Here is a 56,691-nt window from a genome sequence, read left to right on the forward strand (position 1 = left end):
TTTTTCATTTAACTATTGACATTTATTAGCTGGACTTCCATCGGTTCTCCTTTTTCAAAACAGTACCCTATCTGCTTGACACTTAGGTACTATTTACTTTCTGACTCCCGAAAAACTTTGCTTTTTCTCTATTTTTCTGCCACTTTTCTGCTATCGAAAAAGGTGCTCTGACAGCAGGAGTATTTTTCGATACTGTTTTTCACATTTTTTGAAGCCATTTTGGAAAGTTTTCTGTATCCATAATATAAACCTCTGTTGCATCCTGTTCTGCCATTCTGGTAATGTGGTAGGTATCCACATGCAGACCGCTATCTGATGCCAGAAAGAAATTTGATATCACATCCAGTACGTGTTTTTCTTCAAAATTATCGTGATCCCGAATGCGTCCCAGCGGTAAATCCCGGTTATACAGATGTACAAAGCAAACAGTACATTTCTCATATTCCGGTATCCTTTTCTGTTCCTGATTTTGACAGATACACCACTGTTTAAATGCGATATATAAAGGTTTGTACAGATAATCGGTATAGTGTTCTTTCCGGTGCGGAATCAGAACCGGCATAATGATTTTTAAAATTTCATCGGAATAATCCATTTCAATCCCATGTACAGCCACAAGTTCTGACTGATACTGTTCATATTTCACCTGATCCAGCACGACTTCTAAGGATAAACGCCTCAATTTTTCTGTTAAACGCTCCCCCTTTTTCGACGATTCCAGTATCATATCTGTAAAATTTTCATAACCACTTTCCGTTTTACATCTGGAATATGCGATCAGAATATTTCTGGCTTCTGCCATAAGCTCTCCCACCTCTGAGGTCATTTTCTGTGCTTCATCTAACTGTTTTTTCACCTTTTGAAATATGTCCTGATTACTGGCTTTCTTTTTGATAATATTCGACTTCACCATCCCCCTTTACCGTGCAATATCCAATCACATCCGGAATCCGAATCTTCGGGATACTTTCCGGTTCTTCCACTACCACAACATGCCCGCATCCGTCTATTTTTTTCCGTACAAACAATTGATTTGTCAGTTCAATATCCTCCGGTGCAATATAGAGGATGTCATATATTTCTCCGTCTCCTACAAAAATAATCCGTATCGGATATTCCTCCTTAGATGCGAGAAAATGCTGCTCAATCTTCTTTTGATTCATCAGGTCAATCAGTACCCACAGGCAGGTACTTATCCCACGTTCCCATGCTGTATGTGCAGATTCATTAGCAGCCACCTGTTTTGTTTCGTTATTCACATATATCATGCGGTCTTTTTCCAGTACCTTTAAAGCCCGCCCAACAAATCTTTCCCGTCCGTCTTTTTCAAAGTAAGCATACAACTGACTCTTATCCAGCACGTTATATTTTTGAACCAATTCTTTTAATTCCCGTTCCACGTCTCTCTGCTTATTCTGATTTTCCATAATGCCTGTATCCTTTCCAAATAATCATAGTTACTTAATGACATATAAAAAGCGCATTGTATGACAAGTTATTACCTGTTTTCTTTCGCAGATAATCTTGTGACGCATACAACAACGCTTTTAATACGCATTATTACAAATCTGTTCCGCTATGTAGTCTGTTTTCCGTATGCCTGTTGTCCATACTTCTGCAGACGCTCCTTTAATTCCTGCAAGTCCTTTCTGTCCGTTGTGATCAAGTCTTTTTCTAACTGACTTGCCTTAAAATCTACGATTAGATTATTGCTGTTCGTAGAAATCAAACCTGTTCCCCTTTCAAATCTTGTAATGGACATTGCTTCTGCTTCAGATAAATCAAGTTCCTCCCGTATATTCTCTGCTTCGCTGGTCTCCATGTTGAGAATGATTTTGGTCTTTGAGTTATTTAAGATTCCCCTTCCAAGTTTGCCACCTTTTAATGCAAAGAAATCCACGAGATCCTGTGTTGCACAGATTGCAGAGCCGCCATAAGCACGAATTACTTTGAAAATCTCCAGCAGGTATTCTCCTGCCAATTCATTTGACACCAGGAGTTTCCAAGCCTCATCTACAAAAATTGCCTTTTCCACAGTTCTGTCCTCTTTTGCCTTCGCCCAAACAAAATCCAAAGCAACAAACATTCCAAGCAGCAGATCGCCGGAAAGCTCTGAAATATCCAGAACTACATATTTATTTGATAAATCCACATTTGTTTTCTGGTTAAATGTTGAAGCAGAACCATGTACCAATCGGTTTAAAATATTAGCCATTCTCCGGCACTCCCTCTTTCTGAGCAGAACCTCATACAGATCACCCAAAATCGGCATATCTTTGTATTGCCCCGGCTTGTCTGGATTTTCCAAACTTTGATTATCGTGCGTAATCCCTTTTTCCGCATAGGTAATTACCAATGCCTCATCTAAAAGCTGCTTTTCTTCGTGACTCAAATCCGGAATCAGTAAGCTGAAGAAAATATGCAGACTTTGTATTTTCATTGCCAGTTCTGAGCGTTCTACTGTGTAACCATCTAATATTTCACTGGCACTTGTATCCGTGGGACGAATTTCCATTACATTGATACAATTTGGTGAAGCTGGAGAGATCTGTATAAAAGCCCCTCCAATATTATTACAGGCTCTCGCAAACTCATGCCCTTTATCCGGTGCAATAATAAATACCTGTACATTCTTTCTTCTTAAACGCAGTGCCATTAACTGCATGGTAAAAGTCTTACCGGCGCCGGATGTCCCCAAAATGGCAATGTTAGCATTCTTATATATTTTCGTATTGAAAATATCTACGATTACTAGTGAATTGTTTGCTTTGTTGACACCCATCATAATTCCGTCTTTGTCCGACATTTCATAGGAAGTAAATGGATAGCAGCTCGCCACTCCGGAAGTCAGTACATTCCGCTTTGAACGTTCATACAGTTTCTTATCCAGACACAATAAAGGCAGCGAAGACAAAAACGCATTTTCTTCACGAAACATACAGCTTATCACTCCGATATCCTGAGAGTTCAATAGCTTTGTCATTTCTCTTACACGCCACTCGACTTCTTTTGCGCTGTATCCTGTAATAGTGATCAGAGTGCTCATATAATAAAAATCCTCACTCCCGCTTAACCCACGTTTCAGATAATATCCTGCATGGATAGACTCACTCAGATCATCAAAATCCGTATTGGTGTCATAGGTATCTTTAATTTTGGAACGATTTAGACGGATTCTTCTGCCGATACGTTCCATGGATTTACTTTTATCCTGTCGGAAAAAGAAAACATCTACATCAATTCCTTCACCTGCATTGATCAATAGTGACAGCCATCCCGCTGGTACTCTTGTCCTGTATTTATGGGAAGGTATCAGAAGATAACTGTAATACATACCGTCAATGACAAGATGACTCCTGTGCCGCATATCCATTGTTTCAGGTGCAATCAGTTCAGTAACCGGAATGTGGCTGATACTCTCCCTACCATTCTCTCTCTGGTAATACCTTGCTACTTTTTTTGTCCGTTCCTCCAAAGTTTCATACACACTCGTCTTTCGATTTAAAATTTGATACAGGACATCCACCAGAAAACGGGTGTCATTTTCATATTCCAGTACAACATTCCCACATTGAGAAAGATACTTTTTTGCAGTCTGTACTACTGACCTCATGTAAAGCAGTACCTCCCTCTCTTTTGGATTTTTGTTATTGTTATAGGACTGATATTCAAACACCATAAAAAAACGTCTGGTAATTGCCTCTTTTCTTCCCAAACGCTCAATGAGTTTCGCATAATCCTCCTGAAGCAGCTTTACCCTGTAATCCGGTTCCCGTTCTGCCTCTTCTTTGATTTTTTCTATATACTCCGAAATATCCGCTTTCTTGGATACCACTTTAAACTGTATTTTAACAGGTGCTATTTTTAAGTAGGACATAAAAGACATAATGATATTGCGTTGTTCAGATGATGAGCGCAACAGGAAGTTGATTGGCAATATTTCTATCAGTTTCACATAGCGGTGATCCGTTGTATAGATAACCCCGTTTTTTATCTGACGTATCGGAAGATATGAGGATACCCATGTTACCGGAAGTAAGTCCAAATCCGGTTCTCGCTCTTTTTTCTCCTTTCTCCGATCATCTCTTAAATTACTGATATTTTCTTTATGAACTTCTGGCTTGTCCAGCTCTTTTTTCAGCTTCTTTTCTTCTTTCATCTGAACTTTTCGCATCCGTTCCTCTTCCCGGAAACGTGCCCGCTCTAACTTCTGCTGCTTTTTACGTTCTTTTTTCTCTTCTTTAAGATTCCGTTTTTCCGTCTGTTTTGCTTCTTTTAGCTGACGTTTTAATTCTTTTACCTCGTTTCCTATGACGCTCGCCTCCTTTTCCACTCTGGCTCCGGTATTGCTGTTTTCTTAATCTGCGATTCCTTTTTAAACGATATTTACCGTCTGGAACTGTAAGTATTCTCCGTCCCCACAGGTATTTCAGAAACTGAAATAAAAAAGAAGTCAGGCTTTCCCCCTGTACCCCTAACACCGCAAATATAACAACTGGTATCATTACAATTATCCCGGCATAGATTTTTCCTTTCACGCTGAGGTTTGTTGCCATAAGCAACTGAAATAAAAGAAGAGCCAGAACCCCTGCTTCAAATGCATTTCTTAATCTGACTCTTCCTGAAAAAATAGTACCTTCTTGTGCAAAATTAGGCGGAATTGTATATACGTCTACCTTTTCTCTCTGTACGATTTTGACCACCTCCTGTTAGTCATATTGATTTCTTTTCTTGCGGAACAAAAGTCCAATGCCGAGAACCGCTGCTAACAGAATACAGCCGCACAAAACATACTTTTCTCTTGTGCTGCCTTCCTCCAAAAGAATCTCAATCTTATTCTCCCTATCCGCTGCATTTCTTATCCCAGCCTTTTCAACCATTTTTGTTTCCCTTTTTTCTGCTTCTGCCACCGTTCCTGTCTTTTCTTTTGTGACGTTGATTTTCAAGAGAAGTAATTGATTCTGTTCCATTTCCAATACATCCTTTGCATATTCCGTTTTATAGATATACTGTTCATCTACTGCCTCGACCGCTTTTACTTTATAAACTCCGTTATTTACCGCAACATTTTGTTCATACAGATTATCCGGCGACAATTCATATTGCCTGCTCTCTCCGTTTTCTTTCTGTATCGTAATGTAGACAGTTCCCGTAAATTTAGGAAAATACTCCGTCCGTAAAGCAAGTGTGGCTGTTGCTTGTTCCGTATCCGTAAAATTTTCTGCATACGTTTCCCGTTCTTTCCATTGATCTGTTTTCGCTCTTACATTGCCCATGTCGTCAAATAATACATACTTCCCTTCTACGTTTACGGTATCATATGCCCATGATCCAACAATTTGTTCTCCTTGTTCATCAAAGCCCCTACCTTCTTCCCACCGAATAATCTCTGGTAATTCCTGCTGCTCATTCCCTTTTGCAAATATCTCTGCACGAAACATACAAACTAACAAACTGCATGTGGCAATCAAACAACACATTTTCCTTTTTGAATACATCTGCCACTCCTCCTACTAATCTTTTCCAATAATCCAAAATGCCCCGGCACTTAAATCACGACCGTATGATTTTATCGTATCAACGCTGTATGCCTTTGTACTTCTCTCCCTGCTCGCACAATCTGCAATGGTAATATACCCGTCTCTTGTAACGCCTGTAAGTACGATAAAATGTCCGCTGCCACTTCCCGTTATGGTGTATGCTTCACAGATTTCCACAACCATTTTCCCTTCTTTTAAGGATTGCACAACATAATCCATACGATCTTTTCCTACACGTTCACAAGTCAATCCCCAGTTACTTGCAGCATTTCCGATAAAAGAATGTGCCGTACCTGCTCCCGGTACATACTCTCCGTTATTCATGGAGAATGCACAGGTTGTCTGTGGATTTACAATCTTTCCGGTAAGCGTAGATATGACGATGGACATTGAAGTTGGTCCGCATCCAGCTGCCCCTATGGTGCTTGTGCCATACGGCATACTCCCCCAAGGTTCTTCCGTCTGATTAAAATAGACTACTTTTTTGACTCCTTTTCCAACCGTATCGTAGGTGAAAATATCGCCTGATGCGTCAATATTGCTGACGTAGGTATCCTCCCCGCCGCCAGTTACAAAATCTTTCCATGAAAAGAGGGAAAAGAAAGCATCTTTCAAGGCAGCCACTCCTTCATCCATCACTTTCAATACCTTTAAGACCAATTCAAAAGTACTCTGGCTTGTAACGTATTTATATTCATATCCGCTTCCGGATACGGGTTGTGAACTAAGAAGAAGTGCAAGGGTATATTCGACTGTTTGCTTCATCACAGGAACAGTTTCCTTTACCACGTTTTCCCCATCTGCCTTCAGCTTTTCATAGGTGGTTTGATCAATCTCCTGCTTCCCTGATTCTAAAATCTGATAATATACGGACTCCATAATCTCACGTTCTTTTTCATCTGTGACAGACCATGAAAAAAAGCTGTCAACATGTTCTGTGACAGCAGTTTTTAACTGTTGATATGGTTCACTCAAATCTTCATCCGTCTCTGTTCCCTCGTTGTTTCCATTCTTTCGTTCCTCAATTGTCAGATATCCCAAAACCTTTTTCACATAATTTTGAGTCTCTTTATACGGCGGAATTTGATATCCATATTTTATAACTGCCCCCGGACCTGCGTTATAAGCAGCAATCGCAAGTTCTAAACCATTGGAATAGCCTTTGAACTGTTCCAAATTTCCAGCAATATATTTTGCACCGCCCATAATATTTTGACGGGCATCATAAGGATCTACCCCTAGAGAAGCGGCAGTTCCCGGCATAAGCTGCATCACTCCGATTGCTCCTGCACTGGAAACGGCACTCTGATTAAAATTTGACTCCGTTTTTCCCATTGCTTTTAATAAAGCCACCGGAACACCATAGGACTGTGCAGCCTCTTGGAAGTAAGCATCATATGGACTTGACAGATTTGTTGTCATATCTCCCCACTCACTGGAATATCCTAAAAACTCATTTCTCGTGTTGGAATCCCAGATATCCAGTAAAAATATAGAAAGATAATAGCTTGCATTTCTCTTAAACTTTGTTTCATATTCATCTATCACAGACAATTCGTAATCATTATAATTTTCCTGCTTATCTGCAGCAATCTCTTCCAACCTTACATCTCTATTCTGCTCAATGATTGCCATAATCTCATGCTCATACTCTTCCTTGTCCAAAATCTGCTCTACCCGGACTTTCAGATTGGCAAGTTCTTCCGACTGGGCTTCATTTGCAAAGGCATCTGCATCAGCGAATCCAAGATAAGTCAAAATAATACCAATGAGATTTGCAATAATAAACATCCATAAGAAGATTGCCATCAAAATACCACCGACTACCTTCCAAAATGTTTTACTCGTTACAATCACGCCTACAACTGTCCCCAGCGGTCCTGCAAGGGCGGTTCCTGTTGTTGCACCAGCTGCTGCTGCGCCTCCCTGTGCCGAAGCAGTTGCGGCGTAAGCTGCCTGTGATGTATGAGCCGCCTTTTGTGCCGCACCTGCTCCCTGTCTGGCCTGATTTACTGTTTTCTGAATTTGCCCCGCTGTTTGTGCTGCCTGACTTACAGTACCAGCTGCACCATCTAAAGGAGAGGCATTTGATTTGTCATCTCTCATACATTCACCCCTTCCTTATGTCAGAAAATCATCTTCATTCCGTCTGTGATTTTTCTGGTTTCGCTGATTAAGTTCTTCCCTTGATTTTGGAACTTCCCAGCTTTTCCTTGTTTCAGCACCGTTTCTCCTGTCCTGGCTTCTAACCTCTTCCGTATTTAAACCATTTAAACTATGGTCTGTATCCATGGTGGAAGAAGTATTTTGATGTATCGGTACATCAAAATCGTGATATCCTTCTGACTGATAGCCTCTGTTCTCTCTATCCAAGCCATCATTTGTATGCAGAGATCTACCCTCTGCTGTATAGTCTTGTCCACCTGCATCAAAAGAATCGGACAGCATTACACCGCCATCTCCGCCTATTTCGCTGATAATTCCACCAGACTGTCCGGATACCTGTTTACCAGATAATTGATTTCCTCCAGAAAGCGGCGATTCTCCACCGGATGTATCCATTCCACTTCCAATTCCGATATCTTCGCCACCAGTACTACCAATTGCATTTCCGTCTAATTCCATTTCAGGCTCTATGGAATCTCCCGTTTCTGCTTCATCTTCCTCTACCGGATAATCTCCGAAATCACTCACCATACTTCCCTCTCCTGTGAGCACAGTATCCATATCTGTACTATCTGCACTTTCCACAAGACCATCTGTACCTTCCACGAGACCATCTGCAGAATTCTCTGACAACTCACCGGAATCAAAGTCTGTGCCATCGGAGAAACCATTCATATCTGTCATTCCCTCTTCATCAGCAAACGTATCTTCAGGCATCATACCCATTTCTTGCAATACACCGCCCTGTTCCTTATCCATAGAATCAAAGTCGTTTCCATCTGCTTCCATATCTACTGCTTCATCAACTGTTGCACTATCAAAATCATTTTCGCCCTCCATGTGCATCGCATCACCGTCGTTTCCAAATCCCATTGGAATCGGACCTGGTGCAGCATCCGTCATTCCGGCTCCATCTGTAGATACCTGGCTATTTCCTGCATGATCACTTGCTCCTGCTGAGTCACCGACGCCCCTTCCGACATGTGACAGCACTCTTCCGGCTGCCATCATCAGACCAAGCGCCCCGATTCCAGTTGTTGGTCGTCCTAAATTAACGCCCAGTGAGGATAAATATGAGTCTAATTTAAACGTGACTTTACAAAAGCCTACCAGACATAACGTTGCGACAAAGAATTTGGTAAATCCGTAACTGCTTGCATTAAGATTCCCATACCCTGATAAAAACATTTTCAAACACCATGAATTCAGAATAATTAACACAATCTGCCCGCCAAACATCTTCGCCCATGATGCCAAAATGTTATTTGTTGCTTTTGAACCGCCCGTACCAAATGCTAAAGGTGCAGTATAGGAAAATACACCAAGCAATACATATCTCTCTGCAATTACAAAGAGCATTTTAAAATAATTCCATGCAACTACAAACTGCATGATTAACATAAGCACCGCTATGTTTAAACTGTCAATTCCCAGTCCGCCAGTCAGTCCTTCCAATGCTGATACATATTCGGAAAAACTGCTTACCTCAATATCTGTTCCTGCAATCCATTGATACGGCGTACCTGCCACCGTCAGAATATAGTCCACCAATGGCTTTGCCGCCACAATAAAAAAAAGACTGATTCCAGTCCGGCATACCAATTCTATTGGATCTTCACTAGCAACTCCTGCTTTTCCAAACATACTTTTAAATAACTGCCAGACACAAATCAAAAGAAGCAGGGCTATTCCCATCGGCAACATCACATTCGTATACAGGTCTCCTACCACAGAAAATAATTCCTCAAATAAACTAAGGTCACAGGACAGTAGCTCTGTAAACATATCCGTCACAAGCGTCATCATGTCGATTACAAACTGTGACAGCATTTCTCTGATTCCCTCGACCAATAATTCTAATAACCAACCCATATATGTCTCTTACCCTTTCAGGCAACCTCCTTTCTGCCGGGAGAGCGCCGGCTTTGTCTGTTTACATTAACCGCCGAACATACTCTTTGGAATGATACTCTCGAAATATGTTACAATCGCTCCCATTGTCATGAGTGCTGCCCAGCAAATGATGATTCTCTTTAACCAGGATCTTGATTCATCTACTGTCCGACCTGATTTAGAAAAGTTCATTAAGAATAAGCATACTGCCGCACACACAACCGCTGCTACTGTTGCTATACCCGCTACATCTTTGTAAACTGTCTGCATCGCATTTTTTGCTGTATCAAAAATACCGGCGGCAAAAACAGGTGATGCCGAAACCGCAATCAGTGCAACAGCTAAAAAAGCAATAAATGCAAAACGAGGAACCAGTTGCATGTACTGATTCCCCGTTTTTAGACTATCCATATTCTGTTTTTTGATATTTTCTGCCAATAACTTCCCTCCCTTCTGTATGAAAATCAACTTACTTTTTGCATAAAAAAAGACAGCCCTTTTGTGACTGTCTGTTTGCTGTAATGTTTTGCGGCTCTCCATGCAAGTTCCGTTCATGCACAAAACTTTACTTTATCATTGTATATTTGTGGAAGTCATCTGTCAATATCAATAGGTTCGCAATATAGTCGCATAATCATAGCAATTTTATCTCTTATAGAATAAAGTCACCATTTGTAGTAAATTTCATCCTAAGAAAAGTATTTTGACTCTTATTGTATTTTACCAAGTTACTTTAACAGCTTTACAGTACTAATAGATACCGTTATAATTATATAAGATATTAGAATTAACTGAAGAGGTGATATCATGACATACAAAAAGAATAATAACCAAAAATATAATAAATTTTCGTCAAATTCAAACAAATCTTTTCAACAATTCATCTCTCAACCAATTGGCTTTGAAAATAGTAATGTGTTGGAACCTGTAATGAATACCGATGGATTATTTAAACTAGCTAATTTTGTGGAATCTAACAAAACAGAAGTGGGGTTTCCCGAAGTGACCGTAATTCCAGATTTATTGCGGAGTGTCGGAAAGTTTGTAAATGAAAGGAAACGCATGAAATATGCTCATCAAGAATTTGAAAAAAAGCTAAAGTTTATATCAGACGGTGTAGATAAGCAATATCATGTGGCTATGAGTCGTATTGAAAGCGATACAGAAATAAAACTCGCACAAATCAAAGGTAATCTTCAACAAAGTATTATGAACATCAATCGTTATTATGACACAGAAATTCAAAGAATTGCTTCTGCTTACAAATTGAAAATAAAAGAAATGGATCTGTACTATAAAAACTTAGAAGCACAAAGGAAAGAACAGAACAAACGATTTGATAAAATGATGAAATTAGCTATGATAGACAGAAAAAAGGCTTCAAAAGCAATTTCCGAAGCCGAACAAGTATGTCAATTTTACCAAACCAAAATGTATGCTGGAACAATTAGTAAAAAGGAGATGAAATTCTATATGGATTTACTCAGATTAAGAATAAATGGTGTAACTACCATCGTAAATATTATTCCTATGTTAGCATCAAAAATACACTAAAGAGGGTTATTATGAATACATTAAAAAATACGCTATTTGACAATATTGGAATGGTTATTGTGGCAGTAATTATCATTTTCTTAATTATAATTCTTTTTAGCTCTAACAAAAAGAAAAAACATTCCATTCCGAAAAATCATAGGAATAATACTAGCTATACGATTCAAGATTGTAAAAGTACTGATGATTTACAATTTAAAATTGACACTTATCAAAAAAAATTAGAAATTGAATTAGAAAAAAACAAAGAATTAATTCAAAATGCCAAACGCAAAGGATATATAAAAGCTAGTACAGCATGGACAGAACGATTTCAAGAACTTACCAATGTGTCTTATACCTTAAACAAAAACTTAGAATACGAAAATCAAAGGCGTCTTGCGAACGATAAATTTCACAGATATACTAGTTTACATTTTCGTTCTTTTATTATGAGTAATATCGCATATTCCGACTATATTGATTCCAAAAAAGTTAGAGATGAAATAAGTAACTTATTGGTTGCAATAGGTAAAGGGGAAGTTCGTGTTTCTCCTCACGACAAAAAAGAATTATACAACATTAAAGACGTGTGTGTAAAAACAACTAAATGTTTATATGAACGCATGGTTTCAATCCAAACAAAAACTGGTATTCTTAGGGACAAGATTCGTGATGAGTGTGGAAAACGCGGCATAGAATGGTATAAGAAAAATATCAACAACAAAAATAAATAGGTCTAGACAGTTCTTAGCTAGTCTCCGAAAAGCACCTAAGACTACCGGGAGAGGGGGAAAATCCTTCGCCCCTTTCCCTTTCCTTCTATGCTGCTATCGGCATTGCATTATCCTCTACCATCCCAAAATCAATACAGTAACGAATACGGTCTGTTTCAAATTTAATGTATGCATCCGTTACCTCAATCACACGCCTTACCCTTGCGGTTTCTTTCCATGTTCCATTACTGAAATATCTTACAGTCATTCCTCTGATTATCGGCAATACAACTTTGCCATAAATCTGTACAAATTTTTTAGGTTTCATTCGTTTTCCTCCTTTCCCGTTCTTCTTTTTTCCCGCTATCCTCCTTTCTGATACTTTCTCCTTTCAGACACAAAAAAGGCACTGATTATCCTAAAACAATCAATGCCTTTCTTCCGAATTTACACGCAGTAAACTGCCTAAATTTTAGTTCCAACTTATGCTGAAACAAAAACTCTTCTTTCAGAAATCATTTTCTGAAAAACACTTGTATCAAGCTTATCATACAACAATATATAGTTTGTGTCAATATCAAAACACAACATATAGTATTTTTATTTCCTATTCTTCCGGTTTTGATTGAGGATATGGGAATTTTAAAATACACATCAACATGGTATAGACAAATTCTTGATATAGATCTTCATCAAATTTTCCATTCACAACCGACTTACTAATCAATAATGGACGGTACATTTCTATTATATCCATCATCGCTCTTTTATCATATGCTTTCGCATACTTCAACATTTCTTTAAACTCCATGACGTTTACCTCCCATTAATTTCCGTAGCTTTTTGATAGCATTATAGTATGTATTTTCAGCTTTTTTCTCTGGAAATCCAAGAATCCAATCAATTTCTCGAAATGTTTTTTCGTAAAATATACGGAGCAAAATTACTTTTTTCTGTTCTTCAGATAACGTAATTAATGCTTGTAAAAGCTGATAATCTTCTATCTGCTCTAAAAGCAGCCTGCTCTCTACTATCTCACTAAATACTTTCCCTGACAGTTTTTCTATTTTTCCAAATAGTTCTTCTGTATCCTGCTTCAGAACACTCAGGTACTCTTCATAATTTACTTCAAGACTTTCAATCCTGTATTTTTTCCTCAGGTATTGTCCTCTCCTGTTTAAAATTGACTGTTTCACATACGCACTAAACTGCATTTTTAATTCATCATTATATTTATCCATCTCTGCCTCCTGAAAGTTTTTACTCATTTCGCTGAACCTTTCAGGCGGTGACCTTGCCCAGTATTTTTTCTGCATCCGCATATATTCATGCAGAAAAATACATTTTTCGACAAAAAAATAGACTGTCAGGATCATGTCCCAACAGTCTGTTATTTCGCTTATATTACCTTGATTGCAGTATTTCTTTTTTATAACTCTACCGTTTATCTCTAGAAATATCTGCCAAAATATTTGTTATACTTCTATATGAGATTATACCTTTCTTTTGTATCTTTCAATATTAAAATGGTTATTTAGTATAATCTTAACACCAATCTCTTATGTCAATTCTTACTTTTTACTAGCATTTTCTTAATTCACAGTTAATATATTCTCCTGAGAGTCCTTTTTCTCCAAAAATTCCTGTATATCCCCATCGAAAGAAGTAAATGTGTCTACTGCCACTTCCTCAATTTTCTCAAAGTCACAATCAATCATTTCTGAAGTTCTTTCTTCCTCTTCAACACATCTCTGTTCAATCATCTCCATTAATGCTTCTTCTGATACAGCCTGCATATACTGATTTCCGCATTTTGGACAGATACGTGCTTTCTTCAGTATTTGTGCCTTGCACTTTGGACAAGTCTTATATTTTCGACGTTCCATATCCTCTCTTGCCACAAACAAAATAATTCCTATGACACCGAGAAAGACAATCATACTTCCTGCTACCCTATTCATAAGCTGTACACCTACCCCCATGAGCTGCACTGCACACAATCCATATATTTTGTTCATTTTCATGATTCTTCTGCCTCCTCTAAAATAATTTTTTTATAACGATCCCCTGGACAGCACTTCTACCTATACATCCCCAAATACGTGAGTCCAAAGAATCCATCATATTATCCCCGATTAGAAAATACTGATTTGCAGTTACTATAAATTCCATACTCGTCCGTTTCATATCAACGGATTCCGCAGCTTTTTTCCCATTCACGTATACACCACTTTCATCTATACTGACTACATCACCTTCTATAGCCAGTATTCTTTTTACTACCATGAGGTCAAGTTCTTCTATGTATGCGATAATAATATCATCTTTTTTGGGTACTCCCCATTTCTTTAATAAGAGTACATCTCCATTCTGAAAAGTCGGTTCCATTGACTTCCCGTTTACATACGCTACTTCAAAAAAACATTGAAACAAAAGCATGATCAATACCGCAATGATGATTGCCAGCGTCATTCTGCCTGCATTTCTTTTTGTTCTCGTATACCTCTCTCCTTTCCTACTCCATATCCTCAAACATTGCATAATTCTGACGCATCAAATCAGCTTCCTCCCGATCCAGCACACTATCCTTTACATCTTCTACCTGAATCAGTCTGTCCGCCTTATTCTGTTCTCCTATTTTATGAATCGCTGACTCTGTTTCTGATAACTGTTTCCTTTCCGGCTGTTCTACGACCGGTATCCTTCCATCTTGCAGCTCCCAATAGGCAAGTACCGCCTTTACAATGTATCTTGCCTTTTTTCTGCCGCATTGGTTCAAATAGGCACTTACCCGTCTATGATTTTCATCATCTTCATCAAATCTCAAATTAAAACGGTGTTCATCCTGTTTTGCCATAAGGATACCCCCTTTTACTGCATTTCTTTATCAAACAGATATTTTTTTCGGTACCCATGTACATTGACTTTTGAATCATTTACCACGTAATATTCTCCGTCATATCGTTTCCACACGGTTTCAATTATCTTTGATAAAAGAATTGAACCTCCACCTACAAAAATCGTCATTGCCGAACGCAAATCTATTCCGCACTCCCGAAACATTCCCAGTATTTCTTCCACATGTTCGGTAACGATTTCTACTACCCGTTTTCGAATCGCCTCGCCGTACATACAGCTTTCTTCTTTCAGAACAGAATCAATATCATTTTCTTTTAAGTCCAAGTCAAACTTTTCACGAATCCCTTTATTTACCCTCTGATACATGGAGATAACGCCTTTTCCTGTTGAATCTGTGTAATTCCACAAAATCATACCCTTCTCCAATAACATGTAATCTAAGGTATATCCGCCAATATCAATCATCAATACTTTTGGATATGTAGACAGTTTCAGTTCTTTCGCCAGATACAGATATGCAGCGTATGTCTGCATATGAACATATACATTAGAGAAAGTCAATCGGTATGACCTTCCCATATATGCACAATGAACCAACCGCCCCTCTCGATAAAAGTAGTCTCTGAACTTTTTGTACTGACTCCGATAATATAGCGGCGGAAGTCCTACTACCAGGTCCATACTAATCAGTTCCCCCGGAATAAATAGTCTGGACTGTCTCAGCTTTTCCAATTCTTTTGCAATTGCAAACAGTGTCAGTAGGTAATAACGGTCATCCAGCGTCTTATCCGGCAAATACACATTTCTTTCATGGCTTAACCGATAATATTTATCTTGAAACATTAACGCCTCTTCATTTTCCCCCGGCATGCTCTCCAATGCCGTAATCCCAGAATGAAACTCAAAATTTTCTGTTTTAATTGCTTTATTTCCTGTGTCAATCGGTATCATTAACATATTTTGTCTCTCCTTTCCGGTACAAATCTTTCAAAAATTATTGTGTAATTTATGCGCATTGATTACTTGTACCTAATATAAATTTTTCGCACTTTTCATGTCAACAGAATATCTATTCCACTTCAAAATTATTTTTGAAGTACTCAATAATCTGTCTGCTCTCGTCTTCATATCCCCACAAAATACTGCTGACAGCTTGAAAAGCCTGCTCTCGCCATCGGAAATACGTTGCCCGGTGTATTCGTGTGATTTTTGGAAAATGCGGCTCTAACAGGTCTAATATCTCATCTATGTTCTCTGCTTTTCGTGCTGACATATAACTGTAATATAAAACCCAGTAATAACGTTCTCCTTGCGGATGAAAATTTCTCATCAACTCTACCGCTTCATCTATCAGTTTCAGAAACTTATTAGATCGGTTGATTACTTCTATCCTCTGCTTCATATCATCTAAATCCTGATTGATATCCATACCAGCCTGATAGATACTATCCAAAAATTCATCAAGATCCGTTCCATACTCTTCCCGTATCCGGTGCTTTACTTGATTGACTTTAATCTGCATTCTCCAGTTTACGGCTCGATATATTTTAAATAGCCGGATTACATCATGGTAAACGTTATTTTCCTCCCCAGTAAAATCCCTATTTATTACTCCTGTTTTTCCCATATATCTGCCCCCAATTTCTTTGCAGTATCTTTACTTGTTTTCTGTTCTTCTCTTTCCTCATAATCTGCCAGTTTTCTATCACTTCTTTTTCCTACCACAAGGCAGCAATACAATAAAAAAAATAAAATGCCACCTATAACGCTTAACAACAACATATAATTCCTCCAAACTGTTTTCCATTCTCCTGTGTACATCCGTCTGAACGCTTCAGTGACTACTGTATTTAATTGTCAATGTACCAAACTTCAATAAATAAAAAGGCGGTACATGTGATGTTTCTGTAAATAAATATAAATTTAAGTGTAAAAAACCATAAAAAAAGAATTTCAATTATCAACTGATAATCAAAATCCTTTAACTTATCTTATAATACATAAATATTATTCTATTCTTTTTTCCCCATTTTCCAATATCGGTGCATAAAAGGCTGTCACTTTCAAGCCTTCCTCCTGATAATCAATTTGCACATAATAATCTCGAATCATATATGCTGTATATTGTCCCTGTAGGGAATACAGTTCCATGGTTTTAAAATCTATAAGAAATAAATCTCTTACCTTAGGGCTTTTGTCTTCCGGCACATACGTTTCTGTTACCCTTTCCAGCTTCTCCAGACAAGCTTGGCAGAATAATTTTCTCGCTACCTTTCCATCTAAAATACTATCTTCTCCATAGTTCACTTTTACATTAGAAATCCCACGATTACTCATAGGGCTGCTGTAAAAGAAATTGCCACCCTCTCCCGTTCCTGTAATTGTATTTACAGAACCGCTGGAATTAATCAGTTGTCCTGCATCATCCCTGTTCCGTGTACGGAGATTTTCCACATGCCAATGGTTAACACTGACAATTCCCAATTCATCAGAATTCCGATACATTCCCATAAGGCTGCGCTTATTATTTCCGCACAGATAACAGTCCACCGAATCTTTTACTTTTGAATGAGCAAATTCGATTTTTTTATATTCATAAGAAACCTCTTTCTGATTTTTTCTCTCTTCAATAAGATTATCTTTCTGACTGAAAAATTGAACCCCGTTCCACAAAAGAGATGCAAAAGATAAGAGCACCATTCCCCAAATTAGCTTTACATGTACCACATAATACCGTTTCATTTTCCTCTACCCTCCTAACACTCTCTATTTATGATTCTATCAGTCATTATTTATGTTTTATCATAAAACAAATTCAAAAAGAGGGTATGAAACGATGTGGAATCCAACCGCCAACTTGCAGTGCTACTCCAGAAAATTTCATTGATGGCGAAATAATCCATGCACAGTTATTCCTTCTACATACGTTTTATAAAAGGATCTCCAACAAGAGATTATTTTTCAATCTTTAACCAATGCCATGAATATCCTGCTCTCAATATTCTTGCCCTCTCACATGGCTCGTTTTTCCTACTTTTTCAAAGGTTTTTCTATTTCATTTGTAAAATATAAATTTTTAAAATTTTTTTTACCACATTCTTCATTTTGCAACCTATTCATTGCAATTATATCCTCTTTCTCCCATAGAATCAAGATAGCAATGCAACGTATTCATTGCAAATTTTTCTGTAATATGTATATAAGTAAGGGAGAAAATAAAATGGATCAAAAATTAAAACAGGACATATCAATCGGCACTAGAATCCGGGAACTTCGGATAGAACGCCATATGACTCAAGAACAGGTAGCAACAAAACTACAACTTCTGAATTTAGATATCACTCGCAGCGTATATTCACAAATAGAGAACGGTACATATAATATTCGAATTTCTATCTTAGCAGGCTTGGCACAAATCTTTCAAGTGGACTACAATTGCTTTTTTCGTGATGTTCACCTCTCCATTTCTTAGGTTTTTTAGAATTGAAAATATCTATTGCATTACTAATAGTGTAAATTACAAAAAAAGTACTGGACATCTCCAAGCCCAGTACTCTTTTGCATCATGCTCTTAATTCTCTTCTTTCTCTTCTTTCAACATTGCTATAACTTCTTCCAAACTCTTACCTGAGTTCTGAACTAATCTATAAAGTTCATCCTTTTGCTGTTCTTCAATCTTTATTTTCAAATCTTTTCTCTTCAGACGTAAATTTTTTAATGAACTCTCTGTAGCCTCAATCTCCTTGTCAACCAAAGCTAACTGTTCTTCCAAAGTAATTTTTTCCATTTTCTTTCTTCCTCTTGGCATAATTATATCCTCCTATATGATTATATTTTTTATTCTATCACTTTTCTTCTAATAATACCACAACTTCTTCATTACACTCTTTATCCCTCTAGCCCTTACTAGATTCATATAATTATGCTTCCTTAAAAACACTTTACAGCCTAAGTCGTTTTCGCCTCCCTTTTAATAATTTCAGAAAAATAAATTCTTTGCATTTCTAATGAACCATATTCCTCCCAATCAAAGTACTCTGCATCTTGATCTGTCAACCTCTCTCCGCTTGCAACAATCTTCAATCTGCGTATTATTTCTTTGACGGAAGGAAATAATACCTTGCTGTCATTTGTGTAAAACAAATACATATATCCTCTTGATGTAGTAAGATTTTGCGTACTGCCAATGATAATGACTTTAAATTCTGCATCATTTACTACGGAAATCTCTGCTGTTTTTAACTTTTGATTCCAGATAATATCTAAACATTTAAATACTGGCTCTCTTTTTAAACTGCTATATCCATTCTTTATCTTTACTGCAAGCTCTCTATACCCCATACTATTCTCCTTAAAAAGGCATTGACTATTCCATAAAATAATCAATGCCTTTCTGATCTTTACCTATTGTCCCTTTCTTTACCTATGCAATCATATCCAAAAATTCTACTTCTGAAAGAATTTTTATTCCCAATGACTGTGCCTTTGCTAGTTTACTTCCAGCCTTTTCACCGCAAATTAGATAATCTGTATTCTTACTGACTGAACTCCCCGGTTTTCCACCAAGTTCCCATATCTTTGTATTGATTCCATCACGAGTAAAGGTCATAAGTTTACCTGTAACAACAATCGTACAGCCTTGAAACGGATTATCAACCGTTACTAACTTGTTTTCTTCTGTTTCACTCTCCATAGGTCTAAAGCTCATTTCCATTTGCAAATCCCTCCACAAGCTCAAATTCTCTTCATTTGCAAACCACGTATGAATATTTCGGTTTAAAACATCTCCGAAATCTTCTATCTTTGAAAAATCAAAGTTTCCTGTAGCCGCTTTCTCAAAGCTGTCCAAATTTCCTTCAAAAATTTCACACAACACCCTGCTCTTTGTCGTACCTACCATTGGAATGTCCATTGCAGTCAAATAATGGATAAAATCTGTGTTTCTGCTCTCATTGATTGCTGTCCAAAGCCTCTCATAAGACTTTTCCCCATATCCATCCAAAGCAACAATTTCTTTTCGATACCTGTCTAAATGGTAAATGTCCTGGAATGAAGTAAGCCATCCACATTCCAAAAAACGCCGCAAATTTGATTCGGAAATCCCAGATATATCCATTGCCTTTTTCGCTACAAAGTGAACATACTTCTTTAATATCTGGCTATCGCATTCCGGATTGTCACAGTATATAGTCTCCAAAGTATTTCCTTTATTCGTTTTCCCTTTCCGTATTCTTGTATTACGGCCACAACAAGGGCATTGAAGCGGATAAGTGTCATAATAAAAACCCCTATCAAGGTTATCCTCTATATGTGGAATAATCATATTCCGCTTTGAAACCAGAATACGGCATCCAGGAACCAATTCCAAATTCTTAATGAAAGACAAGTTATGGAGTGATGCTCTTGAAACATCCGCACCGTCAATCTCTACAGAATCAAATACAGCAACCGGTGCTAAATCACCAGATCGTGAAGGTGTCCATTCTATTTCTTGTAGTGTTGTTTCATAAGTTTCATCCTCAAACTTGTAGGCAAGTCCATCCTTATAATGGTGTCCAGTTTTACCACATTTAAAAGAATAGCTAAGATTGTCATAAATAAGAACCAAACCATCTATGGGAATTCCCTTTTCACTTGCAACAGTTTTCAACTTCTCAATCTGCTCTTTAAGTTCTTTCTCACTGTGTTTTCCTGCTTCCATATATACATAAGGACAAGTATCAAATCCCAAGACTCCAAGTTGCATTAGCTTAAACTCCCTACTATCAACACCAGTTCCTTCATCCATCCCCTCTAACACATTAAAGGGAATAAAATGAACATGTCGTCCTTTACACACTTCTGGATTCAGATTACGGACAGAACCGGAAGCCAAATTGCGGGCATTTTTATAAGGTTCTCCATTTCCATCTCGGATTGTATCTTTTAACTGGCGAAAATCGTCCTTATAGATAAATGCCTCGCCAGTCGTAACAAGCCTTTCCCTATAACTGATAGAAAGCGGAACATTTTCAAATGCAGGGATATTGTGGGTAATATCCTCTCCAACATTTCCATCACCACGAGTAGATGCCTGTACCAGCCTACCCTCTTCATAGACAAGCTTAACAGTCAGTCCATCCAGTTTCAACATCAGTAAGGTATCCTGATTTTCCATAAAATCAGCCAACTCCCTAATCTGTTTTGTTTTTTCAAGCGAAAGCAACGCTCTTGTATGCCTTACTTTCGCTAATTCACTGACTGGATAATAACCGACACTCTGCGTTGGCGAATTAGAGAAGATAATTCCTGATTTTTTCTCCAGTTCTTCCAAACGGTCAAATAGACGGTCATATTCCTTATCAGTCATCTTTGGGGAATCCTTATTATAATATGCATCCCGCTGTTCATTCAATGTCTGAACTAATGTTTTAATTTCCTGCAACATGTTACCCACAGCTCCTTTCTACTACTTTGATTGTTTAAGCGAAACTATGTCCTACTTTCTGACACAACTTTTGTTAAAACAAAAAAAGACACTGATTATTCCATAAAAATAATCAATGCCTTTCTGTACTCAAAACACGATAGCAGACTTCATCTGCAAAAATCATGGTTCTAATCACTCTGCTTAGAACAAAAGTTTTATAATTCCTTCTGTATCTCGGAATTACAAATGTGTGTCATACTTATTTTATATGTAGAACCTATAACTGTCAATAGAATACTTTGATCATTAAATTTGCCCAATACTATCAAAATATTTTCTAACTATACTCATGTTTTAATCTTTTATATTCGCTTTTCGCACGTAAATAACTATAATAATTCCAAATATTTGCTGTAATTGGTATATCTTTCAAATATACAAATTTACTCATTATATGTATCTTATGAACAACACACCAACGATAAATATCTCTCATATATAATTTCTCACCTGCTTCTATCCGATTGCTTAAATACCAAAATTTAGAAATATCTTCATCTCTTTTAAATATGATGTAAAACTTTACATTATAATACTCCACAACTGCATACTGCATACACATCTCTCCTCTTCCTGTGTTTCCTGTATCAAATAATATCTTTTTTCACGCACAATCAACATTATACACATATATATCCACTAGTACATTTTTTGGCCAAAATATGCCCGATTCCACTTTTTTGATACAAGTCCTTTAATTCGCTGTCCAGTTCACTTTTGTCACCCAGAAGAATTGCACTCATACTGTTTCCGTAATAGTCTCCCAGATGTTCTGTCAGCTTTTTCTTCCATTCCGCCCTTAATACTGCCAGCTTTTCTCTCAGTAAAAAAATATGCTGATTTTGTACTTCCACGGTGTCTGCCCATACAAATGCATGGATTCCCTGTTTCTGGTAATAAAACTTCTGATTAAAATTCCCGGGATTTCTGGCGGCCTCAAAAGCTTCTGCCTGACCCGTTACTTTGATTTTGTTTCCGATTGAAATATGATTTGTTGTTTCGATATAAACAAGAATTTTAGATTCCTGAAAGATTCGTTTTTTCATAAGGACACGATTGTCCTTTAGATATAATATTGTATAATCCGGCTTTTCCTCTCTCCGGCAGACGGTGCCCGTAAGGACAACCCCGCTTTTGTATTCCAAATTTTTTTCAAAAGCGGCGGGCTTCTGATCTGGTGCATGAAAAAGCCCGCCGGTGATAACTGCCTGAATACAAAGAAAGAGGACAGCCGCAGCGCAAAGCGGCCGTTTTATCATTCTTCCTCCGTTTTCTCCACCCACTCCATATCCCGCTGGAGCGGTTGGGTTAAATCTACGGTATCCATGTAGGATACATTTTTCTCTCCATTAATCGTTATCTGTACTTTACTTGCCGTTGTCCCCTCCACAATGGAATTGACAATCGAATAAATGGTAAGTTCCGGTTTTACGTCTACACCGCCTGTCAGGAATTCATCGTCGAAATTCACATAACAGATCCCATCCTTAATTGTCACTCCTAACACACTCACATTTGGATTCAATGTAGGCTTTCCAGTGTTTTTCTTAGGCCCCTTCATCAACTTCTCAACGATCAGCTTTTCTTTGGACATATTACTGCTGTATCTTACATCCAGCTCCTGTTCGACCAGCCTGTCCCCTGCCTCGTTTGCAAAATACAAAGTCAGTGTCCCTGTCTGGTAAGAGCTCAGGGAAGAATCCGTATTCTGGACAAAATCATCTTCATTTAAGAAACCGGCAAGTGTCCCATCCCCGTTATGCAGGTCTTCTCCGTCAATTGTAAACCAAAGGGCACTGATCCCGTCTATCCTCACGATCGACTGCACAATCGCCGCACGCACCAGTTTTTCCTCCAGCGGCGGCATTTCCAGATATTTCCCGTTAAAGTCCAGATACAGGACCTGACCCTCCAGTTCGCTTTCCTGTACCTTGACATCTTTCGGGATGGGGGTTGTAATTTCTATATCTTCTGTCGGCTTCTTCAATTCCTTCAGCATGGCCCGTGCCGCCTTAAGCGGATCTTTCTCCGTATTCTCATAGGCTGCCTTGACAAGCCCTGTCCTGTCTGAATTGAGACAGTAAATGTACGGATCACCGGCTTTCACTTCTGTTTTTTTTGAACATGCAGATATGAACATACTAAGAAACAATATACAGATCACCATATAGGCGCCGCTTTTTCTTTTTCCCATCTTTCGCGCCCTCCTTAAGCTACATAGGTCAGAGGTATCCGTACAGTAAATGTCGTCCCCTCCCCCTCATTGCTGTAGATTTTGACAGAACCCCTGTGTATGATAACCGCGTTTCTTGCAATGGCCAGTCCCAGGCCAGTCCCGCCCATTTCCCTTGAATGAGACTTGTCCACCCGGTAAAAACGTTCGAAAATATGAACCTGGTCCTCTTCCGGTATCCCGATTCCGGAATCTGCTACTTTTACATAAAAATACTTATGGTCTGCGTTCAGCGAGACGTGGACCCATCCGCCCTCATGGTTGTACTTGATTGCATTCTCTACAAGATTGGAGAAGGCGAGCGTCAGCTTCACCTCGTCAATCTCAGCCGTTACCGGCCGGAAACTTTCCAGCACCACTTCCACATTCTTCGTCTCTGCGATCGGCTTCAGCCTCTTCAGAATCAGTTCCAGCAATTCATTGATATTTACTGATTTGATATGAAGGTCTTTTGCAGTCTTGTCCATCTTAACAAGAGATAAAAGGTCCGTTATGATATCATTTTCCCTGTCGATTTCTTTTGCAATATCCCCCATGAATTCCTGATAAAGCTCGATTGGTACATCTTCCTGTGCAAGCAGGGAATCTGCAAGTACTTTCATGGATGTCAGCGGTGTCTTCAACTCGTGTGAGACGTTGGATACAAACTCTTCTCTGGACTGGTCCAGCTGCTTCAGACGTCCCAGCATCTTATTAAATGCCTCTGAAAGCTGTTTCGTCTCCGTAAATGTATTAACATGCAGTACTTCATCGTCATACCCTTCTGACACATCTGCAATGGATTCTGTAATTCTGCGCAGGGGTCTGACAATCCGTCCTGCAATAAAGAGACTGATGCCCAGCATCAGTATAATTACAATCCCGATAATGGCGCTGCCCTTCGTCCTGAGAATTTCCAGGCTGTCCTCGATCGTATCTGTCGATACGCTGGCAAGTATGACTCCCGATATCCGCTCTGAGTCTCCCTCCATGACAGGGGAGGTCACTGCTATGTACCGGTTTTCCTTGTCGTAAAAATTAGTACTGTGCCCTTTCATACAGCGGATGACGTCCTCAGACACGATCGTCTTCCCTTCATCCAGCGAATACGTGTCTTTTACGACCTGCAGATCATTATCTACGATCATCACACGCCCATTATAAATATTCGTTAACTGCGTTAAACTTGCATTGATAACTTCGGAAGACGTATCCGCCAGATAATTATAGCTGTTCAGCTGATTGCTTAGAATTGTACATTGATTCTGTATCTCTGCGGTCCTTAATGATACGGCTCTCGATTCATAGGATTTAATGATCCCGTTGTACGCGGCGAAACACGGTACAATGGATACTACGAGCAGCAGCACGATGATACAGAACCGCAGACTTTTTAAGAATTTACTGTTAAACCTGAAATGAAAACTACCCCTGGAAATAATAACCAACTCCCCACTTTGTATGTACATATTTCGGCTCGCTCGGATTCAGCTCGATCTTCTCACGCAGCCTCCTGATGTGTACATCCACTGTTCTTGCATCTCCGGGATAATCATAGCCCCAGATCAGATTCAGCAGGTTCTCCCTGCTGTATACCTTATTCGGATTCATTGCCAGCAGCTCCAGTACATCGAATTCTTTCGCTGTCAGATTGATCTCCCGCTCCCCGATAAATACCCTGCGGCTTTCGCAGTCGATCCTCATGGTGCCCTTCACGATTACTGTACTGTTGGCCGGTTCTTCTCTCTTTGCAGTTCTTCTCATGATTGCCTTGATGCGGGCTTTTACCTCCAGAATGTTGAATGGCTTTGTAATATAGTCGTCTGCACCGTATTCCAGTCCCAGAATCTTATCCATATCCTCACTTTTTGCCGTCAGCATTACAACCGGCATATCTGAAAATTCCCTGATCTGCTGGCAGACCTGAAATCCGTCCAGCTTTGGAAGCATTACGTCAAGAAGTACCAGATCGTACTCACAGTTCTTCGCATACTCTAGCGCCTCTTCGCCGTCATAGGCACAATCTACTTCCATGCCGTCCTGCTCAAGGCTGAAACGAATCCCTTTTACAATTAATTTTTCGTCATCTACTACTAAGATTTTCTTCTTGCCCATACTCCTCTTTCCCTTAACTCTTACATTGAGCGTGTTTGATCTATCATATGTACTGCTGTTTCCTGATTATACACTGAATACTCAAACACATTCTAGCCTGTAACTGTAATTTTGTCTTTTATTTTATTAAACACGCCGTCTTTGATTCCCTCAACATTCATCAGGTCCTCAATGGCCTGAAACCCTCCGTTCATTTCCCGGTAAGAAATGATGCTGTCTGCCTTGGCATCACCTATACCGGGCAGGGTCTTTAAGTCCTCTTTTCCAGCCGTATTAATATTTATCTTTCCCTCATCTTTCTGATCCGATCCCGTTACTTCCGGCACTTCGCCGTCTACAATCCCTTTTTCCAGTTCTTCCAGCGTTGGTATATAAATGCGCTCCCCATCCGTTACTGCCCTTGCCTGATTTAGTGATTCAGATGCAGCGTCAGCTCTTGTGCCGCCTGCCCGTGCAATCGCCTCATATACCCTGGCTTTGCCGGATAATTCATATACTCCCGGAGTGTTCACTGCGCCGCAGACATAAACAAAAACTGTGTCTTCATCTTTCTGTTCCACTGTACCGCCGTTCACAGCCCCTTCTGTTTCTTTTCCCTTCGTCTCTGCCTGACCCTGCCCGGTCTGTTCTAACTCAAGCTCCGTCAGATCATCTGCCTTTTCCTTCGCACACCCCGCCGTCAGGACTGCTGCGGCAGTGAATATACACAGAAATGTACAGATTCGTTTTAATCTCTTGCCCTTCATCTTATCCTCCCGTCTGAACCAGACGTTTAGAAATCCCCCAATGCCGGACATTAATATTGTAACGAATTATAGATTAAATTACAATACATATTTTTACGTTTTTGTTACATCTTTATTACAGCCTGCCCCGTCATTCCCACTGGAATATGGCGATTCCGATCAGTGCCAGTGCAAGTCCCCCGATTTTTCTCCAGTCCAGAGGTGCCTTATCCACTCCGAAAATACCGAGCAGTTCAATGACATATGCCACAATTAACTGTGCGATCACGATCAGAAGCGCGGCCTTCGCCGGTCCGAGTGCAGACATACTTTTGATGACTGTCCAAGTGATCCCCGCGCCGATCACCCCGCCCAGAAGCATATATTTCGGCTCTACTTTTGCAATTGCCGTTATGCTGTCCCGCCCTGTGATAAACCAGGCCACCAGACAGACCGCAAATGCAGACAGCTGCACCCATGCGTTGCCGACCCACATGCCGGTTGTTTTTGTCACCTGTGTGTTAAATACACCCTGCACACTCATCAATGCTCCTGAGAGCAGGGCAATAAAAAAACCAATCATTTTCTCATACCTCCTGCAGTTTTTATTCTGCGTGTCATAAGTAGTATGTCCCAATGAATGGTTTTTATAAGTATTTTTATCTTGAAGTATTTATCTTGTAAGAGCGCGTTTTAGGCGTTCAATCATCTCATCAACATGTTTTTCTTCCATGATTAACGGAGGGAGGAAACGGATTACATTGCCCTGCGCCTGTATCACAAGCAGTCCCTCCGCGATTGTTTTTTGATTGATTTCAGCAACAGGTATATTGAATTCCAGCCCCTGCATCAGTCCTTTTCCTTTTCTTCTGACAACACAGTCCAGTTCATCAACAAGCTCATCCAGCCGCTTCTCCAGATATGGTGCCACCTGCCTTACATGCTCAACAATGTGGTCCCTCTCGAAGATTTCAATGACCTTTTTCACGGCTGTGCAGGCCAGAGGATTTCCTCCGTAGGTCGCCCCGTGGTCTCCCGGTCTTAAAGAATATTCTGCAACTTCGTTTGTCATTGCAAAAGCTCCTACCGGGATGCCGTTCCCGATCGCCTTTGCCATCGTAACAATATCCGGTTTTACACCGAATCCCTGATAGGTGAAATAATCACCGGTACGTCCCATCCCGCACTGAATCTCATCGCAGATCATTAAAATACCGTTTTCATCACACAGTTCCCGGATGCCGTTCATAAATTCCCAAGAAGCCAGATTGATGCCGCCTTCCCCCTGAAGAGCCTCCAGAATAATGGCACACGTCTTATCATTTATAAGTTCCTTTACACTGTCCAGATCATTAAACTTTGCAAAACGTACGCCCGGCACAACCGGCTCGAATGGTTCCCGGTATGAGTCGTGTCCTGTAACCGACACGGCGCCGAAGCTCCTTCCGTGAAATGAATTTTCCATCGCGATAAACTCATATCTTCCCGTCTGCTTTGTATATGCGTATCTTCTCGCCGCCTTCAGCGCGCCTTCATTTGCCTCACTTCCACTGTTCGTAAAGAACACTCTGTCCATTCCTGAAATCCGGTTCAGCTCTTTGGCCGCCTCTCCGCAGTTCTCATGATAGTAAAGATTGGAGATATGGTAGATCTTGTCAATCTGTTCCTTCAGGGTATCATTCAGCTCTTTGTGATTATATCCGAGCCCGGTCACTGCAAACCCGGCGGCAAAGTCCAGATATTCCCTGCCGTCTGTATCATATACATACATGCCGTCTCCGCGCTCCAGTGCAACCGGAAAACGATTGTACACATGGATCAGATTCTCTTCTGAGGCCTGAATCTTTTTATTCACCATGATAATACCTGCTTTCTTCTCCATTTAAAATTGCGGTGCCGATCCCTCTGTTTGTGAAGATTTCCAACAGCAGACAGTGCGGAATCCGCCCGTCCAGAATATGCACCCTGGAAACCCCGTTCTCGATGGCATCAATACAGTTCTGCAGCTTCGGCAGCATACCGCCTCCAATGTATCCGTCAGCCATCAGTTTCTGGGCTTCATCAACCCTTAGTTCAGAGATTAACGTCTTCGGATCCTCCGGGTCCTTATAAACACCCTCAATATCCGTCAGAAAAGCAAGCTTCTCCGCTTTCACGGCACGCGCGATCGCACAAGCCGCGTCATCTGCATTGATATTGTATGTATTAAATTCATCATCCATTCCTACAGGGCATACGATCGGGAGGAAATCCTTTTCCAGAAGATCATATAAAATGTCTGCATTGACTTTCTTTACCTCACCGACAAAACCAATGTCCTCTCCGCCTGAAAGCTTCTTATCCACCCTGAGAAGCCCGCCGTCCTTGCCACTGATACCAATGGCACGGACACCCAGTTCCTCCACGTGCTGCACCAGACTCTTATTTACCTTGCCCAGCACCATCTCTGCGACTTCCATCGTATCTGCATCCGTCACACGCAGCCCGTTAATAAACTGCGGCTCCATGCCTACCTTGCCTACCCATTTGCTGATCTCCTTGCCGCCGCCATGCACAATAATCGGCTTAAAGCCAACCAGCTTCAGCAAAGTCACATCTTCAATAACCTGCTTTTTCAAGTCCTCATCAACCATAGCACTTCCGCCATATTTCACAACGATAATCTTACGATTAAAACGCTGGATGTACGGAAGCGCTTCAATCAAAACCTGCGCCTTGTCGAGGTATTGCTGCATATTCTCGTTCATAAAACCCTCCTTGCGGACGTAATATTTCTCATGTTTACTACGTCCCAAATTAACTTTTGTGGTGTACCAAAACGTCAAAAGTGGTGTACCAAAATGACTTAACTACGGTAATCTGCATTGATGTCGATGTATCCGTGGGTTAAGTCACACCCCCATGCAGTTGCTGTTTCTGCACCTTCTTTGATATCGGCAATTGCTGTTACTTCGGACTGAGAGAGTATTTCTGTTGCTTTCTCTTCGCTGTAAGCGATTGCTGTTCCATTTTCTATGATCTGTATTTTTCCTGCTTTGCTTTCAAAGAACAAGTCCACTTTTTCTGGTTCAAACTGTGCACCTGAGTATCCCATTGCACACAAGATTCGCCCCCAGTTTGCATCATGTCCTGCGATCGCGGTTTTTGTGAGATTGGAACAAACAATTGATTTCGCGAGAGTTTTTGCCTGAGTCTTGTCTGATGCACCCACTACTTTCACTTCAAACAATGCTGTCGCACCTTCACCGTCACCTGCTATTTTTTTTGCAAGATATTCGTTTACTATGTGAAGGGCTCCCGCAAATTTTTCATAATCTTTTGTTCCGTATTTGATTTTTTCGTTCTTAGCAAGCCCATTTGCGAGCAGCAGAACTGTATCATTTGTGGATGTATCACCATCTACAGAAATCATATTATAAGTCTCGCTGACGTCTTCACTTAATGCACTCTGCAGTGCTTTCTTTGAAATAACCGCATCGGTAGTAATAAAGGAAAGCATCGTACACATATTTGGATGAATCATCCCAGAGCCCTTTGCCATCCCGCCGATTGTTACTGTTTTACCGCCCACTTCAATTGTTACAGCAATTTCTTTTTCTGCTGTATCTGTAGTCATAATCGCTTTCGCTGCCTGCGTTCCGCTTTCAATATCTTTATTTTTGTTAACAGCAAGTTTTGCTATACCATTTTTTAATTTATCAATTGGAAGCTGCATGCCGATCACACCTGTTGAGCCGATCAGGACACCTTCTGCCTCTATGCCAAGTTCTTTTGCTGCGGCTTTTGCAGTTTCTTCGCAATAGCCATAACCATCTTCTCCTGTACAGGCATTGGCAATACCCGAATTTACAACGATTGCCTGTGATTTAATACCGTTTTCCACTACATTTTTGTCCCACTTAACAGGTGCTGCTTTTACAACATTTGTCGTAAATGTTCCTGCTGTCTTGCACGGTTTCTTACTATATATAAGTGCCATATCCGTACGGTCTTTATACTTAATCCCTGCTGCCACCGATGCTGCCTCAAATCCTTTTGCTGCGGTTACTCCGCCTTTAATAATTTTCATACTTTCCATTCCTTTCTTTACCCATTCAATTCGTACGTATTCAATAGTTAAAATAAAAACTTTAAAAAATTATTCGCTTTGATTAAAAGCTGTAATATTTTCCGTATTCAAAACAAAATCATAATAATTCAAATCCAGCCGCTCTGTCCATCCTATCGTATTCCAGAATGCATTTCCCACATCATTTTTTGTAAATGCAATCAGAGAAACCTTGCTGATTTCTTCCTTTTTTAATGCCTCCATAGCCATGACAACCATGCCTTTGCCAATACCGCGTCTTCGATATTCCCGATCCACACACACATGATACATACAACCCCTTCTGCCATCATGTCCGCATAAAATGCTACCGACAATCTTCCCGTCCTCCTCCGCAACCACACTCGTTGCCGGATTTCTCTTAAGAAAGCGTCTCACTCCCTCTCTGGAATCATCAATACTGCGAATGCCAAAACCCTTGATTGTCATCCACAGGGCATATACACCGTCATAGTCTTCTATTGTCATTACACGAATCATATTTATCCTCTCAATTCCAATCGGGTACACCACAATTTTCATTCCGGTACACCACTTCATTCATTTAGGGACACCACTTAACTCAATTGGGGACGTAGTAAACCTTAAAAAGATTACGTCCCCAATTAAGGGAACATTGGTACTAGTTCCAGCCCTTCTGTTTCTTTAAAGCCAAACATTAGGTTCATGTTCTGCACTGCCTGACCTGCCGCGCCTTTTACGAGGTTGTCGATAGCCCCCATCATGATGATACGTCCGGTTCTTTCGTCTATTTTGAAGTTTATGTCTACGTAATTGCTGCCTTCGACCCATTTTGTCTCGGGGCAGATATCTTTGTCGAGTACCCGGATAAATTTTTCGTCGGCATAGTATTTATCGTATATGGCCTTTACTTCTTCGTAGGTGACGTCTTTTTTTAGTTTTGCATATTCTGTTGCGAGGATTCCTCTGTTCATTGGGACCAGATGGGGGGTAAAATTCACAAGGATTTTTTCTCCTGCGGCATATCCCAGCTGTTCTTCTATCTCAGGGGTATGCCGGTGTGTTGCCACGCCATATGCCTTTATGTTTTCATTTACTTCACAGTAGAGGTTAGGAAGCTTTGCGCCTCTTCCGGCCCCTGAGGTTCCGGATTTCGCGTCTATGATCAGTGTGCTCATATCGATCAGGCCTTCTTTTGCCAGCGGATATGCAGTTAAGATCGAGCAGGTCGTATAGCATCCCGGATTGGCGACCAGCCGCGCTTTTTTTACATCTTCTCTGTTGATTTCACACAAACCGTATACAGCTTCTTCTATAAATTCCGGACTCTTGTGTTCAATCCCATACCATTTTTCATATACAGACACATCTTTGATTCTGAAATCTGCACTCAAATCTATAATCTTAACTTTTGAAAGAATTTCTTCATTTACAAGTGACGCACACAGTCCCTGGGGAGTTGCCGTAAAAATCACGTCTACCTGGCCAGCCAGTTCCTCCATATTATCGTCCATGCACACTGCGTCTACAATTTGAAACATGTTCTGATACACCTGTGCATATTTCTTGTCTATGTAACTTCTGGATCCATACCAGACGATCTCCACTTCTTTATGTGCTGTCAGGATTCTGACAAGTTCGCCGCCTGCATATCCTGTGGAGCCGATAATCCCTGCTTTAATCATAAGTACTACTTCCTTTCCTTTTCTAACTTATTATCATATACCACTTTTTGCATGAAGTAAAGTGTTTCCGGACTTCCCCTTGTTGCTGTGCACGCCCTTAGGGTGTAAACGGTAACATGAAAGAAAGACGTGTACAGTCCCCCTCTTCTGCATAATAGTTGTAATCACTCTGCATAAACATAAATAACACTTGCATAATTATACATCTGTATTGTATATTATGCAAGTGTTATTCGAAAAATTTTAATTTTAGTCAAATATTCGTTAAAAATTTTATCTGCGGATCTGGCCGCTGCCAAAAATGATATATTTTGTCGTCGTCAGTGCCTCCAGCCCCATAGGACCCCTTGCGTGCAGTTTTTGGGTGCTGATCCCGATCTCTGCCCCGAAGCCGAACTCAAAACCGTCTGTAAAGCGTGTGGAGGCATTTACATAGACTGCCGCTGCATCAATCTCATCCTGAAATCGCAGTGCATTGGCATAGCTCTCTGTAATAATCGACTCGGAGTGCCCTGTGTTATAAATGTTGATGTGTTTAATCGCTGCATCCAGTGATTCCACAACCTTAATTGAGATTACAGCGTCCAGATATTCTGTTCCCCAGTCCTCCTCAGATGCAGGTACAATTTCCCCACTCAGTGCGCAGGCAGTCTCATCCCCGCGGATTTCCACTGAGTGCAGTTTCAGCCTGCTTACAATCATCGGGATCACCTGCGCGGCCGCATGTTCGTGAATCACCAGCGATTCGCAGGCGTTGCATACTCCCATTCTCTGCGTCTTCGCATTCTCGATAATATCCACTGCCATGTTTAAATCAGCACCTTCATCTACATAAATATGGCAGTTTCCGGTTCCGGTCTCGATTACCGGTACTGTGCTGTTCTGGACCACGCTGGCAATCAGGCCCGCTCCACCCCTTGGAATGAGTACATCGATGAATCCGTGCAGTTTCATCATTTCATTGACGGTCTCCCGGCTTGTGTCCTCAACAAGCAAAATCAGATCCTGGGTCAGTTTCGCCTTCCTGAGCCCCTCCTTTACCGCATGGACGATTGCCTTATTCGAATGGATCGCATCGCTCCCACCTCTTAATATCACGGCATTCCCGGTTTTAAAGCAAAGCCCGAATGCATCAGCCGTGACATTTGGCCTGGACTCATAAATAATTCCCACGACCCCGAGCGGCACTCTTCTTTTCCCGATCCGTAGTCCGTTCGGCCGGTTCTTCATGGAAAGGACTTCCCCAGTCGGATCATCCAGAGCCGCAATCTGCCGCAGCCCTTCCGCCATATCCTGTACGCGGATTTCCGTGAGCCTGAGCCGGTCTACAAGCGAAGCCTTCATCCCACGCGCTTCTGCCCCGCTGACATCCTTTTCATTTTCCTGCAGAATGGCTTCCATCTCCAGAAGCAGTTCTTCTGCAACAGATAACAGTCCCTTATTCTTTTCATTCGTACTCAGCTTCCCTGCCTCTCTGGATGCCGTCTTTGCCCTACTGCCCAATGTTTCCATATAACTGCCCATAACTGCCTCCTGTCATAATCATCGAAAACTCCGTGGTATCCTGTTTCATCGTTACTGCCTGCCCCTTTGCAGACTCCCTGTCAGAAGGAAATCCCGGCTTCACAAAACCTTCTTTTTGCATTTCATTCCGGTATGCTTCGTCCTTTGGCCCTTCTTTCTTCTGCTTTTTAGCCTGTCTGCGGTACGTTGCACGTTCCGGAGCAAGTTCATTTTCTAATTCCCTGCCATGCTCTCTGGATAAAAACAGCGTGCCGATCTTCTTTCCTGCCATGATGTCATTGATTGAATAAATATTAGCCCCGTTTGCAATCACCATATCTGCACCCGATGCCGTCGCAATCTTTGCAGCATCAATCTTGGTAGACATCCCGCCCGTGCCTGTGTCATTCGAAGCCCCTTTCGCCATCTGCTCCAGCTTGTCGTCGATCCCGACTACCGTATGGATAAACCTCGCATTCGGATTCTTCTTCGGATCATCCGTATACAGGCCTTCAATGTCAGACATGAGGATCAGCAGGTCCGCATCTACCAGTTTTGCCACATATGCCGCAAGTGTGTCATTATCCCCGAAATTACCATATGACAGTTCATCCACAGATATTGCATCATTTTCGTTCACGATAGGCACGACATTCATCCTGAAGAGCTCGTCAAAGGTCTGTCTTGCATTCTTCCTGCATTCCTCGTTCGTTATGGATTCCTTCGTCAGCAGTACCTGTGCTGTCAGCTGGCTGTATTCGTTAAAAAGCTTTTCGTAGATCATCATAAGCCGCCCCTGGCCGACCGCGGCGCATGCCTGCTTAGCCGCCTCTGTCTCCGGCCGGCCGGAAAGCCCCAGTACATTTCTTCCAATACCGACCGCACCGGAGGAAACTACAATGACTTCCCTTCCCTTGTTTCTTAAGTTAATCAGAATCCTCACGAACTTCTCCAGTTTATCCAGATTGATATTTCCTGTCTCGTCATAGGTAACTGTCGTAGTTCCTACTTTTATCACAATTCTTTTTTTATTCCCTAAAATCTCTTTTCTATCCATAATGTTTAACCTTCCTCTTTTTCATTTCACTTATACTGATAAACCGCTGTATGCAAAAAGAGAGCCGGATATGCAGTCCGCCTCTCTTCTAAAGCCTGCCTTTTAAGACCTCCCAGAAACTGTAGGGAGATTCCAAAAAGAAAAAGGATAGAAGAAGCATATAGTCATCCTCCTATCCTTTGTATATGATCCATACAAGCATTCAGCACAACGATATCCTCTTTACTGCCAATATTCATTTTTATACTATGCGCATACCCCAAGGGGACTCGGAACGCACGGCACAAAAACAACACTGTCGCAAAGTGGCAGAGTCTGATTAAACCGGTTCATGATGTCAAGGCTGTTACTTTTTGCTTTCATCACTACAACTCCAATCATTCGTGTGGTCTTCTTGTTTCAAATTCATTTTGTGACAGTTAACTGTCAGACTGTATGCAGATGCATATTCAGCGCATCCTTTTGCATCAGTTGTTTTTATTTTACCCGCATTTCATGATTTGTCAAGCGATTTCCTGCATTTTTTCAGTCATTCAAAACTAGACGTCAGTCTAAATGAACTCCGGTCTATCTGCGTATTTCCGCTGTTTAAGATATATACGGAAAAATCGTTTTTATTTAATACACCACAAATTTTCTTTTTATGAATTAGAAACCTGTTTTCTTTTCCCGGACTTTGCTTTTGGTTCCGGCAGTTCCATCAATGTCCGCTCTGTCAGTTCTTTTAAGAATGCAGTATCCTCGAGTTCTTCCACCAGATACATCCCCGGTCTGCCTCCATGCGGTGCCGCCGGAACTGCCTCCGGCATCATCTCATGTCCTGCCTGCGTCATTTTTACATAAAACTGATTCCCCTCCACTGTTCCAAAAAACTTCCCGTCACACCAGAGTCCATATTCACCAAACAGCTTCTTATAGCTGATATTTCCGGCTTCATGCAGCTGTTCTGCAACATATTCCACGAATTCTAATGTTGATGCCATACATATCCCCTTTCTAAAGCAGGTATTATCTTCTCGCAAAACTGATGCCTGTCCTATATTATTTAATCCCGATATAGACGTGTATCACCGCATTTTCTACATCTTTATTCTGATACTCTTCAAAATCGCATACGAACGTGCGGTCAAGGTCCATTGCCCAGAGGTTCTTCCAGAATTTTGCAATTTCTGCGTGCAGGTCCCCTGTTACAACGAACTTCGCATATTTTCCGGCCGGAATCATAAACAGGCTGGTTCCCTCTGGCAGTGCTCCGGATCCATCCACCTCGCAGGCAACGGTAATATCATAGTCGGACTTTTCGTCTCCTTCATATCCGGAATAAATGCCAAGTGACTTTCCATTGACCATCCCCGTAATGTGCGGATAGGCTTCCTGATAAAAACGCTGCCACAGCCCGCCGATCACCTGCGTCATATCCGGTGCAAAGTTATTCGTTCTGGCACGCAGCCCCGCTACCTTTTTCTCCTCTAATTCTACAATTTCGTATTCCATTTATTTAGCCTTACCTTTCTGTTTGATAGATTCAGGATAACATGGGAAACACGACAACTGCATGTCATCATTATTCTCCGGATTCATATTTTTTCTGCATACTACAAAGCAGTTTCTTCAATTCTTCTCTCAGCCCCACCGGCTCCAGCAGTTCTGCGTGATCCGCGAAACTTAAAATCCAGCCGAAAATGCTCTCTTTATCCATAAATCCAAACTGAAACAGCAGTCTTCCATCCTCCTGTACCTGAAAGCTCTCCGGCCCGTATTCTTCAATCAGCCTCCATTTAAAAGATGGCTCGAACAGTGCTTTCACAGAGACCAAAGCCGGAAAGACAGTTTCCTTTTCTATTTTGAACTCCGGAAGTTCCCTCGCTTCAAACTTCTCACCGGTACTTTTCACTTCCGGCATCCGGTTCAGTTTAAACATTCTGTAATCCCGTCTCTTCGGACAATACCCCCACACATACCAGGATGCCCATTGAAACACAAGAAGATAAGGCTCTATCTTTCGTTTTCCCTCCGTGCCGGATGCATAATATTCGAACTCGATCAGCTCTTTTCTCTCAATTGCCGCCTGAATCAGCTCTATCTTTGGCGCAAGCGAGCTCTTATACCAGGAGGACAGGTCGATCAGAATATGCTGGCTGGATGTAAGGATTTCTGAATGCTCCGGGGAAAGCTTGTCCATAAGCTGCTGGTAACGGCTGCTTCCGGCCACACTGTCCAGACTTCTCAGCCCGGCCAGAATTGCCTGCATGTCAGAGGATGTCAGAAGCGTTTTGTCGATACTGTAACCGTCCATGATGGAAATCCCGCCGCCGGCCCCCTGTGTCGTAACAAGTGGTATCCCCGCCCTGCAAAGTGCCTCGATGTCCCTGTTTATAGTTCTTCTGGATACTTCAAACTTCCCGGCAAGATAAGGCGCCGTCACCTTTTTCTGCTGGAGCAGGATGGATAGAATCCCGATCAAACGGTCAATCTTCATAGGTTATTCTTCTCCTTTATACCTCTTCAGGAACTTTTGAAAAGCCTCATCTTCTTTGATAAACTCCATATCTTTATCCTCCTGAAGTTCTGCCGCCAGATTCTTCAGAAACCTGCGGCCAAACTCCTGACGTCTTTCGCCCCCTTCTTTCTCGCTGATATGGCTGTACAGCAGGGAATCACAGGGCTTCCATTTCTTTTCCAACGCCGGGAACATTTTCTTCAGGACACGCATGACTTCTTCTTTGTCTTGTTTTTTTACTGCCAGTGTAAATTCCGCCGCACAGGCAGAATAGTCCCACATTTCAAATACGTTAACTGTCTGTACCATTTTCCCGGCAAAATATTCTGCATCCGAAATCCGCTCTTCCTCCAGCGCGATATCCATCAGCATAAACAGGCTGGAATAGATATCATTCGCCGCCGCAAGAATTTTATTCTCAGTAAGCCGGGCCGCCTCTGCATAATTTCCCTGCCGGAAATACAGCCTTGCCAGCAGCTGGTTTTTATCCGGGAAATTCCGTTCCGGCAAAAGTTCTAATTTTTCCCGCGCTTCCTCATACTCCCCGCGGTTCATCAGTTTTGAGGCAAGCATTGAGACCGCCTGCATGCGGGCAGCTTCATTTTTCCCACGAGCCGCGCGCTCATAGAGACCTTCAATTTCATCCAGATACCTCTGCCTTTCTCCCTCATCCCCGGCGCCGTCTGCAAACATCGTCAGGCCGCCCTCAAGAGTAGCTGCCATCGTGTAAAGCAGCATACCGCTGTTCGGGAATCTTCGTATTTTCTCCATTGCCGCCGTATATCCCGCAGAAAAACCTTCTTTCATGATGCAGTCGGATATCTGGCTGCACCATACACCGATTTCCTGATCTGTGAGATCCTCCTCAAAAGAAAGCAGCGTATTTAAATCCACCTCCAGAAGCCTTGCCAGCGCCGGCAGTATCATGATATCCGGGCAGGTCATCCCGCGCTCCCATTTATTGAATGCAGAGGCCGAAATCCCAAGCCTCCCGGCCGCCTGTTCCTGTGTGAGTCCCTGTTCCTTCCTTTTTTCCCTGATAATTTCATGTATCCTCATGATGATTCCTCCTGTTGTTTTTTACGTTTTTGTCGAAACATTCAGATCTATCCTGTCCCTGTCATCATCATATCAGACTGTTAAGCCTCAAAACAACGGAGGATCATTCATATTTATGCCGCAAATATTAACGTGCATTCAGGTATCTCTGTATTTATACGATCTTTACCCCGAGTAATTTCGCAATCTCGGCAGCCTGAAACATATTAATCTTCATCCCGGCCAGTTCCTTATAGCTGTCCGATACCATAATACTCTCTATTACACTGTCGGAAAAATCTATACCTCTTAAAATCGTCCTGAAAAAATCTACTTTCGTGAAATCCGATTTGATAAACTGTGATTTCTTCAGCTTCACTTCCGAAAAAAAAGCCTCCTGAAAGCTGCAAAGCTCTGCCCTGCTTGCCTCCCAGAGGCTGCCCCCGAAATTCGCCAGCGGCATCTGGCATTCCAGCAGCTTCACATGTTTCAGCACCGCATGGTCAAACATGCTGCCATTCCCTTTACATCCTGACACTTCGCAGTTTTTCCAGTAACTCCCCGTAAAACGGCAGTTGGAAAAATCACATTTATCAAAACAGGACTGGTAAAAACCTGCACCTGTAAAATCACAATCGACAAACCTGCAACGCTCAAATCTGACCGATACAAACTCCACTTTACTGGCATTGACCCCCGTCAGTACTTCTTCTGTAAATTCCCGGTTTTCAACAGGCATCTCATCCATACCGGCATATTGTATTTCTTCTGTCAGCATCCTCTACAATCCTTCTCTTTTTTGTTCTGCCGCATTCTCCTTCGCGGTCCTGTAATCTGCATTTCCATGTTCACTGGCACTCTGCTGTGGGTCCTTATGAAGTTCGGCATTCGCTTCCATCATACCGTCCCTGACTGCCTTTTTGACGACAAAATACAAAAGTACAAAAAGTCCTCCAACAATAACTACAACAAACGCAAACGCTAATATATGGTACAGCATTCCAAACATATACATCATTTATTCTCTCCTGTCCGGCATATTAATTACAAGCTTTTTTGTAAATCTGGTACATATCTTCCTCCTCCAGAACTTTTACACAGCCTATCGTCCTTCTGCCCCAGAAACTGCACTTGCGGGCCAGCTCTTTCATCTGCTCTTCTGTCGGTTCAATCCCAAGTTCTTTCATTGATACCGGCATGTGAATAAAACGGTAGAAATCCTCCATTGCCTCGATCCCCAGCAAAGCCGTCTGCATATCATCCCCGGCAGCTTTCACACCCATAACATTGACTGCGAATTGTGCAAAACGTTCCGGTCCTGCATCCACCACGTATCTTGCCCAGCTTCCCCATATAGCCGCCAGTCCGGCTCCGTGCGCCACATCGAACATTCCGCCCAGCTCATGCTCCAGCTGGTGGCTGGCCCAGTCGCCTCCATCCGTCCCGCAGCCGGTCAGTCCGTTGTGTGACAAACTTCCCGCCCACATCACTTCCGCCCTTGCGTCATAATTTTCCGGGTCGTTCAGCAGAATTTTGGCATTTTTCATCACCGTGCGAAGCAGATGCTCACTGATACCGTCCGTCAGTTCCATATTGTCTGCATGATTCAGATAGCGTTCCATTGTATGCATCATAATATCCACACAGCCGCTCATGGTCTGGTATTGTGGAAGCGTCATCGTCAGTTCCGGGTTCATGATGGCGAACTTCGGCCTGCAGTAATTACTGCTGTACCCCCTTTTTACCCAGCCGTCTTCATTGGTAATCACGGAGGAATCACTCATCTCCGATCCTGCTGCCGCAATCGTAAGGATGACACCTACTGGAAGGCAGGCCGATGCATTCCTCTTTTTCTCATAGAAATCCCATACATCGCCCTCATTCGTCACACCATACCCGATCGCTTTTGCAGAGTCAATCACACTGCCGCCGCCCACCGCGAGGATAAAGTCAACCCCTTCTCTTTTGCACAGTTCAATCCCTTCATATACAAGGGATAAATGCGGGTTCGGTACAACTTTGCCAAGTGAAACATATGCAATTCCCGCTTCATCCAGTGACTGGTAAATGCGGTCAAGCAGTCCGCTTCTTTTTACACTTCCGCCGCCATAGTGGACCAGCACTTTTTTACAACCATATTCCTGAACCAGAGCCCCCGTGTTTTCCTCTGTTCCTTTTCCAAATACGACCTTTGTCGGTGTATAATACTGAAATTGATTCATGATTCATCCCTCCTGACGTCTGTCCTGCGTTCCTGTCTTACTCGTTTACGATCTCAATCTGGCACACTTTCATCGCCTCCAGTGCCTGCTTATGCGTCTCTGGGGTAACTCCCGCACAGCAGGAAGCATCCACGATTACCGGGACATCCGGCAGATATGCCTTTATCAGCAGGGCATTGGAAATCACACAGATATCTGTACAGAGTCCGACCAACGTAACGCTTTCAACCGGTTCCCCGCTGATATCACACGCCCGCAGAACCTGCCCCAGCCTGGTACTGCCAAAAGACGGCTTGTCGATCGGCTCTTCTTTTATGAGTGCCGCAATCTGCGGATGTAACTGCCAGCCTTCTGTCCCCCTGACGCAGTGTACAACCGGAAGGTGCTTTCCTTCCTCACTGTCTAGATAATCTGCCTCATGGGTATCACGCGTAGCCAGAATCCTGCCGTCAAACGTACGGATCTTTTCTATCACTCCCGGCACGATCTGCTGTGCTTCCTTTGTCCCGAGCGCCCCATCTATAAAATCCTTCTGCATATCAACTACTACTAATATTTTCATCACTGCCACCTTCCAGTCATCGCATCTGGTAAACCTGTATCAACTCTTCCTGCGCAGCAACACGCTCCAGTCCTATTATACGAAAAACAATGTGTTCCTCCACACCGGGCCGGGCAGGTCTTGAAAAACAGCATACCGGCTGGCTGCCATTTTCTGATTCTCCCACCTTCGTTTTCCCTGCCAGAAAGACAGATACCGGCCCGTCCCCGCCTCTTTTGGCCGCAATAAAGACAGCAGCCGGTCCTTCGGAGCCTCCGATGACAGACAGGCCGCCCTCTTCTTTGCAGCCGCCCGGACCGGAATCTTCAAACCGGAGATTACTGTCGAATAAAATGTGTTCCTCTCCTGACAATGCCGGGACAACATAAGCCTTTCCTGCATAAAACGGACGGATTCCGGGAAGCTCTGCCAGCTCTATATCGTAAATAACCACTTCGTGCCGCGCCCCTGTCAACGGATGGACAAATGTCCCCCGGCCTTCCCCGCCCGGCTTCACTTCCATCTCCAGATCCAGAACCTCTGTCCGCCTAAGCTCCCTCGTTTGTATCCTGATCTCTGTCAGAACGTGTTTCGTCCAGTCTTCCTGCGTTTTCAGCGAAACACGCTGGCAGAAAAAACAGTTTTCATTTTCCAGATATTCAGGATAGGCTTCTTTTATCCTCAGGACCACACGTTTCTCCATCTCTCCTGTATATTCCGGGTCATATCCCGTACTGCTGTATGCTATCTCTTCCTTTTCACAGCAGCCATTCAGCCAGATACACGCAATGTCTACATTATGGTATGGGTTATTCTGGGTAATTTCAAGAATCCGGGCATCCGAAAGTTCTTCGGGCTTCTCTTCACATTCCGCATACCTGTCCCGGTACTCCTTCATAACGCGTTCATCCATCACGGTCAGAATGTCAAACACAATTCCCTCTTCAAAGCAGTAAACAACAGGAATAACCCGGTCAAGTCCACCGGCTCTGAATCTTGCATTTACAGGCTGGATGAAGCTGCATTCCTCTTCTCCCTGTTCCATCCATAACGAACAATCAAAAAATACCTGCATGTTTCCTCCCTCTTTGATGTCTGCCGCTTCTCTAAAAGAACTTTTTAATTTCTGGAAAGTACTCGAATTCCGCCTTTCCGATGATATCCGACTTCTTCACATACTTGTTCAGCCAGAACCGGGAATCCCATGAATTATTCCGGTTATCACCCATCATAAAATAAGAATCCGCCGGAACCTGAAACGGCCCGAAATCATGTTCAAACCGTATCTTAATATATGGTTCTTCCAGCTTCTTCCCATCGATATAGACCGTACCGTCTTTCCCTTCAATGGTTTCCCCGGGAAGTGCGAGAATCCGCTTCATATATTCTTTCCCCAGATCGTCCGGGCAGTTAAATGTAACAATATCCCCGCGTTCCGGATCATGGAATAAATATGCCTGCCGGTTTACGAGCACACGGCTTCCTGTCATAACCGTACTTTCCATAGAGCCGGAAGTGACCTGTGCATTTACGATCAGTGTCCTGTTTACAACGAAAACAAATGCCACGGCTATCGCTATCACCTTCAGATACTCCAGCAGTTCATGCAGAATCTCATCTCTTTTTATATCTTTCTTCATAAATCCCCTAACCTTCAATGTCCTTTATCAGTTTCTCCACACTTTCCCTGCTCGTTGCCCAGCTCGTGCAGATACGGACGGCACTGTGGGCTTCATCCACGCGCTCCTGATAACAGAAACTATAGTTTTTCCCTAATTCTGCAAGCTTTACATCCGGCAGGATCACGAATATCTGGTTTGTCGGATTCTCAACCAGAAACGGATAACCGGCTTTTTTGCAGGCATCGCGGATCTCCTCTGCCAGTTCATTCGCATGTCTGGAAATCTCGAAATAGAGTCCGTCTTCCAAAAGGGCCAGAAACTGTACCCCGAGAAGCCTTCCCTTGGCAAGCATCCCGCCTTTCTGCTTGATCATATAGCGGAAATCCTCTTTCAGCGCCGGATTCGAAATGACAACCGCTTCCCCGAACAGCGCGCCAACCTTTGTCCCCCCTATATAAAATACATCACACAGCTTCGCAATCTGTTCCAGATCCAGATCATTCTCTTTCGAAGTCAGGCCATATCCAAGCCTTGCGCCATCCATAAACAGATAAAGCCCGTTCTTCCTGCACACCTGTGAAAGAGCCTCCAGCTCTGCCATACTGTAGATGGTCCCGAGTTCTGTCGGGTTGGATATGTATACCATCTTCGGCTGGACCATATGTTCAAAACTGTCTTCCTCCACATGGCTTCTGTATGCATCTTCCACCTGTTTTGCCGTAATCTTCCCATCCACAGACGGAAGTGAGAGCACCTTATGTCCGGTAGATTCAACCGCACCTGTCTCATGGACATTGATATGCCCTGTATCAGCCGATAATACCCCCTGATGCGGGCGCAGCGCCGCGGAGATTACCGTCATATTAGCCTGTGTGCCGCCTACCAGGAACTGTACCATCAGGCTGTCATCCTTACAAAGCCTGCAAATCAGCTTCCTGGCCTGCCCGCAGTATTCATCCTCCCCATATCCGGCAGTCTGTTCCATATTCGTTTTGCTCAGTCTTTCCAGCACTTTCTCATGAGCGCCCTCGTTATAATCACAATTGAAATAAATCATCTGCGTTCTCCTCTCGGTAGTAATAACCTGATTATACTACTCACGCAGGAAGTTTTCCATAAGAAATTAACAGAACCGGGGAAGTCCCCGCTTATGTCTCTTTGACATAGAAGCGGGAGACTTCCCCGGTCCGGTTAAAACACGGAAAATGGCTGCGTAATCATTCCACGTGTCCTGTTCCCTATAGTTTTTTCTTATTGAAAGCTGCACATGCCGCGATGATGCATATGGCAATTCCCGCTGCCGCCACAATCATCGGTTTAATCAGGCTTCCACTTTCCAACTGGCCCTGCATCAGTGGCGTCCCTCCATTTGCCAGCTGTATCGGGTTGTAATCCTGTACGTCAGGCAGCATATTCAGAAGGATCTGGATGACGACCAAAGCCCCGGTAAAGAGCAGTGTTCCGTAAGATGACCGGACCAGAACCCCGCCCAGTACGGTTATCGCCGTAAGCAGGATGCCGAATACCCACAACGCCGTAATTGCCTCAGCAAGTCCGGGCGTATTCACGGTCTTCCTCCAGAAATACCATGTGTAGCCATAAGCCACACCAAAACATAACAGATATGCGCCCGTCCATAACAGTGCGGCAGCCGTAAACTTAGAAAGGATGACGGTCTTCCTTGAAAGTCCTTTTGTCAGAATGTGGATCAATGTTCCTCTGGAGTACTCTCCTGCCATGATTCCACTCAGCAGAATGACCAGAACAAAGGCACCGATCTGGGAAATATTTTTTAGAAACTGCATCCAGGAATCCAGTGCCGCAGGTTCTGTAATTGTAATCTCAATTCCCGCCGGCATGAACTGGCTAATGATCTCCGGCATAAATTTGGCCGCCAGCGGGCTTGAAATTCCAAACAGAAGGAATACCAGTCCGATTACCAGCAGTTTGTATGTTCTTGTATATTCGGTAAATTCTTTTGCTGTAAATGCTGCATATGCCCTCATTGTATCGCCTCCATAAATAATCCCTCCAATGATGGTTCCAGTATCTCCAGACGGGAAGGCAAAAGCCGGGTCTCGTTAAGTCCGCGGATGATTTCCGCCTCTGCCTGCTCTATATCTTTTGTATGAATGATGATCTGGCTCCCTTCACGCTTCGACTGCTTCAGTAGTTGTCTGAACAAAGGTTCCTCCATGAACCGGTCCATGCTTTCTTTCCTTGTAAATTCTATAAGCAGGCTGTTTTTCCTGTGTCTTTCTTTAATTTCACCGAGAGTCCCTTCCATAACCGTCTTCCCGTCATTCAATACAGCCACCCTGTCGCAGATCCTCTCTACATCTGAAAGTACATGTGTTGAAAAGATCACCGTTGTCTTTTCCCTGACTTGTTCCATAATATCCAGCACTTCGCGGCGCCCGACAGGATCAAGTGCCGAAGTAGGTTCATCACAGATCAAAAGCTTTGGCTCGTTAAACAGCGCCTGTGCAATTCCGAGACGCTGTTTCATCCCTCTGGAGAAACCGCCAATTCTCTTTTTTACACCTTTTAGTCCCGTGAGTTCTAAAAGTTCCTCACTCTTCCTCATAATCTGTTTGTCTGTCATTCCTGTGATGCGGCCGCAGAGTCTTAAATACTCTTTTGGTGTCATGTAACTGTAGAACTCCGGCACATCCGGCAGATAACCGACAAACCTGTTTGTACTGGTCTGGCCGTATTCCACTTTTTCACCCAGCACACGGACCTCCCCGGCATCTGCCTTCAGAAGTCCCAGTACGATTTTCATAGTAGTCGTTTTTCCTGCACCGTTTTTTCCGAGAAATCCAAAAACGGAATGCTCCGGTACCACTATGTTTAACCCGTCCAGAACCTGATGGACACCAAACTTTTTTCTCAGGCCTTCTATTTCAAGTATGTTCATTCCTCTTCCCCTCTTCCGATTACAAAATAAATGATGGGTCCGATCATCTGTCCGAATACGATCACAAGAATCCATATGATTCTGTTTCCGAAACGGTAATGCGGATGGCGAAGTGCATGGACAAGCGCCGTCAGCATTAAAACTAATTGTATGATAATCACCGGTAAAAGGACCGGTAAATATTCCATAAGTGTACTCATAATTTCTACCTCCTGATTTTCCTTCTGAAGCCTGTTAGATGAATCATGTATACGGCTGATTTATCAAACACGCCCTAATTCGTTCTGCCGCAATATTCCTCAAGACGCTTTACAAGATGCCGGTATCTGGCATTGTCTTTTAAACATGCAAATACCGGGTTTTCCGCAACGGTCCCAAGAACACTCTGCCTCACGACTGCCTCACTGCGGGGCGGCTCTTTTCCAAGAGTCAGGTTCGACAGCCAGTTGTCAATCTTGTCAAAATATTCATCCCCATGCAGCTCGAGTGCATGTTCCTGATTTAGAAAAACATTTACATACCTCTCTAGTATATCCACCGCATCTTCCGGCCTTTTTACAATGCAGTAATGCTGTGCAAATGACAGATATACCTGCGCCATGACATTGAAATGCAGTTTGTCAATCTGGTAGATTTCCATAACCTTAAGAGTTCGCCGGATCACTTCATCTGCCTTCGCAGGTGATTCTGTTTCCCAGGAAACCAGCAGTGCCGAATCTCCCACAAACATCAGAAGATGCTGGTACATGCTGACCTGAAGCGCCTCCCTTGCCTTCTCCATGTCACCTTTCATCTGGAAAGCCTGAGCCTGCATCTCCGCATCCTGCATAATCGCATGAACCTCACCTCCCAGCAGGTCCAGAACCTCCTGCGGATTTTCCATCATAAGGTAACACCCTCCTTTTGTGATGACTGCCTCTTTTACAAGCTGGACTTCGCCGCAGTCTTCGATGACACAGTCCAAAAGTGTGATGGCTTCCTCCAGAATCTCCTTTGGGGCCGGCGCCAGTGGAACGTGGTTGACGTATAGTACCGCCATCTGTAGAAGCAATTGGAAACAGGAATGATATTTTTTGACATATTCATCGCATTCCGCCTTTACCACTTCAAATGGTTCACTGCTGAACCTTTTCGCAAGCCTGTGATATAGCTTTTCAATATCCTGCTTTATCATCTGCGGCTCGTAGCCGAGAAGTTCATCTACGCTCATATTGAAATAAGCAGCCATTACCGGAAGCAGCGTAATATCCGGATAGCTCTGCCCTTTCTCCCACTTGTTGACCGCCGGTGCAGAGACACCGAGATACCTTGCAAGCTCCTCCTGCGTCAGCCCTCTTTCCTTTCTCTGTTTCCGGATAATTTCGTGTATTTTCATAATCATGCCTCCCAAAACGGTTTAAAATTATGCCGCTTTTCTTTTTGTATTTTCTTCCTTTCTGGTTACAGAATAGCAGACACCGGGATAACCCACAATGGATTAATCGTTAAATTCCATTAACAAAATTAACCAATGGTTAATCCCCAGATTATGATGCCGCCAAAAAGGTCTTATAATTTCTATCAAACCCGCGTAAGTTTTATTTTTCTGAGGTGTTTACTTAATATGAAAGGAGCTAATCTCCTCACCACCTTTAGCTTTTTTCCATCACTAAAGAGAGCTCAGAATCATCCGATTCCGGGCTTGTTTTATTTCACTACATTTTAAGCAGAGGTGTTTTTTATGAAGAAGAGAGGCTGCATAATCATACTCATTGGGATTTTCCTTATTATCATTACGAAGCTCACACCGGATTACATCATTGTAACCGACCGGAGTACATTATCCGACACAGGAAAAGACGTAGAACTGAATGTGGTTGAATATAAAATCTGGCTGACAGAGGACGCTGCCCGGAAAATCGCAGTGGAGCATGCGAGAATCAATGGCGTACCCGACTCACTTGTAATCAATATGTACCATTCCCGTATGTGCCTGAAAAATGGCCATAAATATAAAACAATTAAAGTGCATTATACCGATTCCGACTCCCGGCATAAGCAGTTATAATAAAAGAAGGAGCATTATAAAATGACCAGATCCGGTCATTTTATAACACTCCGCCCACATGTATGTGGTGTCTATTCATCAAAATTTATCTCAATTTCATATACCGAAATCCCCTTTAAATATTCCTCCAGTCCCTCATTACCTGAATGAACACGATTCTGAACCGTGATATCTTCCTTATCTTCGGGCAATGGATATACTTTTTGCTGAGTCCTGCCACATGATCTCTTTCTATATTTACAACGTGATTTACGGTATCTGGCCCGCAGTATATTATATTATGCATAAACATTGCATAATATCTCTTGGTTTTTGCATATTTATTTGTATTTTATGTATATAATGAATTTTTTCACATTTTCTATTGCATAAATATAAAAAGTGGTGTATAGTATGTGTTAGCTCAACGGGGCATACACAAGGCAGCAATCACTGCCGGACCAAATATATAATTAAAAATGAAATACATTTAGGAGGCAAATGAAATGAGTAAAGAGAAAGTTGTATTGGCGTATTCAGGCGGACTTGACACGACCGCAATTATCCCCTGGTTAAAGGAAAATTTCGACTATGAAGTAATCTGCTGCTGCATCGACTGCGGACAGGGAGAAGAACTGGACGGTCTGGAAGAAAGAGCAAAATTATCAGGCGCTTCCAAGTTATACATAGAGAATATTATCGACGAATTCTGTGACGAATACATCGTGCCATGTGTAAAGGCAGGCGCTGTTTATGAGAACAAGTATTTACTCGGAACTTCTATGGCTCGTCCTGTCATCGCAAAAAGGCTTGTTGAGATCGCCCGTAAAGAAGGCGCTACTGCAATCTGCCACGGTGCAACAGGAAAAGGAAATGACCAGATTCGTTTTGAACTCGGAATCAAGGCTCTCGCACCGGACATTAAGATCATCGCACCTTGGAGAATGACAGATGTTTGGACCATGCAGTCACGTGAAGACGAGATCGAGTACTGCCACCAGCATGGAATCGACCTCCCGTTTGATGCAAAGCACAGCTACAGCCGTGACCGTAACCTGTGGCACATCAGCCATGAAGGACTGGAACTGGAAGATCCGGCAAATGAGCCGAACTATGATGATTTATTGGTATTAGGTGTATCTCCTGAAAAAGCACCGGATGAAGGCGAATATGTAACAATGACATTCGAGGCTGGTGTACCGAAGAGCCTGAATGGAAAAGAAATGAAAGTTTCCGAAATCATCACTGAATTAAACGCTCTCGGCGGAAAGCACGGAATCGGCATCGTCGATATCGTTGAGAACCGTGTTGTAGGCATGAAATCACGTGGTGTCTATGAGACTCCCGGCGGAACCATCCTGATGGAAGCACACGACCAGTTAGAAGAGCTTGTTCTGGACCGTGCTACCTATGAAGTAAAGAAAGATATGGGCAACAAGTTTGCACAGATCGTATATGAAGGAAAATGGTTCACACCACTTCGCGAAGCAATTCAGGCATTTGTAGATGTGACACAGCAGTATGTAACAGGTGAAGTTAAATTCAAACTTTATAAAGGTAATATCATCAAAGCCGGAACTACTTCCCCATATTCACTGTACAGCGAATCTCTGGCAAGCTTTACAACCGGTGAACTTTACGATCACCATGATGCAGAAGGATTTATCAACCTGTTCGGACTGCCGTTAAAAGTACGCGCAATGAAAATGGCGGAGCTGAACAAAAAATAAGCTGGATATTGTAAAGAAACTTTTAATATGAATGAATGTAGGACGCTTGCCGTAGCAAGCGTCCTATTTATCTTCGAATATGAAACTATTCTCTATCGTTCGTCAGTTTCAGCTTGTCCAGGATGAAGAACATCAGTCCCATCAGCATTCCGACTACACATGCGAGTACCATTCCAGAAAGCTGGATGCTTCCGAACTGTACGGATATGCCGGAAAGCCCAGTCACAAAAATAATGGAGGTCATTGCCATGTTTCTGGATTTCCCGTAATCTACCTGTGCCTCTACAAGGATGCGGATACCGGATGCACCGATCATTCCGTACAGGAGGAAGGAAATACCACCGATAACCGGCCCCGGGATCGTACTGATCAGGGTCGTCATTTTCCCGATAAATGAGCATATTATAGACAGTACTGCCGCCCCGCCGATGACATAGACACTGTAAACTTTCGTCACGGCCATGACACCAATATTTTCACCGTATGTGGTTGTCGGGACCGAACCGATGAATCCGGAGATCATTGTTGAAAAATTATCTGCAAACAAAGAGCGGTGCAGACCCGGGTCTTTCAGCAGGTCCCTTCCCACTACCTTGCTTGTAACAATCTGGTGCCCGATATGTTCAGATGCAATGACCAGAAGTACGGGCAGTATAATAACGATAGCCTCCCATTTGAACTTCGGTGTCGCGAAGTTTGGCAGTGAAAACCATGCCGCTGACCCGACCGCTGCAAAATCCACGATCCCGCAAAGCAGTGCCGCCACATATCCTGCAATAATAGCAATCAGTATCGGTATGACCGATAAAAACTTGCGGAATACAACAGAACCGATCACGGCCGTCAGAAGGGTCACCAGAAATACGATGACATTCTTAGAATCAATCACCTCATCCTTCAGACCTGCATTAGAAGCAGCCGTTCCGGCAAGTTCCAGTCCGATCAATGCGACAACAGGCCCCATCGCTGCTGGGGGAAGCACAATATCAATCCAGTCTGAGCCAAATTTGTAGATAATCAGAGCCAGGATGCACCCGAAGAATCCAACCACTACGAAACCGCCCAGTGCATAATTATAGCCCCATTTGCTGATAACGATCCCCGCCGGTGCAAGGAATGCAAAACTGGAGCCAAGATATGCCGGTGCTTTTCCCTTTGTAATCAGAATAAATAACATTGTTCCGATACCATTCATAAATAATACAATCGCCGGGTTAATTCCGAATACAAACGGAACCAGAACCGATGCCCCGAACATCGCAAACATATGCTGGATGCTCAAGGGCACCAGCATTTTGAACGGTACTTTTTCTTCCACCTGAATAATTTTTCGACTTTCCATATAGCCCTCCATTTCTCTCTTGTTCACTTTATCTTTACTATTGTATCATAAAGAGCCAAGATAGAAAATTTATTTTTATATGGAAATGTTACAATTATTTCATAGCCTCTCTAATCACCCGCAGGGCATTTAGAGACATGACCTTGTCAAGCTGCCTCGGTGTGATTCCTCTTTTTCTCATAGCTTCCCAGACAAGTTCCATCTCTGAGACATGACTGATCCAGCCTTCATGCGGCTCATTGTCAAATCCGTCGAAATCTGTTCCAACTGCAGCCACATCTTCCCCGCCGGTTTTGATCATATGTACTGCATGGCGGGCAATATCATCCACAACTGCCACACCGTTTTCGCACAGGAATGCCGGATAAAAATTCAGACCCGCCACACCGCCTTTTTCTCCCAGAGCCTTCAGCATCTCATCCGTCAGGTTTCTCGGATGTGGACAGAGTGCACGTGCATTAGAATGGGAAGCGCAGACTGGCACACAGCTCGCTTTAATGCAGTCCCAGAATCCGCCGTCGGAAAGATGTGATACGTCCACAATCATCCCCAGCTCATTCATCCGTTCAACCGCTTGAAATCCAAACTCCGTCAGCCCGCTTTCCATAATATCACCTGTTCTGCTGTTTGGAAATCCAAGGCAGTTCGGGTAATTCCATGTAAGTGTTATCAGCCTGATCCCTGCATCATACAATTCTTCAAGCCTTTCCAGCCTTCCGTTTAGGATACCGCCCTCCTCCGCCGTCTTTACAGCAGAAATCATTCCCTGCTCCTGGTTCTTCCTGATTTCCCCATAAGAATGTGCTGTCCTGATTCTGTCATTTTGTTCGCCGTCGATTCGCCCTGCCATCTCAAGAACCGCCTGATAAGCCCTGTCCCATGCCTTAGGACTTATCTGGGCAGGCATATGTCTTCCTGTACTGCCGTCTGTCAGGCCGGCGTCTTCATAGGATACTGCATGCACGAAACATGCGAAAAACTGGACAAGCGTTCCCGCCTTCTGCATTCCCCCCAGATCAATACTCAGATCGTTGTCCGCCAGATTATGGCTCCCGCCAGCCGTCATAAGCCTGCTGATTGTATCACAGTGCAGGTCAATTAAATTCATCATTTCATAACCATCCTTTCGAAAAAATCCCCTGCACGGCAAGGTATATTTTCCCAGTTTTTTACATACGCTATACACACATAATAGTGTATTGTTCTTTTACTGTCAAACTATCTTATGCCAAAAAAGGAGTGCTTATGAAACCGAAAATCGGAATTGTTGTCTGTGGGCTTATGAACGACAGGCAGTTTGTTACCAATACTTATATCCAGTCCATCCGTTACTCCGGGGGGCTTCCTTTTATCCTGCCCCTCATCCGTTCTGATTCTGCCATACGGGAGTATATCTCCTTCTGTGACGGATTCCTGTTCTGCGGGGGTGATGACATTACACCGCTTTTATTTGGTGAGGAACCAAAAAACGGAATCGGTAAAACGAATATTACGCTGGATCTGTTTCAAATCCGCCTGATGAAGTCAGTCCTCACCACCAAAAAACCAGTTTTTTCCATATGCCGCGGTATGCAGGTATACAATGTAGCCTGCGGCGGTACGATTTATCAGGACATGTCGCTGCAGCCCGGAAAGCCAATGAACCATATGCAGCAGTCTTATTCCCGGTCAGAAGTCAGTCACAGGATCAATATCGAAAAAGGTTCCCAGCTCCAGAGATATATTGGTTCCAGACTGGATGTGAACAGTTTTCACCACCAGAGCGTAGGCATGCTTGGAAAGGATCTCATCGCCTGTGCGCGTGCCGCCGACCAGACGATTGAAGCCATTGAAATGAAAGACCATCCCTTCGCGATCGGAGTGCAGTGGCATCCGGAATGCATGTACCGCAGTTCCCCCGAAATGAGGGAGCTTTTTTCCGAATTTGTCTTACACGCGCGGCTGCGTCCTGCTAAAACCGCCGAGGCTTAATCACATTTAATAACAAATTTTTCATTCGAATAATTCTTATATTTTGCATGGATACGGGCATAATAAACCTCGTAATTATTATTTCTTTAAGGAGGTCCAATTATGTCTGAAATATCAATACTTGATTTACAGAACTTACGTCATCTCATTGGCGGCTATGACACAACACATTGCAAAATGACCGATTATGCATCCCAGGCCGAAGATCCTGAAGTAAAGAAACTTTTCCAGGATGCAGCTGATTCTGCTATGAAAAACAAACAGGAACTGATGAAATTCTTATAAGGGGTGACGCATATGAATGAAAAAACAATGGTATCCGACGCATTAGTCGGAGTAAACGGCGAACTGAAAATGTTCGGGGATATGATCCCGCAGACTGAAAACAAAGAATTAAAGCAATGCCTGAAGCAGATCCGCAACGAATGTGAAATGTCTCAGGAAAAACTCTATCATGTGGCCAGAGAAAAAAGCTATTATGTTCCTGCTGCCAAAGCAACTTCTGAGGAAGTAGAGCATGTAAAAAATATCCTGACCCAGCCGAAAACTTTCTAAAGAAATCATATTTACGCAATGAAACCAACTCTCTGATGTAAACGAAAAAAGGAGTCCGAAATGATCCATTCCGGATTCCTTTTTTCGTTTTAATAAAAGCTTCCTACTTATTCCAAAGCTCTTCCGCCTTTTCCTTCCAGTTTTCAGCATATTCCAGACATTTCCCGCAGAGATGCTCTACGGATTCCGGAGACTGCATATCCGTCGATTTGGCCCCCGTTTTCCTCACCATTTCCATCAGCTTTTCCGGATTCTCGAGCATGGGGCACGGCCTTAAATGGTTTTCGTTAAACGGCTGTCCTTCTCTGTATGCCATAAACAACGGCTGTTTAAGCGCCTCGAGAAGACTGACATTACGGATATTTGCACCCGAATAGTGAATGAACACACACGGTTCCACATCGCCGTTGGGATTAATATGACAGTAATTACGTCCGCCCGCAATACATCCGCCTACATATTCGCCATCGTTTTGAAAATCAAAGGCAAAGATTGGTTTGCCTCCTTCCATTGCACGGATTTCACGGATCCTGTGATAAATGTACTCCCTCTGCTCCTTTGTCGGGAGAAGTTCAACTGCGGCGTCATTACCGACCGGCATGTAATGGAAGTACCATGCATAACGGCATCCCTTTTCAATAATCATATCCAGAAATTCATCGGACGTAACGGTATCGATATTTGCACTGGTGTAGCAGATAGATGTTCCGAATATCTGCCCGTGCGCTTTCAGTATATCCATCGCTTTCATAACCTGATTGAAAACGCCCGGCCCCCTTCTTCCGTCATTAACTTCCTCATATCCTTCCAGACTGATTGACAATGAGAGATTTCCTGCCTCTTCCATCTCTTCACAGAATGCGTCATCTACCAGAGTTCCATTTGTAAACGCATGGAACGCACAGTCATCATGCTTTCTGCACAGCCTGATGATGTCCGCCTTTCTGACAAGTGGTTCACCGCCTGTGTACATATAGAAATAGATCCCAAGCTCTTTCCCCTGTGTTATGATACTGTCGAGCTCTTCATAAGTCAGGGATAATGTATGTCCGTACTCTGCCGCCCAGCAGCCGGTGCACTTTAAGTTGCATGCACTTGTCGGGTCCAAAAGAATCAGCCAGGGAATATTGCACTGGTATTTCTCACGGCTTTCGTGCATGATCTTAGTGCCGCTGAGCATTGCCTCGAATCCCAGATTCATCGCGGTTTTCTTAATCACGTTCGGGCTCACCTCGTCCAGTATCCTGTTTACATAGGTCATCCATTTCCCATCCTCATCCCGGATCATCTGCCTTGCCGCCTCGTAGCTTTCCGGCTGGAACCGGTCCTTCGCAAAATTCTCGGTCAAATCTACCATTTTCAGGAAACTCTTTTCCCTGTCTTTGCTGATGTGCTTCATAGAAGTATCAATCAATTTTCCGAAAGCGGCCCTCTCAGCCTGATGTCTTAATTTTCCCATATCTCATATCCTCCTTCACCTTACAGTACATGAAACTTTTCTTTAGTTTATTCCCCGGATTAAAAGTTCAATGCCCCCGATCAGCAGTATACCCCCTCCCAGAATCACGATTTTATTCTTAAACTGGCATCCCAGCCAGTACCCCGCATATAACCCGGCAACTACACTGACAGCCGTAACCATGCCTACGGTTATTATTGTAATTAAAAAATCTGTCTGGAAAAATCCAAACCCGATTCCTGCGAGAAAGGCATCAATACTTGTAATGCATGCCCATATGGCAATCTGTTTCAGTTCTACATGCTCCTCCATCTTCTCTATGACTACCTTCTGTCTTCCGGCCTTGCATATCATATAAAGGCCCAGACCCAGAAAAATAATAACCGAGAGATACCGCCAGTGAACAGCCGCCCTGCCAGCCGGAGCCTTTATCATTGGAATATTCGTGATCATATTTCCAAGCAGAAGGCTTGCCATCTGCCATACCGTAAAGACACCGCCAATTTTAATGAGAGAAGACTTCCGTATTTCCGGCAGCATAGCACCTTTATACAATGCATACGCAAACACATCCAGAGATAACCCGACCGAAATCATAAGGATTTCAAATAATACCAATTTCCTCCTCTCCTTCCCTATCTATCTGCCTGTTATTATTGTAACATTCCATCCTCCGTGCCATAATATTCAATCTCTCCCCCCTGTATCCGAAACCCAACAATTACCCCGATCTGTTCCCACCCGGCTACAAAATCCCGTTTTTGTAGCCGGGTGGGTTTTCACGGGTTTAGTATTTATGATATAATGCTCGCACTTAGCGTGGTTTTTTCACGCTTAGTAAGACATATACCTAAATACTTAACGAGGTATTTCACGAGTTTAGTATTTATGGTACAATACTCGTAAAAGGGGATGATTTTTATGGAAGATAAAAGGGAACTGACTAAGGATTTGCTTACGATGTCTTTCAAAGAGCTTGTCATGCAGATGCCATTTGAGAAGATAACGATTAAGATGATCACGGATGGCGCCGGTGTCATCCGCCCGACTTTTTATAAACATTTTCAGGATAAGTATGAAGTGATTGAATGGATCCTGAAGAAGGATATTGCAGATAAGATTCAGGTACTGACAGATAATAATATGGAGGAAGATATCTTCCGCCTCCTGTGCAGCTGTCTGGAAAAAGACCGGGAATTCTACAAGAGGCTGTATCTGATAGAAGGGCCAAATTCCTTTGAAGCTTTACTGAGCCGCTACATTTTTGATATGTTTCTATCGCTGCTAAATAAATACCCGCTTAAGTCCCCTGACAAGGTTGCAATCCTGTCAAAGGACTCGATGGCGAGATTCTATACGTTCGGTCTGGCCGATTCGCTGAAATACTGGATTACCCATGATATTCCCTATTCTTCGGATCAGCTTTACGAGGCATATTCTTATATCATCCGCAATTCCATCCTGGATCTGATAGAATTTCCGGGCAGCAGAATCTGATGCGGGATAACTTTAAAACTGCAGGCCATGTCTCACTCTATAGGTGAATTCATGGGCACAGTTTTTGAATCTGCCCCTGTACGCCCTTCCCATAATATTTTTTTCCAAAGTATCAAGAAAAACACTCATGTGGATTTCTGCACGTTTGTCCGTGTCCTCCATAAAGTATTCCTCCGCAGCTTTATGGTCACTTACGTCCAGTCTCAGATTCCCGATCTCCTGATCCGTGGCCAGGCAGGCTGCTGCCCTGATCAGAACAGGTTCACAGATATTGTCTAAATAAAGCTCCTGGTAATCGGTGCAGCGGTATTCCAACAGATCCGTAACCGCTTTTCTTTTGAAGTATTTTAAAAAATGCTGTTCATATTCGATTTCCTCAAGATAATCCATGATCAAATCGATGCCCCTTTTGCCGGGGGCTATCCCAAGTGCCGGATAATCCAGTGACAGGATATGATTCTGCGGCTCAAAACGCACATCATATTTTGTAAAAAACATGGGCATTCCTTCTATGATTGTTTCCCTGTAATTCCGGCAGCCATAATCCTCGAAATCAGAAGTAATCCTATGATAAACTTCTTTTGCCCTCATGACCTTGTCCATCGTGAACCTGTACCCCTGCTCGTAGGCAGTCATACAGTCCACTGAGGCACCTCCCAGCAGATCCTTATTCTCATCCCCGCACTCCTGTATACAGTAAAGAATGGCCTCCATTAGCTGCTGGGC

64 protein-coding genes (1 of these 64 only partly in view) are annotated in these 56,691 nt (G+C 42.6%); 9 read left to right on the forward strand and 55 right to left on the reverse strand.

Translation table 11 applies throughout. From position 1 onward, the window contains the following. Positions 1-199: 199 nt before the first annotated feature. The 7 genes from DWX43_RS20435 to DWX43_RS20465 all read right to left on the reverse strand — a co-directional run bounded on the left by DWX43_RS20435 (position 200) and on the right by DWX43_RS20465 (position 10,037). Complete coding sequence (locus DWX43_RS20435) at positions 200-913, reverse strand: DUF6100 family protein (RefSeq protein ID WP_207733111.1); 714 nt, start codon at positions 911-913, stop codon at positions 200-202. Then, positions 876-1,427: a DUF5697 family protein gene (locus tag DWX43_RS20440; protein ID WP_117500895.1), complete on the reverse strand. Its 552-nt coding sequence runs from the start codon at positions 1,425-1,427 to the stop codon at positions 876-878. The genes DWX43_RS20435 and DWX43_RS20440 overlap by 38 nt, the downstream gene beginning before the upstream one ends. A gap of 149 nt (positions 1,428-1,576) precedes the next feature. Then, the gene (locus tag DWX43_RS20445) at positions 1,577-4,333 is read right to left on the reverse strand and encodes a DUF87 domain-containing protein (RefSeq protein ID WP_330582297.1); all 2,757 of its coding nucleotides are present in this window, start codon (positions 4,331-4,333) and stop codon (positions 1,577-1,579) included. Positions 4,334-4,709: 376 nt separating this feature from the next. After that, entirely contained in the window at positions 4,710-5,498 is a 789-nt protein-coding gene (locus DWX43_RS20450) for a hypothetical protein (RefSeq protein ID WP_118621650.1), read from the reverse strand. A gap of 15 nt (positions 5,499-5,513) precedes the next feature. Next, positions 5,514-7,646, reverse strand: coding sequence for a transglycosylase SLT domain-containing protein (locus DWX43_RS27575; protein WP_118621651.1), 2,133 nt, complete (start codon positions 7,644-7,646; stop codon positions 5,514-5,516). A gap of 15 nt (positions 7,647-7,661) precedes the next feature. Continuing rightward, a complete protein-coding gene (locus DWX43_RS20460; protein ID WP_118621652.1) occupies positions 7,662-9,578 on the reverse strand; it encodes a hypothetical protein in 1,917 nt (638 codons plus the stop codon). A gap of 66 nt (positions 9,579-9,644) precedes the next feature. Continuing rightward, a complete protein-coding gene (locus DWX43_RS20465) occupies positions 9,645-10,037 on the reverse strand; it encodes a hypothetical protein (RefSeq protein WP_243099414.1) in 393 nt (130 codons plus the stop codon). A gap of 369 nt (positions 10,038-10,406) precedes the next feature. Here DWX43_RS20465 and DWX43_RS20470 point away from each other — a divergent pair, with 369 nt between their 5' ends. Continuing rightward, complete coding sequence (locus DWX43_RS20470) at positions 10,407-11,153, forward strand: hypothetical protein (RefSeq protein ID WP_118621653.1); 747 nt, start codon at positions 10,407-10,409, stop codon at positions 11,151-11,153. Positions 11,154-11,164: 11 nt separating this feature from the next. Continuing rightward, positions 11,165-11,869 (forward strand): hypothetical protein, encoded by a 705-nt coding sequence (locus DWX43_RS20475; RefSeq protein WP_117500890.1) that lies wholly within the window; start codon positions 11,165-11,167, stop codon positions 11,867-11,869. Between the two features lie 85 nt (positions 11,870-11,954). On the opposite strand, the gene DWX43_RS20480 is transcribed toward DWX43_RS20475, so the two are convergent. From DWX43_RS20480 to DWX43_RS20520, 10 genes are all read right to left on the reverse strand, one after another. Next, positions 11,955-12,176 carry a hypothetical protein gene (locus tag DWX43_RS20480; RefSeq protein WP_025580086.1) on the reverse strand — a complete coding sequence of 74 codons (222 nt, stop codon included), beginning with the start codon at positions 12,174-12,176 and terminating at the stop codon, positions 11,955-11,957. Positions 12,177-12,455: 279 nt separating this feature from the next. Then, complete coding sequence (locus DWX43_RS20485; protein ID WP_117500889.1) at positions 12,456-12,659, reverse strand: helix-turn-helix domain-containing protein; 204 nt, start codon at positions 12,657-12,659, stop codon at positions 12,456-12,458. Continuing rightward, positions 12,649-13,089: a sigma-70 family RNA polymerase sigma factor gene (locus DWX43_RS20490; RefSeq protein ID WP_158547684.1), complete on the reverse strand. Its 441-nt coding sequence runs from the start codon at positions 13,087-13,089 to the stop codon at positions 12,649-12,651. The genes DWX43_RS20485 and DWX43_RS20490 overlap by 11 nt, the downstream gene beginning before the upstream one ends. Positions 13,090-13,440: 351 nt before the next feature. Beyond that, on the reverse strand, positions 13,441-13,872 hold the full coding sequence (locus DWX43_RS20495) for a zinc ribbon domain-containing protein (RefSeq protein WP_118621654.1): 432 nt from the start codon (positions 13,870-13,872) through the stop codon (positions 13,441-13,443). A 16-nt stretch (positions 13,873-13,888) separates the two neighbouring features. Next, positions 13,889-14,320: a signal peptidase I gene (gene lepB, locus DWX43_RS20500; protein WP_207733097.1), complete on the reverse strand. Its 432-nt coding sequence runs from the start codon at positions 14,318-14,320 to the stop codon at positions 13,889-13,891. A 43-nt stretch (positions 14,321-14,363) separates the two neighbouring features. Beyond that, a complete protein-coding gene (locus DWX43_RS20505) occupies positions 14,364-14,705 on the reverse strand; it encodes a hypothetical protein (RefSeq protein WP_118621655.1) in 342 nt (113 codons plus the stop codon). 14 nt (positions 14,706-14,719) lie between these two features. Beyond that, positions 14,720-15,664, reverse strand: coding sequence for a ParM/StbA family protein (locus tag DWX43_RS20510; protein WP_118621656.1), 945 nt, complete (start codon positions 15,662-15,664; stop codon positions 14,720-14,722). Positions 15,665-15,776: 112 nt separating this feature from the next. Continuing rightward, positions 15,777-16,334, reverse strand: a complete 558-nt coding sequence (locus DWX43_RS20515) for a hypothetical protein (protein ID WP_117500884.1) — start codon at positions 16,332-16,334, stop codon at positions 15,777-15,779. Continuing rightward, entirely contained in the window at positions 16,316-16,528 is a 213-nt protein-coding gene (locus DWX43_RS26810; RefSeq protein ID WP_147356321.1) for a hypothetical protein, read from the reverse strand. Before DWX43_RS26810 ends, DWX43_RS20515 begins: the two co-directional genes overlap by 19 nt. A gap of 186 nt (positions 16,529-16,714) precedes the next feature. Then, positions 16,715-17,449, reverse strand: coding sequence for a hypothetical protein (locus tag DWX43_RS20520; RefSeq protein WP_118621657.1), 735 nt, complete (start codon positions 17,447-17,449; stop codon positions 16,715-16,717). A 478-nt stretch (positions 17,450-17,927) separates the two neighbouring features. On the opposite strand from DWX43_RS20520, the gene DWX43_RS20525 reads away from it, so the two are divergent. Next, complete coding sequence (locus tag DWX43_RS20525) at positions 17,928-18,179, forward strand: helix-turn-helix transcriptional regulator (RefSeq protein WP_118621658.1); 252 nt, start codon at positions 17,928-17,930, stop codon at positions 18,177-18,179. Between the two features lie 99 nt (positions 18,180-18,278). Here the strand turns inward: DWX43_RS20525 and DWX43_RS20530 are convergent, their stop codons facing one another. The 33 genes from DWX43_RS20530 to DWX43_RS20685 form a co-directional block, all read right to left on the reverse strand. Beyond that, entirely contained in the window at positions 18,279-18,515 is a 237-nt protein-coding gene (locus tag DWX43_RS20530; protein ID WP_118621659.1) for a hypothetical protein, read from the reverse strand. A 140-nt stretch (positions 18,516-18,655) separates the two neighbouring features. Further along, positions 18,656-19,048 carry a hypothetical protein gene (locus tag DWX43_RS20535; RefSeq protein WP_118621660.1) on the reverse strand — a complete coding sequence of 131 codons (393 nt, stop codon included), beginning with the start codon at positions 19,046-19,048 and terminating at the stop codon, positions 18,656-18,658. A gap of 82 nt (positions 19,049-19,130) precedes the next feature. Next, positions 19,131-21,134, reverse strand: a complete 2,004-nt coding sequence (gene ligA / locus DWX43_RS20540; protein ID WP_118621661.1) for an NAD-dependent DNA ligase LigA — start codon at positions 21,132-21,134, stop codon at positions 19,131-19,133. A gap of 319 nt (positions 21,135-21,453) precedes the next feature. Continuing rightward, positions 21,454-21,732 carry a hypothetical protein gene (locus DWX43_RS20545; protein ID WP_243099417.1) on the reverse strand — a complete coding sequence of 93 codons (279 nt, stop codon included), beginning with the start codon at positions 21,730-21,732 and terminating at the stop codon, positions 21,454-21,456. 64 nt (positions 21,733-21,796) lie between these two features. After that, positions 21,797-22,435, reverse strand: a complete 639-nt coding sequence (locus tag DWX43_RS20550; RefSeq protein WP_118621663.1) for a ComEC/Rec2 family competence protein — start codon at positions 22,433-22,435, stop codon at positions 21,797-21,799. After that, entirely contained in the window at positions 22,432-23,370 is a 939-nt protein-coding gene (locus DWX43_RS20555; RefSeq protein ID WP_109733101.1) for a GerMN domain-containing protein, read from the reverse strand. The genes DWX43_RS20550 and DWX43_RS20555 overlap by 4 nt, the downstream gene beginning before the upstream one ends. A 14-nt stretch (positions 23,371-23,384) precedes the next feature. Beyond that, positions 23,385-24,857, reverse strand: a complete 1,473-nt coding sequence (locus tag DWX43_RS20560; protein ID WP_118621664.1) for an ATP-binding protein — start codon at positions 24,855-24,857, stop codon at positions 23,385-23,387. Then, the gene (locus DWX43_RS20565) at positions 24,814-25,503 is read right to left on the reverse strand and encodes a response regulator transcription factor (RefSeq protein ID WP_109733099.1); all 690 of its coding nucleotides are present in this window, start codon (positions 25,501-25,503) and stop codon (positions 24,814-24,816) included. The genes DWX43_RS20560 and DWX43_RS20565 overlap by 44 nt, the downstream gene beginning before the upstream one ends. Before the next feature lie 92 nt (positions 25,504-25,595). After that, a complete protein-coding gene (locus tag DWX43_RS20570) occupies positions 25,596-26,249 on the reverse strand; it encodes a helix-hairpin-helix domain-containing protein (protein WP_118621665.1) in 654 nt (217 codons plus the stop codon). A 130-nt stretch (positions 26,250-26,379) separates the two neighbouring features. Beyond that, positions 26,380-26,811 (reverse strand): DMT family transporter, encoded by a 432-nt coding sequence (locus DWX43_RS20575; protein WP_109733097.1) that lies wholly within the window; start codon positions 26,809-26,811, stop codon positions 26,380-26,382. Between the two features lie 90 nt (positions 26,812-26,901). Beyond that, the gene (locus DWX43_RS20580; protein WP_182440777.1) at positions 26,902-28,086 is read right to left on the reverse strand and encodes an aspartate aminotransferase family protein; all 1,185 of its coding nucleotides are present in this window, start codon (positions 28,084-28,086) and stop codon (positions 26,902-26,904) included. Then, positions 28,076-28,975 carry an acetylglutamate kinase gene (gene argB / locus DWX43_RS20585; protein WP_118621666.1) on the reverse strand — a complete coding sequence of 300 codons (900 nt, stop codon included), beginning with the start codon at positions 28,973-28,975 and terminating at the stop codon, positions 28,076-28,078. The genes DWX43_RS20580 and argB overlap by 11 nt, the downstream gene beginning before the upstream one ends. Before the next feature lie 98 nt (positions 28,976-29,073). Further along, the gene (gene argJ, locus DWX43_RS20590) at positions 29,074-30,297 is read right to left on the reverse strand and encodes a bifunctional glutamate N-acetyltransferase/amino-acid acetyltransferase ArgJ (protein ID WP_118621667.1); all 1,224 of its coding nucleotides are present in this window, start codon (positions 30,295-30,297) and stop codon (positions 29,074-29,076) included. A 69-nt stretch (positions 30,298-30,366) separates the two neighbouring features. Continuing rightward, positions 30,367-30,816: a GNAT family N-acetyltransferase gene (locus tag DWX43_RS20595; RefSeq protein ID WP_109733209.1), complete on the reverse strand. Its 450-nt coding sequence runs from the start codon at positions 30,814-30,816 to the stop codon at positions 30,367-30,369. Positions 30,817-30,941: 125 nt separating this feature from the next. Next, positions 30,942-31,982: an N-acetyl-gamma-glutamyl-phosphate reductase gene (gene argC, locus DWX43_RS20600; protein ID WP_118621668.1), complete on the reverse strand. Its 1,041-nt coding sequence runs from the start codon at positions 31,980-31,982 to the stop codon at positions 30,942-30,944. Positions 31,983-32,255: 273 nt separating this feature from the next. After that, positions 32,256-33,506, reverse strand: a complete 1,251-nt coding sequence (locus tag DWX43_RS20605) for a glutamate-5-semialdehyde dehydrogenase (protein WP_118621669.1) — start codon at positions 33,504-33,506, stop codon at positions 32,256-32,258. Further along, positions 33,475-34,542, reverse strand: a complete 1,068-nt coding sequence (proB, locus tag DWX43_RS20610; protein ID WP_109733092.1) for a glutamate 5-kinase — start codon at positions 34,540-34,542, stop codon at positions 33,475-33,477. Before proB ends, DWX43_RS20605 begins: the two co-directional genes overlap by 32 nt. A gap of 246 nt (positions 34,543-34,788) precedes the next feature. Beyond that, complete coding sequence (locus tag DWX43_RS27580) at positions 34,789-34,923, reverse strand: hypothetical protein (protein WP_278321136.1); 135 nt, start codon at positions 34,921-34,923, stop codon at positions 34,789-34,791. Positions 34,924-35,183: 260 nt separating this feature from the next. After that, a complete protein-coding gene (locus DWX43_RS20615) occupies positions 35,184-35,525 on the reverse strand; it encodes a TfoX/Sxy family protein (protein ID WP_118621670.1) in 342 nt (113 codons plus the stop codon). A 58-nt stretch (positions 35,526-35,583) separates the two neighbouring features. Continuing rightward, the gene (locus DWX43_RS20620; RefSeq protein WP_109733090.1) at positions 35,584-36,036 is read right to left on the reverse strand and encodes a GyrI-like domain-containing protein; all 453 of its coding nucleotides are present in this window, start codon (positions 36,034-36,036) and stop codon (positions 35,584-35,586) included. Between the two features lie 70 nt (positions 36,037-36,106). After that, positions 36,107-37,021 (reverse strand): YafY family protein, encoded by a 915-nt coding sequence (locus DWX43_RS20625; RefSeq protein ID WP_118621671.1) that lies wholly within the window; start codon positions 37,019-37,021, stop codon positions 36,107-36,109. 3 nt (positions 37,022-37,024) lie between these two features. Further along, the gene (locus tag DWX43_RS20630) at positions 37,025-38,101 is read right to left on the reverse strand and encodes a helix-turn-helix transcriptional regulator (protein ID WP_118621672.1); all 1,077 of its coding nucleotides are present in this window, start codon (positions 38,099-38,101) and stop codon (positions 37,025-37,027) included. Between the two features lie 154 nt (positions 38,102-38,255). Continuing rightward, the gene (locus DWX43_RS20635; RefSeq protein WP_118621673.1) at positions 38,256-38,858 is read right to left on the reverse strand and encodes a pentapeptide repeat-containing protein; all 603 of its coding nucleotides are present in this window, start codon (positions 38,856-38,858) and stop codon (positions 38,256-38,258) included. A 3-nt stretch (positions 38,859-38,861) separates the two neighbouring features. Continuing rightward, positions 38,862-39,098, reverse strand: coding sequence for a DUF6019 family protein (locus DWX43_RS20640; RefSeq protein WP_118621674.1), 237 nt, complete (start codon positions 39,096-39,098; stop codon positions 38,862-38,864). 22 nt (positions 39,099-39,120) lie between these two features. Beyond that, a complete protein-coding gene (locus DWX43_RS20645; RefSeq protein WP_118621675.1) occupies positions 39,121-40,302 on the reverse strand; it encodes an iron-containing alcohol dehydrogenase in 1,182 nt (393 codons plus the stop codon). Positions 40,303-40,339: 37 nt separating this feature from the next. Next, positions 40,340-40,864: an isochorismatase family cysteine hydrolase gene (locus tag DWX43_RS20650; RefSeq protein ID WP_109733084.1), complete on the reverse strand. Its 525-nt coding sequence runs from the start codon at positions 40,862-40,864 to the stop codon at positions 40,340-40,342. A gap of 16 nt (positions 40,865-40,880) precedes the next feature. After that, positions 40,881-41,918 carry a hypothetical protein gene (locus DWX43_RS20655; protein WP_118621676.1) on the reverse strand — a complete coding sequence of 346 codons (1,038 nt, stop codon included), beginning with the start codon at positions 41,916-41,918 and terminating at the stop codon, positions 40,881-40,883. Positions 41,919-41,949: 31 nt separating this feature from the next. Further along, entirely contained in the window at positions 41,950-42,483 is a 534-nt protein-coding gene (gene lepB, locus DWX43_RS20660) for a signal peptidase I (protein ID WP_118621677.1), read from the reverse strand. A 7-nt stretch (positions 42,484-42,490) separates the two neighbouring features. Continuing rightward, positions 42,491-43,522: a low specificity L-threonine aldolase gene (locus DWX43_RS20665; protein WP_118621678.1), complete on the reverse strand. Its 1,032-nt coding sequence runs from the start codon at positions 43,520-43,522 to the stop codon at positions 42,491-42,493. 181 nt (positions 43,523-43,703) lie between these two features. Beyond that, complete coding sequence (locus tag DWX43_RS20670) at positions 43,704-44,471, reverse strand: ABC transporter permease (protein WP_109733080.1); 768 nt, start codon at positions 44,469-44,471, stop codon at positions 43,704-43,706. Beyond that, complete coding sequence (locus DWX43_RS20675) at positions 44,468-45,385, reverse strand: ABC transporter ATP-binding protein (protein WP_118621679.1); 918 nt, start codon at positions 45,383-45,385, stop codon at positions 44,468-44,470. Before DWX43_RS20675 ends, DWX43_RS20670 begins: the two co-directional genes overlap by 4 nt. Further along, positions 45,382-45,585, reverse strand: coding sequence for a PLD nuclease N-terminal domain-containing protein (locus tag DWX43_RS20680; protein WP_118621680.1), 204 nt, complete (start codon positions 45,583-45,585; stop codon positions 45,382-45,384). Before DWX43_RS20680 ends, DWX43_RS20675 begins: the two co-directional genes overlap by 4 nt. A gap of 74 nt (positions 45,586-45,659) precedes the next feature. Continuing rightward, positions 45,660-46,760, reverse strand: a complete 1,101-nt coding sequence (locus DWX43_RS20685; protein ID WP_181368812.1) for a helix-turn-helix transcriptional regulator — start codon at positions 46,758-46,760, stop codon at positions 45,660-45,662. Positions 46,761-47,105: 345 nt separating this feature from the next. On the opposite strand from DWX43_RS20685, the gene DWX43_RS20690 reads away from it, so the two are divergent. Both DWX43_RS20690 and DWX43_RS20695 read left to right on the forward strand, forming a co-directional pair. Beyond that, on the forward strand, positions 47,106-47,432 hold the full coding sequence (locus DWX43_RS20690) for a hypothetical protein (protein WP_118621681.1): 327 nt from the start codon (positions 47,106-47,108) through the stop codon (positions 47,430-47,432). A gap of 485 nt (positions 47,433-47,917) precedes the next feature. Further along, a complete protein-coding gene (locus DWX43_RS20695) occupies positions 47,918-49,141 on the forward strand; it encodes an argininosuccinate synthase (RefSeq protein WP_118621682.1) in 1,224 nt (407 codons plus the stop codon). 85 nt (positions 49,142-49,226) lie between these two features. On the opposite strand, the gene uraA is transcribed toward DWX43_RS20695, so the two are convergent. Further along, a complete protein-coding gene (uraA, locus tag DWX43_RS20700; RefSeq protein ID WP_118621683.1) occupies positions 49,227-50,483 on the reverse strand; it encodes a uracil permease in 1,257 nt (418 codons plus the stop codon). A gap of 94 nt (positions 50,484-50,577) precedes the next feature. Continuing rightward, on the reverse strand, positions 50,578-51,594 hold the full coding sequence (locus tag DWX43_RS20705; RefSeq protein WP_118621684.1) for a dipeptidase: 1,017 nt from the start codon (positions 51,592-51,594) through the stop codon (positions 50,578-50,580). 134 nt (positions 51,595-51,728) lie between these two features. On the opposite strand from DWX43_RS20705, the gene DWX43_RS20710 reads away from it, so the two are divergent. The 3 genes from DWX43_RS20710 (at position 51,729) to DWX43_RS20720 (ending at position 53,009) form a co-directional block, all read left to right on the forward strand. After that, positions 51,729-52,454, forward strand: coding sequence for a gamma-glutamyl-gamma-aminobutyrate hydrolase family protein (locus DWX43_RS20710; protein WP_109733072.1), 726 nt, complete (start codon positions 51,729-51,731; stop codon positions 52,452-52,454). 102 nt (positions 52,455-52,556) lie between these two features. Then, the gene (locus DWX43_RS20715) at positions 52,557-52,739 is read left to right on the forward strand and encodes a hypothetical protein (RefSeq protein WP_109733071.1); all 183 of its coding nucleotides are present in this window, start codon (positions 52,557-52,559) and stop codon (positions 52,737-52,739) included. 12 nt (positions 52,740-52,751) lie between these two features. Next, entirely contained in the window at positions 52,752-53,009 is a 258-nt protein-coding gene (locus tag DWX43_RS20720) for a spore coat protein (protein WP_109733070.1), read from the forward strand. A 103-nt stretch (positions 53,010-53,112) separates the two neighbouring features. Here DWX43_RS20720 and DWX43_RS20725 read toward each other — a convergent pair whose 3' ends face one another. Then, entirely contained in the window at positions 53,113-54,468 is a 1,356-nt protein-coding gene (locus DWX43_RS20725) for a radical SAM protein (protein ID WP_118621685.1), read from the reverse strand. A 42-nt stretch (positions 54,469-54,510) separates the two neighbouring features. After that, positions 54,511-55,086 carry a manganese efflux pump gene (locus DWX43_RS20730; RefSeq protein ID WP_109733068.1) on the reverse strand — a complete coding sequence of 192 codons (576 nt, stop codon included), beginning with the start codon at positions 55,084-55,086 and terminating at the stop codon, positions 54,511-54,513. A 303-nt stretch (positions 55,087-55,389) separates the two neighbouring features. On the opposite strand from DWX43_RS20730, the gene DWX43_RS20735 reads away from it, so the two are divergent. Beyond that, on the forward strand, positions 55,390-55,965 hold the full coding sequence (locus DWX43_RS20735; RefSeq protein WP_118621686.1) for a TetR/AcrR family transcriptional regulator C-terminal domain-containing protein: 576 nt from the start codon (positions 55,390-55,392) through the stop codon (positions 55,963-55,965). Between the two features lie 12 nt (positions 55,966-55,977). Here DWX43_RS20735 and DWX43_RS20740 read toward each other — a convergent pair whose 3' ends face one another. Further along, a protein-coding gene (locus tag DWX43_RS20740; protein ID WP_118621687.1) for a DUF6179 domain-containing protein crosses the window boundary here: on the reverse strand, positions 55,978-56,691 show its 3' portion. Its footprint extends 93 nt past the window's final position; 714 of the gene's 807 nt are visible here — the last part of the coding sequence; the start codon falls outside the window, past its right edge; the stop codon is at positions 55,978-55,980.

The organism is Clostridium sp. AF19-22AC (genome assembly GCF_003479085.1).
GTDB lineage: Bacteria > Bacillota > Clostridia > Lachnospirales > Lachnospiraceae > Faecalicatena_A > Faecalicatena_A orotica.

What these genes read in the sequence shown, in the direction of transcription:
- DWX43_RS20555 (WP_109733101.1), bottom strand. Translation starts at nt 23,370, where the DNA reads ATGGGAAAAAGAAAAAGCGGCGCCTATATGGTGATCTGTATATTGTTT.
- DWX43_RS20475 (WP_117500890.1), top strand. Translation starts at nt 11,165, where the DNA reads ATGAATACATTAAAAAATACGCTATTTGACAATATTGGAATGGTTATT.
- DWX43_RS20615 (WP_118621670.1), bottom strand. Translation starts at nt 35,525, where the DNA reads ATGGCATCAACATTAGAATTCGTGGAATATGTTGCAGAACAGCTGCAT.
- DWX43_RS20710 (WP_109733072.1), top strand. Translation starts at nt 51,729, where the DNA reads ATGAAACCGAAAATCGGAATTGTTGTCTGTGGGCTTATGAACGACAGG.
- DWX43_RS20490 (WP_158547684.1), bottom strand. Translation starts at nt 13,089, where the DNA reads ATGGATAAATATAATGATGAATTAAAAATGCAGTTTAGTGCGTATGTG.
- DWX43_RS20630 (WP_118621672.1), bottom strand. Translation starts at nt 38,101, where the DNA reads ATGAGGATACATGAAATTATCAGGGAAAAAAGGAAGGAACAGGGACTC.
- DWX43_RS20535 (WP_118621660.1), bottom strand. Translation starts at nt 19,048, where the DNA reads ATGGGGTATAGAGAGCTTGCAGTAAAGATAAAGAATGGATATAGCAGT.
- DWX43_RS20530 (WP_118621659.1), bottom strand. Translation starts at nt 18,515, where the DNA reads ATGCCAAGAGGAAGAAAGAAAATGGAAAAAATTACTTTGGAAGAACAG.
- DWX43_RS20665 (WP_118621678.1), bottom strand. Translation starts at nt 43,522, where the DNA reads ATGATTTATTTCAATTGTGATTATAACGAGGGCGCTCATGAGAAAGTG.
- DWX43_RS20460 (WP_118621652.1), bottom strand. Translation starts at nt 9,578, where the DNA reads ATGGGTTGGTTATTAGAATTATTGGTCGAGGGAATCAGAGAAATGCTG.
- DWX43_RS20720 (WP_109733070.1), top strand. Translation starts at nt 52,752, where the DNA reads ATGAATGAAAAAACAATGGTATCCGACGCATTAGTCGGAGTAAACGGC.
- DWX43_RS20575 (WP_109733097.1), bottom strand. Translation starts at nt 26,811, where the DNA reads ATGATTGGTTTTTTTATTGCCCTGCTCTCAGGAGCATTGATGAGTGTG.
- DWX43_RS27580 (WP_278321136.1), bottom strand. Translation starts at nt 34,923, where the DNA reads ATGATTGGAGTTGTAGTGATGAAAGCAAAAAGTAACAGCCTTGACATC.
- DWX43_RS20640 (WP_118621674.1), bottom strand. Translation starts at nt 39,098, where the DNA reads ATGATGTATATGTTTGGAATGCTGTACCATATATTAGCGTTTGCGTTT.
- DWX43_RS20650 (WP_109733084.1), bottom strand. Translation starts at nt 40,864, where the DNA reads ATGAAAATATTAGTAGTAGTTGATATGCAGAAGGATTTTATAGATGGG.
- DWX43_RS20480 (WP_025580086.1), bottom strand. Translation starts at nt 12,176, where the DNA reads ATGAAACCTAAAAAATTTGTACAGATTTATGGCAAAGTTGTATTGCCG.
- DWX43_RS20670 (WP_109733080.1), bottom strand. Translation starts at nt 44,471, where the DNA reads ATGAGGGCATATGCAGCATTTACAGCAAAAGAATTTACCGAATATACA.
- DWX43_RS20595 (WP_109733209.1), bottom strand. Translation starts at nt 30,816, where the DNA reads ATGATTCGTGTAATGACAATAGAAGACTATGACGGTGTATATGCCCTG.
- DWX43_RS20545 (WP_243099417.1), bottom strand. Translation starts at nt 21,732, where the DNA reads ATGCAGTATGCAGTTGTGGAGTATTATAATGTAAAGTTTTACATCATA.
- DWX43_RS27575 (WP_118621651.1), bottom strand. Translation starts at nt 7,646, where the DNA reads ATGAGAGATGACAAATCAAATGCCTCTCCTTTAGATGGTGCAGCTGGT.
- DWX43_RS20675 (WP_118621679.1), bottom strand. Translation starts at nt 45,385, where the DNA reads ATGAACATACTTGAAATAGAAGGCCTGAGAAAAAAGTTTGGTGTCCAT.
- DWX43_RS20560 (WP_118621664.1), bottom strand. Translation starts at nt 24,857, where the DNA reads ATGTACATACAAAGTGGGGAGTTGGTTATTATTTCCAGGGGTAGTTTT.
- DWX43_RS20680 (WP_118621680.1), bottom strand. Translation starts at nt 45,585, where the DNA reads ATGAGTACACTTATGGAATATTTACCGGTCCTTTTACCGGTGATTATC.
- DWX43_RS20450 (WP_118621650.1), bottom strand. Translation starts at nt 5,498, where the DNA reads ATGTATTCAAAAAGGAAAATGTGTTGTTTGATTGCCACATGCAGTTTG.
- DWX43_RS20645 (WP_118621675.1), bottom strand. Translation starts at nt 40,302, where the DNA reads ATGAATCAATTTCAGTATTATACACCGACAAAGGTCGTATTTGGAAAA.
- DWX43_RS20435 (WP_207733111.1), bottom strand. Translation starts at nt 913, where the DNA reads ATGGTGAAGTCGAATATTATCAAAAAGAAAGCCAGTAATCAGGACATA.
- DWX43_RS20525 (WP_118621658.1), top strand. Translation starts at nt 17,928, where the DNA reads ATGGATCAAAAATTAAAACAGGACATATCAATCGGCACTAGAATCCGG.
- DWX43_RS20695 (WP_118621682.1), top strand. Translation starts at nt 47,918, where the DNA reads ATGAGTAAAGAGAAAGTTGTATTGGCGTATTCAGGCGGACTTGACACG.
- DWX43_RS20715 (WP_109733071.1), top strand. Translation starts at nt 52,557, where the DNA reads ATGTCTGAAATATCAATACTTGATTTACAGAACTTACGTCATCTCATT.
- DWX43_RS20735 (WP_118621686.1), top strand. Translation starts at nt 55,390, where the DNA reads ATGGAAGATAAAAGGGAACTGACTAAGGATTTGCTTACGATGTCTTTC.
- DWX43_RS20515 (WP_117500884.1), bottom strand. Translation starts at nt 16,334, where the DNA reads ATGGGAAAAACAGGAGTAATAAATAGGGATTTTACTGGGGAGGAAAAT.
- DWX43_RS20625 (WP_118621671.1), bottom strand. Translation starts at nt 37,021, where the DNA reads ATGAAGATTGACCGTTTGATCGGGATTCTATCCATCCTGCTCCAGCAG.
- DWX43_RS20705 (WP_118621684.1), bottom strand. Translation starts at nt 51,594, where the DNA reads ATGATGAATTTAATTGACCTGCACTGTGATACAATCAGCAGGCTTATG.
- uraA (WP_118621683.1), bottom strand. Translation starts at nt 50,483, where the DNA reads ATGGAAAGTCGAAAAATTATTCAGGTGGAAGAAAAAGTACCGTTCAAA.
- DWX43_RS20635 (WP_118621673.1), bottom strand. Translation starts at nt 38,858, where the DNA reads ATGCTGACAGAAGAAATACAATATGCCGGTATGGATGAGATGCCTGTT.
- DWX43_RS20485 (WP_117500889.1), bottom strand. Translation starts at nt 12,659, where the DNA reads ATGGAGTTTAAAGAAATGTTGAAGTATGCGAAAGCATATGATAAAAGA.
- lepB (WP_118621677.1), bottom strand. Translation starts at nt 42,483, where the DNA reads ATGAAGAAAGATATAAAAAGAGATGAGATTCTGCATGAACTGCTGGAG.
- DWX43_RS20690 (WP_118621681.1), top strand. Translation starts at nt 47,106, where the DNA reads ATGAAGAAGAGAGGCTGCATAATCATACTCATTGGGATTTTCCTTATT.
- DWX43_RS20550 (WP_118621663.1), bottom strand. Translation starts at nt 22,435, where the DNA reads ATGATAAAACGGCCGCTTTGCGCTGCGGCTGTCCTCTTTCTTTGTATT.
- DWX43_RS20580 (WP_182440777.1), bottom strand. Translation starts at nt 28,086, where the DNA reads ATGGTGAATAAAAAGATTCAGGCCTCAGAAGAGAATCTGATCCATGTG.
- DWX43_RS26810 (WP_147356321.1), bottom strand. Translation starts at nt 16,528, where the DNA reads ATGTACACAGGAGAATGGAAAACAGTTTGGAGGAATTATATGTTGTTG.
- proB (WP_109733092.1), bottom strand. Translation starts at nt 34,542, where the DNA reads ATGGATAGAAAAGAGATTTTAGGGAATAAAAAAAGAATTGTGATAAAA.
- DWX43_RS20570 (WP_118621665.1), bottom strand. Translation starts at nt 26,249, where the DNA reads ATGAAGGGCAAGAGATTAAAACGAATCTGTACATTTCTGTGTATATTC.
- DWX43_RS20470 (WP_118621653.1), top strand. Translation starts at nt 10,407, where the DNA reads ATGACATACAAAAAGAATAATAACCAAAAATATAATAAATTTTCGTCA.
- DWX43_RS20520 (WP_118621657.1), bottom strand. Translation starts at nt 17,449, where the DNA reads ATGAAACGGTATTATGTGGTACATGTAAAGCTAATTTGGGGAATGGTG.
- DWX43_RS20510 (WP_118621656.1), bottom strand. Translation starts at nt 15,664, where the DNA reads ATGTTAATGATACCGATTGACACAGGAAATAAAGCAATTAAAACAGAA.
- DWX43_RS20440 (WP_117500895.1), bottom strand. Translation starts at nt 1,427, where the DNA reads ATGGAAAATCAGAATAAGCAGAGAGACGTGGAACGGGAATTAAAAGAA.
- argC (WP_118621668.1), bottom strand. Translation starts at nt 31,982, where the DNA reads ATGATTAAAGCAGGGATTATCGGCTCCACAGGATATGCAGGCGGCGAA.
- DWX43_RS20605 (WP_118621669.1), bottom strand. Translation starts at nt 33,506, where the DNA reads ATGGGCAGTTATATGGAAACATTGGGCAGTAGGGCAAAGACGGCATCC.
- DWX43_RS20565 (WP_109733099.1), bottom strand. Translation starts at nt 25,503, where the DNA reads ATGGGCAAGAAGAAAATCTTAGTAGTAGATGACGAAAAATTAATTGTA.
- DWX43_RS20655 (WP_118621676.1), bottom strand. Translation starts at nt 41,918, where the DNA reads ATGCAGGTATTTTTTGATTGTTCGTTATGGATGGAACAGGGAGAAGAG.
- argJ (WP_118621667.1), bottom strand. Translation starts at nt 30,297, where the DNA reads ATGAAAATTATTAAAGGCGGAGTAACCGCAGCAAAAGGATTTGAGGCA.
- DWX43_RS20620 (WP_109733090.1), bottom strand. Translation starts at nt 36,036, where the DNA reads ATGGAATACGAAATTGTAGAATTAGAGGAGAAAAAGGTAGCGGGGCTG.
- DWX43_RS20725 (WP_118621685.1), bottom strand. Translation starts at nt 54,468, where the DNA reads ATGGGAAAATTAAGACATCAGGCTGAGAGGGCCGCTTTCGGAAAATTG.
- argB (WP_118621666.1), bottom strand. Translation starts at nt 28,975, where the DNA reads ATGAACGAGAATATGCAGCAATACCTCGACAAGGCGCAGGTTTTGATT.
- ligA (WP_118621661.1), bottom strand. Translation starts at nt 21,134, where the DNA reads ATGTTGCAGGAAATTAAAACATTAGTTCAGACATTGAATGAACAGCGG.
- DWX43_RS20505 (WP_118621655.1), bottom strand. Translation starts at nt 14,705, where the DNA reads ATGGCAAAACAGGATGAACACCGTTTTAATTTGAGATTTGATGAAGAT.
- lepB (WP_207733097.1), bottom strand. Translation starts at nt 14,320, where the DNA reads ATGACGCTGGCAATCATCATTGCGGTATTGATCATGCTTTTGTTTCAA.
- DWX43_RS20685 (WP_181368812.1), bottom strand. Translation starts at nt 46,760, where the DNA reads ATGAAAATACACGAAATTATCCGGAAACAGAGAAAGGAAAGAGGGCTG.
- DWX43_RS20495 (WP_118621654.1), bottom strand. Translation starts at nt 13,872, where the DNA reads ATGAAAATGAACAAAATATATGGATTGTGTGCAGTGCAGCTCATGGGG.